The organism is Clostridiisalibacter paucivorans DSM 22131 (assembly GCF_000620125.1).
GTDB classification, from domain to species: Bacteria; Bacillota; Clostridia; order Tissierellales; family Clostridiisalibacteraceae; genus Clostridiisalibacter; species Clostridiisalibacter paucivorans.
In genome coordinates this window covers 1-57,671 of record NZ_JHVL01000002.1, presented here as the reverse complement: position 1 = coordinate 57,671, position 57,671 = coordinate 1, and the positions used below count along the sequence as shown (strand labels likewise).

Below are 57,671 nucleotides of genomic sequence, written 5' to 3'. Positions count from 1 at the left end.
GAATTTATAAATCCTAAAAAGGTAATACCTATGCATTATAAAACCTTTGATATAATCGATGTAGATCCAGAAAATTTTGTAAAAAGAGTAAAAAATGCCAAAGGTCTAGTATTAAACTTTGGGGAATCTATTGAGCTGTGATATAATTTAAATAAAAAGTGAAATTAATATGTATCAAAAAGGGGGGAATTTTGTAAATGAGTAGTTATTTGTTTTACAATGGAAAAATTTTGACCATGGATGATGAAAACCATATTGCTGAATCAGTTGTAGTAAAGGATGACAAGATAGCATTTGTAGGGGAGCATGAAGTAGCATTAACTTTTATTTCAAAGGATACTGAAAAAATTGACTTGAAGGGTAGGACGCTTATACCAGGGTTTAATGATAGTCATATGCATCTTGTGGCCTATGGTTTAACAAAATTTAAGGCAGACCATAGAAATGCTAGATCTATAGAGGATTTAAAAAATGATTTAAAAAAATTTTTAAAAGATGAAAAAACAAAGATATTCGATCAATGGGTGCAAGGGCATGGCTGGAATCATGACAAATTTAAAGAGAAAAGACTGCCAAGGAAAGAAGATATTGATGAAGTAATTAGTGATAGACCAGTATATATGGTAAGGGCATGTTATCATATATGTGTAGTTAATTCAAAGGCATTAGAATTAGCAGGCATAACAAAGGATACTAAAGATCCTGAAGGAGGAAAGATCGATAGAGATCCAGAAACTGGTGAACCTACAGGTATATTGAGAGAAAATGCTATATACATGGTGAATAGATTGATACCTGTAACTGAAAATATAGAAGATATGAAGAACTTAATAGAACAGAGTATAAAGGATGCCAATAAAGTAGGTTTAACTTCGATACAAACCGATGATTTTACTTATGCAAAGTCTTATCAACAGGCAATAGATGCATATGAGCAGTTAAAAGCAGAGGGAAGGTTAAATGCAAGGATTAATATGCAGATGCTTCTACAGACTAGGGAGAAACTAAATGACTTTTTAATGTTGGGACATAAAACAGGAGATGGAGATAAATGGGTTAGATTTGGCCCCCTTAAGTTGCTGGCAGATGGTTCCTTAGGTTCTAGGACAGCAGCTATGCACGAGCCATATAGTGATGATCCTAGTACCAGTGGTTTACTTATATATAGCGATGAAGAAATAAGGTATCTATTAGTAACTGCTCATAAAAATGGTTTGCAATTAGCGGTACATGCCATAGGAGATAGGACTATGGATCAAGTATTAGATGCATATAAAATGATATCTGAAAAACATCCTAAAAAAGACCCTAGATTTAGAATAGTGCATTGTCAAATAGGTAGCAGTGAAATTTTTGAAAAATTCAAAGAATTAGATGTAATTGCTGATATTCAACCTATATTTATGTTATCTGACATAGCCATAGGAGAGAATAGAGTAGGTCCAGAAAGGATAAAAACAAGCTATGCATGGAAAACAATGTGGGATAAAGGAATAAGACTTTCGGGAGGATCGGATGCTCCTGTAGAGACGTTCAACCCTATAATGAATTTATATATAGCAGTTACAAGGCAAGAACCAGATGGATATCCTGAAGGAGGATGGTATCCACGACAGAGAATAGATGTATATCAAGGGCTAAAGATATTTACAAGAAATCCAGCATATGATACCTATGAAGAAAATGAAAAAGGAATGATAAAAGCAGGCATGCTTGCTGATTTGGTTATATTATCAGATGATATTATGGAAGTACCCCACGAAGAAATTAAAAATGTGGAAATAGATATGACAATGTTAGATGGTAATATAGTATACAGTAAATAGAGAAAGCACTGGGTAATTCAACTTTAGATTACCCAGTGCTTTTTTCTATTTGTTCCTTAATTAAAGTGAGTCCATTATCAATACAGTTTGATAAATATTGACAATCTTGACCTCCACCTTGTACCATATATGGATTACCTCCCCCAGAACCTTTTAACAGAGGTATAATCTGATTGAAAACTTTTTTTATATTAATATTTGGGAGATTTTGAGATTTTGCTAATATAATTTGACATTTATTTTTAGATGTCACGCCTAAAATAACCAGTGTGGAAGGGCTATTAGTTATATATGATGCAATATCTCTAATTTTTGAGAACTGTGTATCTTGATAGATATTAGATATTAGATTTATGCCATCATAATTTTTACCTTTACTTAAAAGTTCGTTACATTGGAAACTTAATAAATCATTATTAAGTTTCTTTATTTGTTTTTTTAATAATTTATTTTCCTCATACATTTTTGTTGCAGTATTCAATATATTGTCATCCTTTGTGGAAAAAAAATTAGCGAGACTATTAATATAATCATTTTTCCATCTGAAATCTGTTAATGCTCTATTTCCACATACAAACTCAAGCCTAATATTACCTTTGTATTTTTCCCATTTACGTATTTTAATCAAACCAACTTCTCCAGTAGTACTGTTATGAGTTCCAGCGCAAGGAGAATAATCTATATCATCTATTGCTACAATGCGAATATTTTCATTATTGATTTTAGGAACTTTTTTTATTGGTAAATTAGCCAGTTGCTCTTTATTGACATAATATGTTTTGATATCAAAATTTGAAAATATAATTTGATTGGCAAAAGTCTCAACTTTTTGGATTTGTTCCTTTGTTATATCTGATATATCAATATCTATATAGACATAATCTTTACCTAGATGAAATCCTATGGTATTAGCATCAAACAGTTTGTTGAATGCAGCAGATAATATATGTTGACCTGTATGCTGTTGCATGTGGTCAAACCTAGTATTCCAATCTATGGTAAGACTTACTTCTTCATCAAAAATATCTTCACTTAAAATATGAATAATATTATCATCTTTTTTATATACATTTAAAACTTGGACATTATTTATGAGTCCTTCATCTTTAGGTTGTCCTCCTGACATATGGGGATAAAATATAGTTCTATTGGTAATTAAATGTATTGTATTATCTATAATTTTTTTATCCTTTACGATTGCTTTGATTTTTGTTAAATAAGAATTTTCAAGATAGACTTTGTTGGTCATAAGTTCACCTCATTGTATTTTATAATCTATATTGTATTCTTCGGCAAGTTCTACTATGGCATCTTTAAATTCCTTCATATATTTTCGAGATTCTTCTAAAAGTTTATCAGCAGCGAGTATTTTTTTATTATCTTTTTCCTTATATCCGTTTTTGAGTATTATTAGAGCTTCTAATTGTTTATTTGCTCCTTTTATGTAGAGCTGATGTATATTAGTTATTTCAGGAGATTTAGTTTCGATTTCATTTAAAGCTCCAACAAACTCTTCATATTTTGGGATTATATTTTTTTCTAAGGATAAATAAAGTTTATTGGTGTCATCACTATATTCCTTAAAAGCTATACTATATTTTTCCAATGCTTCATTTTCTAATGTAATAGCAGGGGGTAAAGCAATATTTACATAGTCAAGTAATTGTTCTTTTAGAGACTCAGTACAACCTAAATTGAATATTAATAATATTATAAGAAAAATAAAACTAATTTTTTTAACCATAAATACCTCCATTTGTAGACTCATACAAGTCTAATTTTTAATTAGTTATACTTTATTCTATCATTTAAAAGGATTATTTTGAAGTGATATACTTTTGAAAATTATATTTTGCAAAAGGTGTAATTATTGACATTTATCTCAATATGGGCTATAATATAATAGCTTGTTATAACCAATCTATTAAATTCTTTTCAAAATTATTAATAATCAAATCTTGTGTTTAAAAATATTTTACTAACATACCCATGGATTTAAATTCAAAATTATAAGGGTTGTTTTCAAACATATTGTAAATATTAAATATGTTATTTTTCAAGCTCAAAAAAACAACAAAGACAATTCTGAACATTCAGAATAAGTCATAAATTATATAATATACCATGAGGAGGAATGCTGATGAAAGAAGCTGGAAAAAATAGTAAAAGACAAATTTCATTAAAAAGAGCAGAGGAACTAAAATCTAGAATATCTGATTATTTAGAAGTTAAAGATAAAATTCCTAAAGGATTAGATTTAACACTTGAATATGAAAAATCTAAGGCAAAGATTTTAGCAATTTTACAGGGAACCGAAGAGGATTGGAATGACTATAAATGGCAATTGTCTAATAGAATAAGTGATGTAGAGACATTGGGAAAAATAATTGATTTAACTCCAGAGGAAAAGAAAGAAATAGAAGAAGTAGGAAGAAGATATAGGTGGGCAGTGTCCCCCTATTATGCAAGTCTCATAGATAAAAAAGATCCCTTTGACCCCATAAGGCTTATGTCTATACCTACAGCTTTAGAGATTATAGAAACTGAAGGAGATAAAGATCCTATGGCAGAGGAGTATACAAATCCTGCTGGTAGTATAACTAGAAGATATCCCGATAGGCTTATAATCAATGTTACAAATGAATGTGCTATGTATTGTAGACATTGTCAACGCAGAAGAAATATAGGCCAAAAAGATATGCATAAAACTACTAAGGCTATAAAGGAATCCATTGATTATATAAAAAAGAATTCAGAAATAAGAGATGTGCTAATAACTGGTGGAGATCCATTAACTTTACCTGATGATAGAATTGAGTGGATATTAAAGGAATTAAAGGCTATTGAACATGTAGAGTATATAAGGATTGGAACTAGAACGTTAGTTACTATGCCTCAAAGGATTACAGATAATTTGGTTAATATTATAAAAAAATACCATCCTATTTATATAAATGTACATTTTAATCATCCTAAGGAAATAACTGAAGAGGCAAAAGTGGCAGCTGAAAAATTAGCTAATGCAGGAGTACCATTGGGTAATCAAGCTGTTTTGTTAAATGGTATCAATAATGATAAATGTATAATGAAGTCATTAAATCATGAATTACTTAAAATACGAATAAGACCTTATTATATATTCCATGCAAAGCATGTTATAGGTACGACTCATTTCAATACATCTATAGATGACGGTATTGAAATTATAGAATATCTTAGGGGGTATACTTCAGGAATGGCTATACCTACTTATATTGTAAATGCACCTAAAGGTCAAGGAAAAACGCCCATACTACCACAATATTTACTTTCTAGAGGAAAAGAGGATATAATTATAAGGACTTGGGAAGGGAAAGTTATAAAATATCCTAATCATCCAACAAAGGATATAAGGGATATATATCGAAAAAATTGAGATGATAGGCTTATTTTATGCATTTTAATAAACTTATATGTTTATCACAAATCTAGAATTAAGCTATTAAGCTTAATTCTTTTATGTATTTGTGGAAAATATATGTTATAATTTAAAAAGAAAACATAATTGCTATATAGTTTTTCTAATATCATATATAATAATATATTACAAAATTATATTATTATATATGATATTAAAGTGTTAAGATTGAATTATGGTAATATATTAGCGTTTTGAAATGTGACATATATGAAACGAGGGGTAAGATTGGAAAATACATTTTTAAGAGAATTTAAGTCTAAGACACAATATGATTTAATAAATATGCTATATCCTAAAGAATATGATGAATTAAATATTGAATATTTAGGTTATATTGAAAAATTTTATGAAAGAAGAAATATACTTCCTATTTTAAATTATATTATGTTCAAGAGAATAGAAGTTTTTAATGAATCCAATGAGAAAAATAAAATAGAGTTGGATTTTCTGATAGCTAATCGTTTAAAAGATCTTTTTTGTAGATATGGAGAATATGAAAAGGCATTATTTGTATATAATAGAGAAATAGATAGCTATATTGAAAGAAGGATTAAAGAAGGAGATATAAAGGCTTTGGATATTCCCATAATAGCCAATGAACTAATATCTCGTGTAAATGTATATGGCAATATAGATGACCAAATATATAATGTCTTAAAGATAATTCCTATAGATAAACTTTATTATACAAGATATTCAAAGATTAATTTAGAAGAAAATAAAACATATTATTATTCATGTGATGAGGCTCAATTTTTTAAATCTTTAATACCTTTTTTAAAAGAAACAATAAAAAATGAAGACTATGAGATATTTGAAAAATATGCTTTATTTTTAATGTCGGAGCTTTTTGTTCATTTTCAAATATTTTACAATTTTGGAGATGAAGGCATATGGGAGAGGGTAAAGGATACATATCTATGTTTTAATGAATTGGGAAAAATAATATATAGTAGCTCTTCTTCTTTGTTTACAATAAAAAGTTTTGAATTATATAGTTATTCTATAGAGATGTATTTAAATAAATCCAAGATTATTAAAAATACTAATATAATAAAAATGTATACTATAAAGGAATTTGAAAAAGTATTTTTGAATTATTTAAAAGAAATCAAGTATAAATTATTTAAGACATACATGCAAGAAATAATATATGTATTCCAAGCCTTCGAAGAAACAGTATATGATTTAACTGAAAGTTATGGCATTTTTGTTGAAGGGATGTCTAAAAAAATAAAAGACAGGTCAATACCAAAATATAAAAAGACATTTATAAAAGAATATTTGATGGAACCCAAGTATATACCTACTCTTTTTGAGAAAAAGCAATACGAATTAATTGCATCAATATATTTTGAAGAAAAAAATCATATAAGATTAGAAGAACATTATTGGGAGATAGCTAAATCCCTTATAAAATGCCAACATGTAGATGAGGCATTAAAAGTATATAAAAAAGTTCTTGGAATAGGAGTTAAAGACTATAGAATTTATAAAGAGATAGGTTCAATATATCAATACTATTATAATGATATTAATAAGGCAAGGGAATTCTATTCTGAAATTTATGAGGGAAGTTGTGGTTTACATCAAAAAAAGATGTTAAAATTGTTTCCTATATTAGAAGATTGAAAGATTTATATGGAAATAAAAAATTGAAAGGAATGGGACTTTGTTTAATTACTTGAATCATATGTCTAATTTTTCACTAGCTACTGGAAACGACAAATTTAGAGGGTCTTTATATATTGTAGTAGGTATTTTATTGAGTGTATATTCAATGAATAAAATGAATAGGAACAGAAATAAATAGTAAAGTTTCCGTTAATTATATTTTATTTGTACAATATGATTAATGGAAACTTTACTATTTTTATTGCAAAATATCAATAAACAAAAATAATAATAGATACAATAAGGGTACAAATCAAAAAAAATACTTTCTTTATAGATACAATTATGATATAATTGTATCTATAAAGGGAGGGGAAAAGAATGGAAGAATTAAATATTAGAAAAATAACATTTGGAGGTCTTATGACAGCAATGGTTTTTGCTGCTACTGCTATAATGCCCCATGTGCCAGTACCTTTTACTGAAGGTTATATTCATATAGGGGATAGTATGGTATTTATTTCAGCTATATTATTGGGATGGAGATTTGGAGCTATAACGGGAGGATTAGGATCTTCTTTAGCTGATTTGTATTTGGGATATTCCCATTGGGCTGTTCCTACTTTGATAATAAAGGGAATAATGGGAGCCATAGTGGGATACATGGCAAAAGAATTAACAGAGAAGGATTCTAAAGCTTTAAATACTGGTGTGACATTTGCGAGTATAACTATATGGATAGCATTTGGGTTAACTATTAAAAATATTTTGTCTAAAATACTTAATGGAATAAATAATTCGGAGATGACGACTTTTCTTATAAACAAATTAGAATTGAATGGAACTAATGAGTTGATAAACTTGATAGGTAATGTACAAAAGTCTTTGATGCTAGCTATTGCATTTATACCTATATTAGTCATAGTTCTTCATATAATATTGAAGAAAAAAGGGAAAAAATTATTTAATATAACTGGTCTTATGGGCATGACTGTGGCAGGGCTTTGGATGGTTGTTGGTTATTATATAAGTGGTGGAATACTTAAAGGCAATATGATTGTTCCTATTTTTAGTGTTCCAGCAAATATATTACAGTTTGTGGGAGGAATGGTGATAGCATCTTTTGCTGTTGCTACACTAAATAAAGTAGAAACTATTAATAAATATATATTGAAAATTAAAAAAGGATAACTAATTAGAAGAGTCTAGACTTTACAGTTTAGGCTCTTTGTTTTATACTAAGAAACAAACATGGAACTTCTCGTGGAGGTGTAGAGATGAAAATAACAGTACTTGGAAATAATGGTCCTTATCCTGGAACAGATAAAGCTTGCTCTGGGTATTTGCTTGAAAGTGAGAATGATACAAAGATATTAATTGATTGTGGAAATGGTGTATTGTCCAGATTGTTTAAGTTTATTGATATAAAGAAAATAGATGCTATCATACTTAGTCATTTGCATATGGACCATATTGGGGATATGTTTGTTTTTAAATATGCCATTGGTATAAATAAATCTAAGGGGAAATTTCAAGGGTCTATACCTGTATATACTCCTAAAGATGACCAATATATAGTAAATAATATGAATTATAATGGGGCATTCGATATAAGAGATATTGATGAGGAGAAAGTGTTAAATATAAATGAATTGAAAGTAACATTTAAGAGAACTAAACATCCCGTTGAAACCTATAGTATTAAAGTAGATAATGGAGAAAAGATTTTTGTATATTCTTCAGATACATCATATTTTACTGAGTTAATAGATTTTGTGAAAAATGTTGATTTGTTTTTGTGTGAGGCAGGAGTATTGAGTAGAGATAAAACTGATGATATACCCCATCTAACCCCTAGTGAAGCAGGTATGATAGCAGCTAAGGCAGGAGTAAAAAGGCTTATATTGACACATTTTTGGCCTGAGTATAAGCTCGAAGATATAATGAAAGAAGCCACAGATAATTATGATTCCATATTGGAACTAAGTAAAGATATGCAAACATATTGTCTATAATTAATAGAGTTTGTAGCATGTAGTAATTGGTAGCACAATGTAGAGAACCGTAGGTTCTCTGCCATCGACTACGAACTACTAGCTACTCTCTAATAAGTGGCATACTCATACATCTTGGACCACCTCTGCCTCTGGAAAGCTCAGAGCTTGGCATCAAATGGGTTTTTATTCCATGATCTTTCAAAAGTTCATTTGTAACATAGTTTCTTTCGTATACTACAACTTCACCTGGTGCTATAGCTAAGGTATTAGATCCATCGTTCCACTGTTCTCTTGGTGCATCTATTTTATTTCCTCCAGCACAAGGTATTAGTGTTATTTTGTCTAGTTCTAAATATTTTTTTAGTATATTTGATAAAGTATCTTCTTCTCTAACTATATTTAAATCATTATTTGTACCTTTAGTGATTGAAAATACAGTAAGAGGACCTTCTATTTCAGGATGTATAGTGAATTTATTATAATCAACCATAGTGAACACGGTATCTAAATGCATAAATGCTCTTTTTTTCGGTATATCAAAAGCTAAAATTGTTTCGAATGTTTGACCGTCATTAAATATATTTTTAGCGAATTTTTCTACAGAAGCTGCATCAGTTCTAGCTGAAATGCCCATTGCAATGACTTTATCATTTAATACTAATTCATCTCCGCCTTCTAAAGAAGTTTTTTCATTTCTATTGAACCATATAGGTATTTTTTTGTCTTTAAATCTTGGGTGATTTTCAAATATATATTTTGCGAAAATAGTTTCTCTATTTCTTATACCTGTCTTCATATTATTGAGAGTTATTCCATTCCCTATAGTAGCAAAGGGGTCTCTTGTAAAATATAAATTTGGCATGGGATCTAAGATAAAAGGATATTCTCTAGCTACCATATCTACTAGGAATTTACTTTTGTAGTTTTTAAGATCTTCTTTTCTGACTCCTGCCATCATTTTATCTATAAGTTGATAATTATTAAAATCGCTGAGATATTGTCTGATTATCTCTTTGTTATCTTGTCCAAAGACATGGGATTCTTCTAAAAAATCTTCTATCATTTGTTCTCTTAATTCATTTGTAGTTAATGATTCGGCTGCTAAGTCTCGAAGATATAATACTTCTATATCGTTGTTTCTAAGTATTTGAGCGAAGCTGTCATGCTCTTCTTGTGCTATTTTTAGATAAGGTATATCATCAAATAATAATTTTTCTAATAAATCTGGTACTAAATTTTCCAATTCTTTTCCTGGTCTATGAAGAAGAACAGTTTTTAACTTACTAATTTCAGATGTTACATTTAACATATAATTATTTTTCATATTGGGCCTCCTTATTCATGAAATATTCATAAAAGAATAACAAGAAAACTCTGTCAATGTTGATTTTAAAGGATATAATGTAAAAAGTCAACACACAAAATGAATTATTATGTAATCAATGAATAAATATACATAAAATAAAATAGAATTTAATGACATAAGTCCATTGAGATATACTCTTTTACATATACGTAGTCTAAATTATTAGAAAATTTTTTAATAATAACTTTAATAAAAACATAATTATACATGTTAAATAATCTTAAATTATAAGTTTTTTTCATTTATATTTAAATATAATGTTATAATTAAGTTGAGTTACTAAAAATTGATTATATAATTTTAGGGAGAATGATATGCGTAGGCCCTTTATAAATTTGTTAATATCATTAATATTGGGAATATATGTATTCGATAATTTTAAATTAGATATGATAATTATGGCCTTTTTTACAATTTTTATTTTTGTATTGATCTTTATAGATGTCTATTTGGGATTTAAACGTGCATTGTATGTATATATTGCAATGTTTTTATTAGGGGGTTTTTTAGTAAGTTTCCATACAAATAAAAGCAAAATCGAAGATTATGCCAATGAAATAGTAGATATAGAAGGAGTAGTCAAGGAGAAAAACTATATAGATAAAGAATATTCCAAATATATTATAGATACAGATACTATTAAAGTTAATAAAAAAATATATAAAATAGATGAAAAAATACTGCTTAAGTTATATGGGAAGAAAAAATTTTATATTGGAGAAGTTGTAAGTGTAAAGGGTATGGTTAATAGGCCTAGACAAAATTCAAATCCTAAGTTATTTAATAATCAATTATATTTATTGACAAAAGATATACATACTTATATAAATGCTAGAGACTATAATGTAAAGATTGTATCTTCTGGCAATAATAGGCTTCTAGCTGTAATTGATAAATTTAAAAATCATATAATCAATATATTTGATGAAATGTTGTCGCCTAAATACAGTAATATTATGAAATCTATAATACTTGGAGATGATAGATATTTAGATGAGTCTTATATTGAAAAATTTAGAGACTTTGGTATTGCACATATACTAGCTGTTTCTGGATTGCATATAGGTATAATAGCGGCAATGTTTATGGGTATTTTTAGATTATTAATGATAAATATCAATGTATCTACAGTATTTACTTTGGGTATTTTGTGGTTTTATGGATTTATGATTGGGTTTCCTCCTTCTGTTTTAAGGGCACTGATAATGTTTTCTGTTTTTATGGGTTCATTTACAACATATAGAAGGTATGATGCCATAAATGGATTATTTTTTGTAGGAGTCCTGTTACTATTAATAAACCCCTTTTGGTTGTTCCATATTGGTTTTCAATTATCATTTATAGCTACACTATCTATATTGGTATTTAATAATAAACTTCTTAAATTATTGAAGAGACAAAGTTATATATTGAGTATTATCAGCACAATTATTTCTGTTCAACTGGGGATAATTCCCATAGTGGCCTATCATTTTAATACTATTTCATATTTTGCATTAATAACAAATATAGTAATTATACCTTTAATATCCTTTGGAGTTTCTATAGGATTTATTATGATATTTATTTCTATATTGAGCTTTAAATTAACTTTAATATTGGGATTTATACTTAATGGTATATTATATATATTGGATATTCTTATGTATATATTAGATAAATTATATATTGGAGATATGATTGTAGTATCTCCAAATCATTTAGAAATATTTATATATTATTTTTCTATTTTGACTGTTTTTAGAGTAGTTGATATGATTAATATAAATTTTAATATAAAAAGGTTTTTATATATTATTTTTATTGTGATTATATTGTGTTATAGTTTTACTACAATATTAGATGATAAGATATATATTAGTTTTGTAGATGTAGGACAAGGTGATTGCGCAATAATAAGAAAAGGTAATACTACTTTAATGATAGATAGTGGAGGCAGTGATTTTGGAAATTTTGATATAGGTAAAAATATAACAGCACCTTTAATGTTGAAAAATGGAATAAAGAATCTGGATGGTATATTTATTACTCATTTTGATGCTGATCATTGTAAAGCTGCTGTTACTGTCATGAACAGTCTAAATGTAGATAATTTATTTATAGGATATAGAAATCCAGATAAAAAATTATACAAAGATATATTAGAAACGGCAAATAATAATAATATATGCATTACTACTTTGAAAGATGGAGAACGGTTATTTTTAGATAAATCATTTTATATTGATGTATTAGGACCAAGTCCTAAAATAGCCAATGGGGATTATACAGATAATAATAAATCCTTAGTCCTAATGATTAATGCATATAAAAAAAGGATTTTATTTACAGGAGATATAGAAAAAGATATGGAATATGAATTAATAGATAAAAAAGATATAAAATCTAATATATTAAAAGTGCCTCACCATGGAAGTAGTACATCTTCTACAAAAAAATTTATAAAAGCTGTGAATCCACATACAGCTATTATATCGGTAGGGAAAAATAACTTTGGACATCCAAATAATAGTGTGTTGAATAGGTTTAGAGCTGAAGATATAAAAATATATCGGACAGATAATGAAGGTTTAATTACTATAATTTTGGATGAAAAAGGGTTTAATATAGAAACTTATAAAAAAGAAAAGTTAAAATTATATAATGTAATAAGGCTATATGGACTAGATATTTTGATTTTAATTATATATATAATAATATTATTGAGGTGCAAAAAATGGATTATAAAAACTTTATAGAAGAAATCAAAAAAAACCGATTAAAACCTATATATCTATGTTTTGGGGAAGAAAATTATCTCAAGGATTGGATAGTAACTAAATTAAAAGAAAAATTTGTTAGGGAAGAATTTGAAACATTAAATTATATACTTTTAGATGACGATGATACTTCGGTTATGGATATAATAAATGCATGTGAAACTTTACCTTTTATGGATAAAAAAAAGATTGTTGTAGTTGAAGATTTTAATTATTTCAAAGGTGGAAAGACTGATAAAAAATATGATGAAAAAGAATTATTAAGATATATTGAGTCTCCTAGTATGGCCACATGTCTATTTTTTTTAATAAAGGATGGAAAGATAGATGGAAAAAAGAAGATAGTTAAGAAATTTAAAAAAGAAGATGCAATAATTGAAATAAATAGGATAAATAAATATGATTTAGAAAAGTGGATAACCAAGTTGTTATCTAATTATGACAAGACTGCAAAGCTGAAAGATATAAAGTATATTGTTGAGTGTACTGGATATTTAGATAGAAATAGTCAAAAGACCTTATATGATGTAGAGAATGAAATTATAAAGCTAATAAATTTTATAGGTGAAAAAAATATAGTGGAGAAAATGGATATAGATATGGTATTAACTAAATCTATAGAGAATAACATATTTGAGTTGGTAGATGGCATAGGCGCATCAAATCTAAATAAGTCACTTAAGATTTTAAATGAAATGTTGCTGGAGAATGAACCAATCCAATTGATATTGTACATGATAATAAGACAATTTAGACTTTTGCTTATGTCTAAATTGCTAAAAAATAAAGGATATATCCAGACTAATATAGCAAAAAAAATAGGGGTTCCATCATATATAGCTAAAAAACTAATTAATCAAAGTGAAAGACTTAATATAGGACAGCTAGAATATGCTTTAAATAGAGCTTTAGATATTGATAGGGCTATAAAAAAAGGGGGTATGGACTCTAAATTAGGAGTGGAGATGTTGATAGTAGAAACAACAAAAAATATACAGGGGGGAAGATGATTGATTGAAAGCATAATAAGATCCCATAGATTGACTTTTGACAAGTCTGAAACAGAAGATATACCTACAATTATAGAGATAGAGAGAAAAAAAGAAAATAATAAATTTGTATATCAATGGCCTAAAGAAAGGCATCTAGAATCTATAAACAATGGAGATGAATTACATATAACTATTAGAGATATTGAAGAAAATGAAATAATAGGGTATTTAATTATGGCAGGATTTGAAAATTTCCATAATTCGTTGGAATTTATGAGATTGGTCATAGATAAAAAAGGTTATGGATATGGTAAAGAGTCAATAGAACTTATTAAGAAAATGAGCTTTGAAGAATATGGATGCCATAGATTGTGGTTAGATGTATATGATGACAATAAGAGGGCGATACACATTTATAAATCTATGGGTTTTGTGGAAGAAGGTACGCTTAGAGAGTGTAAAAAATCTTCTGATGGTTATAGGTCTATGATTATAATGTCTATTTTGGATAGGGAATACAAAAAGCAATAAAAGCTTCGGTTCGTCCGAAGCTTATTTTATGTCTAATCAAGACATTACATAGCAGCATTTAATTTTTTGCTAAGTCTACTTACTCTTCTAGATGCAGCATTTTTATGAATTGTATTTTTAGCCGCTGCCTTATAAAGCTTCTTTTCAACTAATCTAAGTAGTTCTTTAGCTTCATCAAAGTTATTAGCGTCTACAGCATCATTAAATCTTTTAATATAAGTTTTAACTTCGGATTTTCTTTTTTTATTAACAGCCGTTTTAGCGTTGATTACTTTAATTCTTTTTTTTGCAGATTTTATATTTGCCAACAGGTTCACCCCCTTCGACTACATTAACAAAGGTTATTTTACCATGAACACATTTAAAAAGCAAGGGCATCAATAAAAAAATGTATTTAGAATTAATATATTTATAGATAAAGAGCAATACTATTAATAAAATATCATGTGATGGAGAATGAAGGAGGTAACATGCTGTGTATAATATAAGGACTGACTTAGCGATAGAGACTAGAGAGCTATATAGGGAACAGACTAATGAAGAAGTACCAGGAGTTAAAGTGGAAAGGAAGGAAGAAGAGGACTATGTGATAACTAGAGTAAAGGTTTTAGATGAATCAGGAAAGAAGAATCTAGGTAAAGAAATTGGGGATTATATAACAATAGAAGCACCAGCATTAAAAAAGATGGATCAAGATTTTAAGGATGAAATGAGTATGGTATTGGCAAAGGAAATAAAGGCGTTAATTCCTTCTCAAAAAGTTAATAATACTTTGGTCGTGGGATTAGGAAATTGGAATGTTACACCAGATGCTTTAGGTCCTAAAGCTATAAAGCATGTATTGGTGACAAGACACTTTTTTAAGGTTTATAATAAAAAAGAAGATGAGACTATGGCAAATGTATCTGCTATATCACCTGGAGTCATGGGAATAACAGGCATAGAAACAGGTGAAATAATAAAAGGAATAGTAGAAAAAACAAATCCAGATTTAGTAGTTGCCGTAGATGCATTGGCATCCAGAAGGATGGAAAGGGTAGCTACAACTATACAAATATCTGATACTGGAATCAATCCTGGTTCTGGAGTGGGAAATAGAAGAATTGGTTTAAACAAAAAATACTTAGGAGTCCCTGTAATAGCTATCGGCATACCAACAGTAGTAGATGCAGCAACTATAGTAAATGATACAATGGATATGTTAGTAGATAATATGTTAGATGAGTGTCAACCCAATGGAGATTTTTATTCTCTACTTAATAATATGAAGAAAGAAGATAAGTATGGACTCATTACCGAGGTGTTAAATCCCTTTGAAGGGAATGTTATGGTTACGCCTAAAGAAATAGATGACTTGATAAATAATGTTTCAACTGTAATTGCTAATAGTATAAATATATCTTTGCACCCAGGTATAGATTTAAAAGATGTAAATAGATTTTTAAATTAATAGAAAATCATATTAAACACTTTCCTAGAATATAATTATGTATGGATAAATGATAAAAAAATCATATGACTAGGGAGTGTTTTTATGTACTACAGAGTTAAAGATAGGGGTACTTTGTATATAATCATAGGTGTAGTATGTTTGCTTTCTTTTTTTGGAGGTTATACTATAATATCTAATTTTGTATTTTTCCATTCTAGTATAGATGATAACAGCCAAAAGGTAGCAGCAGCTTTTACTAATGAAAAACTATATATGGAGTATAATAGGCATATAAACATTAAAGAAAAAACCTTATTAAAGGTTATGACAAATACTAGCGCATATATAGATTATTTATATAATAAAGATTACAGACAAAACTCAGAAGGAAATATAGCACAAAATATATTAAGTACTGCAAAGGAAATATTAAGTTTTAGAGGTTATATAAAGGCTCAACTTCCCGCTGTAGCCAATGTAATTAATTATAAAGAGGTAGTAGATGTACAGCAGGAGGAACATCAAGTTCCTCCAATAAATGATGATGAAAATAGCAATATTCCTATTATAGGAGATATAATTTTTATAGACCCTTTTGTTGAAAATCAACAGGAAAATATTAAAGGCCAAGATAATATAGATTTTGGAAAGATAAAGGAAAATATAGAATACCCTTCAAAATTAAAAGTGGATAAAAATAAGCCATACATTCTTATATATCATACCCATGCCACTGAGGTATATAACCCAATTACAGAAGACAATTGGCATTCTACAAAGAAGGAGTATAGTGTAATTACTATAGGTAACATTATAACGGATATATTGAGTCAAAAAGGACATAAAGTTAAGCATATAGAAAAGTATCATGATATACCATCATTTAATAAGTCTTATGCAAGATCTTTAGAAACTATAAAGGGTGAAATTAATAAAGAAAGCAATTTAAAATTGCTTATAGATATACATAGAGATGGAATAGCTTCCAATGCTGCATATATAGATAAAGCTAGAAAAAATGCTTTAATAAATATAGACGGAAAAGATGTGGCTACATTTAGACTGGTTGTAGGAAATGATACTCCAAATAGAAAAGAGGTACTTAAATTTGCGAAATATATTATGGCAGTTTCTGACAGTATGTATCCTGGTTTCTGTAAAGGTATAGTGATAAAGCCCTACGGTAAATACAATCAGTACATGAGTAACCATGCTACATTATTAGAAATAGGAAGCAATTTAAATAGTATAGAAGAGGCAAAACTATCTGCTAAATATATTGCAAATGTGTTAAATAAAGCAATAAATAACATTAAATAATATATTGTTTAATATTACCATATTTTTATTATCTTTTTTTTTGTTCATAATAGTGCTATAATTAAACATGATAAAATACATCAATGGAGGTGTTTTGCTTGGGAAAGGACATAAAAAAGGAAATGTATGAATGGATAAAGAGTATAGCGTTAGCAGTAATTATAGCAATATTGATAAAGACATTCTTATTAAATACTACTTATGTACTGGGACATTCTATGTTCCCTACCCTTGATGAAAAAGATAGATTATTTACTAATAAGATAGTATATATACTAGGAAACCCAGAAAGGGGAGATATAGTAGTACTAAAGGCTCCTGATGACCCTGATAAGGATTATATAAAAAGAATTATAGGTATAGCAGGAGATATAGTGGAAATAAAAGATGGAAAGGTATATTTAAATGGAGAAGAACTAAGTGAAAAATATTTACCTGAGGATGCTTATACTTATGAAGATATAAGGGTTGAAGTACCTGAGGGAGAAGTTTTTGTATTGGGAGACAATAGAGAGAAAATGGCCAGTAAAGATAGTCGATATTTTGGAACCATTTCAATAGAAAAAATAAAGGGAAAGGCATTTTTTAGGTATTATCCCTTTGATGATAGATTTGGGTCTCTATATTAGAGCCTACCTAATGGTATAAATATATGATATTTTGCCCATAATATCAATGGTGATGTGAATGGGTAAAAGGATGGAAAGATATCATAATAAAAGATATAAAAGAACAATTAGATTAAAGAAAAGCACTGTAGTATTCCTTCTGATAGTATTATTTTTACAGGGAATTTTTATAGTGGACAACTGTTATAATAAGCTTATGTGTGTCAATAGCACTGTATTTTCCTATGAATATGATGGTACATTACATACCATATATGTAATGGGGAAAGAATTTGATATTGATCAGAAAAAAATTGATGACTTCATAGATAAAATTAAATATAATATATCCTATGGAGAAGATTTTATTGCTAAAATTATAGAGGGAGTATTAAAAAGGATCGACCAATCGACGATCCTTAATTTTTTATAGGAACTTTTAGTAGAAAAAAATTACTGTAATTAAAGGGAGGAAATAAAATGGATTTTGTTGAAGAAGTTTTGAATTTACATAAAGATAAAAAGGGAAAGTTTGAAATAAAGAGTAAATTGCCTGTGAGAAATCAAAGAGAACTGTCTTTAGCATATACTCCAGGAGTAGCTGAGCCTTGTAAAGAGATTCATAAAGATAAAAATTTAGTATATGATTATACATCGAAGGGTAATTTAGTGGCAGTTGTTTCTGACGGGACTGCTGTTCTAGGTCTTGGCAATATAGGACCAGAGGCGGCTATGCCAGTTATGGAGGGAAAATCTATATTATTTAAAGAGTTTGCAGCTATTGATGCATTACCAGTATGTTTAAATACTACAGATGTAGACAAAATAGTGGAAACTGTTAAACTTTTAGAGCCTACATTTGGAGGTATCAATTTAGAAGATATAGCGGCTCCAGCATGTTTTGAAATAGAAAAAAGATTAAAAGAATCTATGGACATACCAATATTTCATGATGACCAACATGGTACTGCCATAGTTGTATTAGCAGGTATAACTAATGCCTTGAGATTGTTAGGAAAAAATATAGGAGATATAAAAGTAGTAGTAAATGGTGCGGGAGCTGCTGCTACGGCTGTGTCTAAGTTGCTTTTAAATAGAGGAGTTAATAACCTTATTATATGTGATAGGCAAGGTGCCATCTATAAAGGTAGGACTGAAGACATGGACAAGTATAAGTCTCGTATGTCAGAACTGACTAACAAAGATAGAAGAAAAGGGACACTGAAAGATATAATTAAAGATGCAGATGTATTTATAGGGCTTTCTGCTGGGAAAGTGTTGAGTAAGGAAATGGTTAGTACTATGGCTAAAGATCCTATTGTATTTGCTATGGCGAATCCAGTTCCTGAGATATTGCCTGAGGATGCAAAGAAAGGTGGAGCTAAAATAATAGCTACAGGGCGTTCTGATTTCCCCAATCAGATAAACAATGTATTGGCATTTCCAGCTGTATTTAGGGGTGCTTTAGATGTAAGGGCTAAAGATATAAATGAAGAAATGAAAATTGCAGCAGCTGAAGCTATTGCTGATATAATAAAAGAAGAGGAATTACATGAAGAGTATATAATACCAGACCCCTTTGATTTAAGAGTAGTGCCTAAAGTTGCAGTGGCTGTAGCTAAAGCAGCTAGGGATACAGGGGTAGCTCAATTAGAAGTTGACTTAGAATATATTGAATCAAATGCTAGAAAGTTAATACTGAAGGAGGAAAACAATGAAGTTTGATAAAAGACAGAGTAGGGTAAGAAACTTTTCTATAATAGCCCACATAGATCATGGTAAGTCTACATTGGCAGACAGACTTATTCAAAAGACAGGATTGCTTACAGAAAGAGAAATGCAAGAGCAGATATTAGATAATATGGATTTAGAAAGGGAAAGAGGCATAACTATAAAGCTTCAGACAACTAGATTGGTTTATAAAGCTAATAATGGCAATGAATATATCTTTAATCTTATAGATACTCCAGGACATGTAGACTTTAACTATGAGGTTTCTAGAAGTTTAGCTGCATGTGAAGGGGCATTATTAATAGTTGATGCAGCACAGGGTATAGAGGCTCAAACCCTTGCCAATGTGTATTTAGCTTTGGAACAAGATTTAGAAATTGTACCTATTATAAATAAGATTGATTTACCCAGTGCAAGACCTGATGAAGTTAAGAAAGAAATAGAAGAGGTAATTGGATTGGATTGTGAAGGCATACCTATGGTTTCTGCTAAGGATGGTATAAATATAGAAGATGTACTCGAAAGTATAGTGGAGAATATACCTGCTCCAGAAGGTGATAAGGAAGCACCTCTTAAGGCATTGATATTTGATTCTTATTATGATAGTTACAAAGGAGTAATAGCAGATATCAGAGTTATGGAAGGTACCATAAAGCCAGGTATGGAAATAAAGATGATGGCATCGGGAAAGAAATTTGAGGTAGTTGAGGTAGGAATATTTGCTCCGATGCAGTTACCAGTGGATGAGTTGTCTGCTGGAGATGTTGGATATGTAGCAGCTAGTATTAAAAATGTTAGAGATGCAAGGGTTGGAGATACAGTAACAGAAGCGGATAGACCAACAGAGAAGCCTTTGCCAGGGTATAAAAAAGTAACTCCGATGGTTTATTGTGGTATATATCCTGCAGAGGGAGAGGATTTTAACAATGTAAGAGAGGCATTAGAAAAACTTCAAGTAAATGATGCTGCTCTTGCATTTGAATCAGAATCATCTATAGCATTGGGTTTTGGTTTTAGATGTGGGTTTTTAGGATTATTGCATTTGGAGATTATACAGGAAAGATTAGAAAGAGAATTTGATTTGAATATAGTGACTACTGCTCCCAGTGTAATATATAAAGTTATGCAAACAGATGGAGAGATGATAGAAATTCAAAATCCAACAAATCTTCCCGATGTACAGGAGATAGAATATATGGAGGAACCCATAGTAAATGCATCTATCATGAGTCCTACTGAATATGTTGGACCTATAATGAAATTATGCCAGTCTAGAAGGGCTAAATTTATAGATATGGAATATTTGGAAGAAACTAGAGTCTCAATACATTATGAAATACCGTTAAATGAAGTAATTTATGATTTCTTTGATGCTCTCAAATCAAAGACAAAGGGATATGCATCATTGGATTATGAGCTTAAAGGCTATAAGCAGTCTGATTTAGTGAAACTAGATATATTAATAAATAAAGAATTAGTTGATGCCTTTTCTATAATTGTCCATAGAGAGAAGGCGTATGAAAGAGGAAGAGATATAGCAGAGAGGCTTAAAGATGTCATACCAAGACATATGTTTGCAATACCTATTCAGGCTTCAGTAGGAAACAAAGTAATAGCTAGAGAAACTATAAAAGCTATGAGAAAAGATGTCTTATCAAAATGTTATGGAGGAGATATATCTAGAAAGAAAAAACTTCTTCAAAAACAAAAAGAAGGAAAGAAAAGAATGAGACAGGTAGGAAACGTAGAGGTTCCTCAAGAGGCATTTTTATCTGTATTGAAATTTGATGACAAATAATATATCTATATTTGGTGGCAATTATACAAGATTGCCACTAAATATAAGACTATAACTAGGAGTGAAATTATGGAAAAGATGGGGTTATATATACATATCCCTTTTTGCATAAGTAAATGTTTTTATTGTGATTTTAATTCTTGGGACGATAATTGGGAAATAGTTGATAAGTATATTGCATATATAAAAAAAGAAATAAATATGTACGCAGATAAGTTAAAGGATTATATAATAGACACAATTTTTTTCGGAGGTGGTACTCCATCAGCTATTGATGGAAAATATATATATAATATACTGGAACATGTATATCAAAACTTTAATGTAGGAAGGGAATTGGAAGTAACTTTGGAAGGAAATCCGAAGACATTTGATCAAGAGAAACTTTCTATATATAAATCTTCAGGAATAAACCGTATAAGTTTAGGTGTACAGTCCCTGAATGATGGTATATTAAAGAGTATAGGAAGAATACATGATAGTAAGGATGTTTTAAATACTTATAATGCAATAAGAAAAAAAGGATTTAAGAATGTGAATTTTGATATAATGTTTAACTTGCCAGATCAAAAGATATATGATGTATTGGAAACATTGAAAAAATCTATAGAAATAGGGGTTGAGCACATATCTTTTTATAGTTTAAAAATTGAAGAAGGTACACCTTTTCATAATATGTATTTAAAACATCAAATAAAATTACCTGATGAAGATGATGAAAGAAGGATGTACCATCAGGGAATAGAATTATTAAAGAAGAATGGAATCAAACAATATGAAATATCTAACTTTGCCAAAGATGGATATTTGTGTAGGCACAATCTCATGTATTGGGAGATAAAGCCCTATTTAGGAATAGGTGTTGGAGCCTATTCTAATTTATTTAATAAAAGATGGGGTAATAAAGAAAAAATAATGGATTATTTTAATGATATAGATAATAATATGTGTCCAATAAGTGAAACTGAATATATAGATTACCAGATGGAAATTTCAGAATATATAATATTGGGTCTTAGATTGAATAAAGGGATAAATTATGACTCCTTTTTTCGGAGATTTAATGTAGATATTGAAAGCTTGTTTGGAAATAAAATAGAAAAGTTGAAGAAGCAAGGCCTTATTGTACAAGAAGGCCCTGTTTTAAAATTAACATCAATTGGATTAGATTTTTCAAATATTGTGTTTGGGGATTTTTTATTTTAGAATATGTATCAAATATTGGAAAGGTCAATAATAAAATAATAATATTTTCATTAATATAAAATATTTTTGCATAAAGGTATTGACAAAAGCTATTTTCAATGATAATTTAGAAGCGTAAAGTTTAGCACTCAATCAACTAGAGTGCTAATAAATTGATATTAAATCTTGAAAGTCAGTTATAGTCTCATTGGATTGAATAATTGGGGTGATTATTTATGATTATTGATGATAGAAAGCTAAAGATACTACAGGCCATCATCCATAATTATATAACTAATGCAGAACCGGTCGGTTCTAGAACAATATCGAAAAAATATGATTTAGGTGTGAGTTCAGCTACTATAAGAAATGAGATGTCAGATTTAGAAGACTTGGGATTTCTTGTTCAGCCCCATACATCTGCAGGGAGAATACCTTCAGACAAGGCTTATAGACTTTATGTTGATAGTCTTATGAAGGTTAAGACTGGTCAGCTAAAGTATAAAGACAGAATAAAAGATATTCTTTTAGAAGAAGTAGGGGAAATAGAACAGGTCATTCAGAATAGTTCTAAAATATTATCTCAAATTACTAAATATACATCTTTGGCTATAGCACCTAGGATAAAGCAAAGTAGACTAAAACATATACAGTTAGTACCCATAGATGATAATAAAATATTGGTAGTTATAATAACAGATTCAGGTGTAGTTAAAAACACCATGTTTAGAGTAGATGAGTATATTTCTACAGATCATTTGACTATAATAACTAATTTATTAAATGCAAAGCTTGAAGGACATATAATAGGGCAAATAGGCAAGGAACTAGAGGAAAGTCTTGTAAAGGAAATATATAATTATAAAAATACATTGAGAAATGTTATACCTCTATTTAACCAATGTATAAATGAATTGGAAGAAATAGAATTGTTTTCTGAAGGATTGACTAATATATTTGATTTTCCAGAGTATAAAGATGTATCTAAAGCTAAAGCCTTTATATCATTCATGGAAAATAAGCAATTTGTAGTAGATATGCTCATGAGAGGATATAGTGGAGATATAGATGTAACTATAGGTAGTGAAAACAGTCATAAAGAACTTGAAAATTGTAGTATAATTACTGCCACATATAATCTTGATGGAAAGACTATAGGGAAAATAGGAGTTATAGGCCCTACCAGGATGGATTATTCCATGGTAATACCTGTAGTAAAAGTTGTGGCGTTGAATTTAAATGACATTTTGACAAAGTATTTTATTTGATGATACAAAGGTATTAGATTGTATACAATTAATATCTTTGTATTGTTAAAATAATTATTTGAATTATGCCTTAATACAATGAAAGAGGTGAAGTAGTTGATTAAAGAGGAAAAGGACCCCAGTGAGACTATAGAAGAAGGGGGAGATAGTAAAGAGAAAAGTGAAACTAAAAAACATATTGATAGTGAAAATTGTGATCAACAAGCTGATGAGATTAAAGATGATGTTGATGATCAAGAATGTAGTCAAAAATCAAATGATATTGACTACAGGAAAGAGTATGAAAAATTATTAAAGGAGAAAGAAGATTTAAACAATAGCTATACCAGATTGCAGGCCGATTTCACTAATTATAAAAAGAGGTCAGAAAAGGAAAAGCAATCTATATATAAATATGCTTGTGAAGAGTTAGTAACAGAACTGTTAGCTGTGATAGATAACTTTGATAGGGCATTAAATGTAGATGATAAGTTTAAAGAAGATAGCTTTTATCAAGGTGTGAGAATGTTATATGAACAGCTAATGGAAATACTTAAAAAAATAGGATTAGAAGAGATAGAGGCTAAGGATGAAACCTTTGATCCTAATTTTCATTATGCAGTAATGCAAGATGAAGCTGAAAATAAAGAGTCCAATACAGTAACTGAAGTTTTACAAAAAGGATATAAACTAAAGGATAAGGTCATAAGACCTAGTATGGTAAAGGTATCAAAATAACAGAGAATATACAAGGAGGATTTAAAATGGGAAAAGTTATAGGAATTGACTTGGGAACAACAAACTCATGCGTTGCCGTAATGGAAGGCGGAGAATCAGTAGTTATATCTAATGCGGAAGGAAATAGAACAACACCTTCTGTTGTAGCATTTACTAAAGAAGGCGAGAGATTAGTTGGAGAGACAGCTAAACGACAAGCCATAACTAACCCTGATAGAACTATAATGTCCATAAAGAGACATATGGGTACTGATTATGGCGTGGATATTGATGGTAAGAAACATACACCTCAAGATATATCTGCAATGATTTTGCAAAAATTAAAATCAGATGCTGAAAATTATTTAGGAGAAAAGGTAACCGATGTAGTAATAACAGTGCCAGCGTATTTTACTGATAGCCAAAGGCAAGCTACAAAGGATGCAGGTAGGATATCAGGGCTAAATGTATTGAGGATTATTAATGAGCCAACAGCTGCTTCATTATCTTATGGTCTTGACAAGGTTGATGAACAACAAAAAATAATGGTGTTTGACCTTGGTGGAGGTACATTTGATGTATCTATACTTGAATTGGGAGATGGAGTATTTGAAGTTGTTGCTACTAAAGGAGACAATATGCTTGGTGGGGATGATTTTGACCAAGTAATAATAGATTACTTAGCTGAAGAATTTAAGAAAGAAAATGGTATAGATTTAAGAAAAGATAATATGGCATTGCAAAGACTAAAAGAAGCTGCTGAAAAGGCAAAAAAAGAACTTTCTAGTACAATGACTACCAATGTAAACTTACCATTTATTACTGCTACTCAAGAAGGTCCTAAGCATCTAAATATAGATTTGAAGAGAGCAAAATTTGAAGAACTTTCATCTAATCTTGTAGAAAGGACATTGGGACCTACTAAGGATGCATTATCAGATGCAGGATTATCACCATCAGATATAGATAAAGTAATATTAGTTGGTGGTTCTACAAGGATACCTGCTGTACAAGAAGCTGTAAAAAAACTTACTGGCAAAGATCCACATAAAGGAGTAAATCCAGATGAGTGTGTGGCATTGGGAGCTGCAATACAAGGTGGAGTTTTAAGTGGTGAAGTTAAAGATGTATTATTATTAGATGTAACACCATTATCTTTAGGAATAGAGACATTAGGTGGAGTTGCTACAAAGCTTATAGAGAGGAATACTACTATACCTACTAAGAAGAGCCAGGTATTTTCAACTGCTGCTGATAATCAAACAGCTGTTGACATACATGTACTTCAAGGTGAGAGACCAATGGCTAAAGACAATGTTACTTTGGGAAGATTCCAACTTTCTGGTATACCACCAGCACCAAGAGGTGTACCACAAATAGAGGTTACTTTTGATATAGATGCCAATGGTATAGTTAATGTTTCTGCTAAAGATTTAGGAACTGGTAAAGAGCAAAAGATAACTATAACAGCATCTACAAACTTAACAGATGAAGAAATAAATAAGAAAGTAAAAGAAGCAGAGAAGTTTGCTGAAGAAGATAAGAAGAGAAAAGAAGAGATAGAGGTTAGAAATAATGCTGATTCTTTAGTATATCAAACTGAGAAAACATTGAAAGATATGGAAGGCAAAATTTCAGAAGATGAAAAGTCAAAAGTTCAGGGTAAATTAGATGAATTGAAAAAATCCTTAGAGGGAGATAACATTGAAGATATTAAGAAGAAGACAGAAGAATTGACAAATGCGTTCCATGCTATATCTCAAAAGATGTATGAACAGGCACAACAACAAGGGCAAGCACAGCAAGGGCAAGCAGAACAAGGGCAACAAGAAAATAATCAAAGCGATGATAATGTGGTAGATGCAGATTACGAAGTAGTAGATGATGAAGACAAATAATCTAAAATTTACCAAAGCTAAATCTTAAGATTTAGCTTTGGTTTTTAACTGTAATAGTCAAAGCTAGAAGGTGGTGAGAAATTGAGTAAAAGGGATTATTATGAAATATTAGGAGTAGATAAAAATGCATCTCAAGATGAAATAAAGAGAGCATATAGAAAAGTGGCAAAGAAATATCATCCCGACTTAAATCCAAACAATGAAGAAGCCTCTGACAAACTTAAAGAGGCCAATGAGGCGTATGAAGTATTGAGTAATAGTGAAAAGAGACAAAGATATGATAGATTTGGTCATGCTGGAGTCAATGGAAATGGAGCAGGAGGACAAGGATTTGAGCAAGGCTTTGGAGATTTTGGAGATATTTTTGGAGATATTTTTGGAGATTTCTTTGGTGGAGGCTTTTCTTCAAGACAAAGGAAATCAGGGCCAAAAAGAGGTGCTGATATCAAATATCAAATAGATATTGATTTTGAAGAGGCAGCATTTGGTGCAGAGAAAGAGATAAAGTTTAGGAGGATGGAAGATTGTTCTGTATGTAATGGAACAGGGGCTAAACCAGGAACCAAAAAATCTACTTGTACTAAATGTAATGGAACAGGAGAAGTTAGATATGCTCAAAAGACTCCTTTAGGGCAATTTGTCAATGTTAAAACCTGTGATGAATGTAATGGTACAGGTGAAAATATAGAGAGTCCTTGCAATAAATGTCATGGAACTGGGAAAGAAGCTAAGATTAAAAAAATTAATATAAAAATACCAGCAGGTGTAGATACTGGATCAGTAATGCCTTTAAGAGGAGAGGGCGAACCTGGAGAAAAGGGTGGCCCTAGGGGCGATCTATATATATATATAAATGTTAGACCTCATAAGATATTTAATAGAGAAGGAAATGACGTTATTTGTGAATTCCCTATAACCTTTGTTCAAGCAGCTTTAGGAGATGAGGTTGAAGTACCTACATTAGACGGAAAAGTTAAATATAAAATACCAGAGGGTACGCAAACTGGAACGGTATTTAGATTAAAAAATAAAGGAATACCGAATTTAAGAGGATATGGAAGAGGAGATCAATATGTTAAGGTAGTAATTGAAGTGCCTAAAAATTTAAACGAGAAGCAAAAAGAAATTTTAAAAGAGTTTGCTAAGGAAACAGGAGAGACTTTCCATCAACAAAAAAAGGGTTTTTTTGACAAAGTTAAAGATGCTTTTGGAGGATAAAGTAATTTAATTATGGAGAATCAAAGCGGCGATATTCTTCGCCGTTTTGATTTTAAATAATCATATTTATACTTTATAATATGAGATTATTCCATTTAATCTGGTATTTTTAAAAAATATGAGTTATAATAATTAGATGAATACCAACTGTTAAATACATGAATAATAAAGGATGTGGATACTATGAAGTGGATAGAGGTCCAAGTCGAAACTACTACAGAAGCTGTAGAGGCAGTGTCTAATATATTATATGAGGCTGGAGCAATTGGTCTAGTTATAGAAGATCCTAATGATATAATATTTACAAGTAAAAACGAAGATGATTGGGACTATATAGATCCTGAATTATTAGAAAATGAATTTGAAGGTGTAACAGTAAAGGGATATTTAGAGGAAAGTGAAGACTTGATAGATAAAATAGAGCTTATAAGACAAAATGTAGAAAAAATTCCTCAATATAATCTGGATAAGGGACTTGGAAATGTTACCACATCTGAGATAGATGATCAGGATTGGGCAAATACATGGAAAAAGTATTATAAGCCTAAAAAAGTTGGTAATAGAGTAGTTATAAAACCTTCCTGGGAAACATATGAGAAAATAGAAGATGATATAATTATAGAACTTGATCCAGGAATGGCATTTGGTACAGGCACCCACGAGACTACAATAATGTGCATCCAGCAATTGGAAAAATATGTACACAATTTAGATACAGTTTTTGATATAGGATGTGGCACTGGTATTTTGTCAATTGCTGCTGCTAAATTGGGAGCTGTAAGCATTATAGGCATAGATTTAGACCAAGACTCTGTTAGAGTGGCAAGGGAAAATGTCAGAAAAAATGGGGTAGCCAATACTGTACAAATAAAAGAAGGTAATCTTTTAGATGTGATTGAGGGAAAAGGTAATGTCATTGTTGCCAATATAATAGCATCTGTAATAATAGATTTATCTAAAGATATTATTAGGTTTTTAGAAGAAGATGGAGTATTTATTGCTTCAGGGATAATTTTTGAGAAGATAGAAGAAGTTAAGGATGCGTTAAAGAGCAATGGACTTAAAATAATAGATGAAATAATAATGGGCGAGTGGGCATGTATTGTTTCAAAGCCCAAAGAGGTAGATTAAATGCATAGATTTTTTGTAGATAAAGATAATATAACTGATGAATATATTACAATAACTGGTGAAAATGTCAATCATATAAAAAATGTTTTAAGGTTAAAAGTAGGGGATGAAATATTTCTTTGTGATGGTGAAAGGAATGACTATCTGGTAAAAATAGAAGCTATTGCTAAAGATAAAGTGACTGGATTAATAATTGATAAGATGAAGTCTAAGGGCGAGTCTGATGTTGAAGTGATTCTATACCAGGGAATGCCTAAAGGTTCTAAAATGGAATTGATTATTCAGAAGGCAACAGAATTAGGAGTTAGTAAAATAGTACCTATGATAAGTGATAGAGTTGTAGTTAAATTTAAAGATCATAAAAAGACTTCTAAAAAAGTTGATAGATGGAATAAAATAGCATTAGAGGCATCAAAACAATGCAATAGAGGAATTGTCCCTAAAGTTACTAGTCCAGTGAAATTTAAGGATGTTTTAATAGAGCTTAAAGATAAGAAAAATATAATTGTACCCTATGAAAATGAAGAAAACATAAGTATAAAGAGTGTATTGAGAAATATATCTAAAGACAGTGTGAATATTGTTATAGGTCCTGAAGGTGGGTTTGAAGAGTCAGAAATTGAAAATTTCAAATCTATAAATGCGAAAATAGTTTCTTTGGGTTCTAGAATACTTAGAACTGAAACGGCTGGCATAGTAACGGTAGCATTGGCACTGTATGAGTTGGAAGATGTGGAGTGATAAATAGAATGTGTAAAGTAGCTTTTCATACCTTAGGTTGTAAAGTGAATCAATATGAAACTGAAGCGATGGGTGAAATATTTGAAAAACGAGGATATACAATAGTAAATGACCAAGACTATGCGGATATATATATAATTAATACTTGTACTGTCACCAATATGGGGGATAGAAAATCACGACAATTTATTAGAAAAGCTAAGCGAATAAATAAGGATGCAGTCATAGGTGTAGTAGGCTGTTATTCTCAAATTGCCCCTGATGAAGTAGCAAGTATAGGAGATGTGGATATAGTATTGGGTACACAGAATCGTAAAGATATTGTAGATTTATGTGAAAAAGTTATGGAAAATAGTCAGAAGATAAAAAGTGTAGGAAATATAATGGATGTTTCAGAATTTGAGACATTGAATATAGAAAATGTTAAAGGCAAGACTAGGGCTTTTGTTAAGATTCAAGATGGATGTAGTCAATATTGTACCTATTGCATAATACCATTTACTAGAGGACCTATAAGGAGTAGAAATAAAGATGATATTATATTAGAAGTAAATAGATTGGCTGATGCAGGATTTAAAGAAATAGTACTTACTGGAATACACATAGCCTCATATGGTAAAGATTTGGGTAACATTAGGTTAATAGATATTATAGAAGAGATTAACCAGATACCTTCTATTGAAAGAATAAGGTTGAGTTCTGTAGAGCCTAATATGATAACAGAAGATTTTATAAAAAGAGTCAAGGAATTACCTAAGTTTTGTAATCATTTTCATCTTTCTCTACAAAGCGGTAGTGATTTTGTACTAAAAAGAATGAATAGAAAATATACTAGTAAAGAGTATTTAGATAAGGTCAATCTTATAAAAAGATATATGCCCAATGTAGGACTTACTACTGATATAATAGTAGGCTTTCCTGGAGAGACAGATGAGCAATTTGAGGAAACCTGTAAATTTGTTAAGAAGATAGGTTTTTTAAAGGTGCATGTATTTAAATATTCTCCTAGAGAGGGGACAGCAGCATCTAAGTTTAAAGAACAGATTAACGGTAGGATTAAAAGAGACCGTAGCAAGAAATTAATAGAGATATCAGAAGAGATGACTAAGAAATATTTAAAAGGATTTTTGAATAAAAGGATGGACGTATTATTTGAATCTGATGTGAAAGACCATGTGGAAACGATGGAAGGATATACTACAAATTATATAAAGGTTATGGCTCCTTGCAAAAGTGATATAGAGGGAGAAATACTAACAGTTTTAACAGAGCATATTAAAGAAGAAGAGATTATAGGAAAAATAATTGAAGATATATAGAGGATTTTTTTAAAAAATATAGAATATAGTTACAAAGAATATCTGTTGAGGAGGTGATAGGTATGACAGATTGTATATTTTGTAAAATAATCAATGGTGAGATACCTTCTGATAAAGTATATGAAGATGACAAAATATTGGCCTTTAATGATGTTGACCCCCAATCTCCAACTCATATATTGGTAATACCTAAGGAACATATTGAATCATTAAATCATTTGGATGAAAATAATATAGATATCATAAAAGAAATATATATTAAAATCAAGGAAATTGCCAAAGAACAAGGTTTATCTGATAGAGGATATAGAGTAGTTACTAACTGTGGAAAAGAAGGGGGACAGACAGTGGGTCACCTACACTTCCATTTATTAGGAGGAAGAAATCTTCAATGGCCTCCAGGCTAATGTAGATATATTTATTGCAAGATAGGCAGTTTTAATGTAGAATAATTAAGGGTCTAATTGCAGTACTAGAGGGGAGGGAGATGTAGATGACAGAGATCAAAATTGGAGACAATGAATCCTTAGATAATGCTTTAAGAAGATTCAAGAGACAATGTGCTAGAAGTGGAGTTTTGTCAGAAGCAAGAAAAAGAGAGCATTATGAAAAGCCTAGTGTAAGGCGTAAAAAGAAAGCTGAAGCAGCTAAGAGAAAAAACAGCCGTAGAAGATAAGAGGTGAAGTGGATGTCTCTCAAAGAGAAGCTGATGGAAGACTTAAAAATGTCCATGAAGAATAAAGATAAACTTAAAAAAAATGTTGTCACAATGGTCAGAGCTTCTATTAAACAAAGAGAAGTTGATGATAGAGTGGAGCTTAAAGATGAGGATATTTTAGATATTATATCTAAGCAAGTTAAACAGAAAAAAGATTCAATTGAAGAGTTCCAAAAAGGCCATAGAGAAGATTTAGTTCAGACTGCTGAGAAAGAAATAGAGATCCTTATGGAATACTTACCTGAACAATTAACTGAAGAAGAGCTTTCTATAATGGTAAAAGAAGTCATAGATGAAGTTGGAGCAAAAGATATGAAAGATATGGGTAAGATTATGGGCAAGATGATGCCTAAGATAAAAGGTAAGGCAGATGGAAGTATGGTCAATAAGATTGTAAGGCAACATTTGAACTAGTAAAAGCCTGGATACTTTGTATTCAGGCTTTTTAATGATTGTGTTATTTTCAAGTTATTTGTAAAGACTTAAGGCCTGGTACCTATATTAAAAAAATAATATTTTTTGTAGAATATAATTATTTGATGATATTTTAATAAAAAGGGTATAAAATAATAGCATAGGAGAAGAATGGAGGTGACATAGTGCTTAGAAGAAATTTTGGAAAGGTTTATATAATAATTGTAGTTATGATATTAGTCAGTAGTTTTGGTTTTGCTGAAAATGATGGAGATGTATATGTAATACCTATTACAGGAGAGATAAATAAAGCAACATCCCAATTTGTAAACACCCAATTAGAAAATATTAAAAATAAAAATGTATCTGCAGTTATATTTGAAATAGATACGTATGGAGGTCTTATATCTGAAGCAGAAAAAATAAAGGAATCTATCATGTCATTAGAGATACCTACAATAGCATTTGTCAATAAAAAGGCAGAGTCAGCTGGAGTTTTAATTACTATATCAAATGATTATATAGTAATGGCTGAAGGAGCCAGCATAGGTTCTGCAGAAACTATACCTAATACAGAAAAGGTTATGTCTATGTGGGTAACATGGCTTAGAACAACTGCGGAACAGAATGGGAGAGATTCAGAATTGGTTGCAGCTATGGCAGATAAAGATATAGAGATAGAGGGCATAGTTAAAGAAGGGGACCTTTTGAATTTAGGACATAAATGGGCCTATGATTTAGGTTTTGCAGATGCTATAGCAAATAATTATAATCAGGTATTAAAGAAACTCAATTTAGACTATGAGGAGATAAAACCAATAGAAAAGGATTTACAGATTAAAATTGCTGAAATAGTAGTAAACCCTTATGTTGCAGCAGCTATATTGGCAATAGGATTCATTGGCTTTGTAATTGAAATATTGACACCTGGATTTGGTGTAGGGGGAACTATTGGATTATTAGCCTTTGCACTGTTCTTCGGTGGGAATATGCTAGCAGGAAACTCTAATTGGGGTGCAGTAATATTATTTGTAGTAGGTCTCATATTGCTCCTTGTAGAGGCTGTTGCACCAGGATTTGGGATACCAGGTATTGGTGGTATTATAAGTGTGGTTTTAAGTGTAATAATGGCATCGAGTTCAATAGAAACAGCAATAATGTCTTTAGCCTTTGCAGTAATTCTTGCTATTATTGCGGCAGTATTATTAATAAAATATGGACCTAAAAATCCTTATTTAGATAGGATAATATTATCTACTAAACAAGAAAATAAAAAGGGGTATACAAGTAATCAAGTGAAAGCCTCATATGTAGGCAAAGAAGGATTAACACTGACTACTTTAAGACCTGCAGGAACTATATTGATAGATGACATAAGGTTAGATGTAGTTTCAGAGGGAGGATTTATAGCTAAGAATAGTAAGGTCAAGGTTGTTAAGATAGAGGGTTCCAAGATAATAGTAAGAAAAATTGATTAAAGTATTTATGTTAAATAAATATTTAAAATAAAAATAAGGAGGTTTAAATATGCCTGGATTTGTATTTGTAGTAGTTATTGCAGTAGTTGCTTTGGTGCTTTTAGCATTATTATTTAGTTTTATTCCAGTAGGATTATGGATTACAGCTTATTTTTCAGGAGTTAAAATAGGGTTATTTACTTTAGTTGGAATGAGGTTTAGGAGGGTAATTCCTTCAAGAATAGTAAATCCTCTTATAAAGGCTACTAAGGCAGGTCTTGATATAGGCGTTGATAAACTTGAAGCCCATTATTTAGCGGGAGGAAATGTAAATACAGTTGTAGATGCATTGATAGCTGCTCAAAGGGCTAATATAGAGTTGCCATTTGAAAGAGCTGCAGCTATAGATTTGGCAGGTAGAAGTGTATTAGAGGCTGTACAAGTGAGTGTAAACCCTAAAGTTATAGAGACACCTAAGGTTGCGGCTGTAGCAAAAGATGGTATAGAGGTAATGGTTAAAGCTAGGGTTACTGTGAGAGCTAATATAGAAAGACTAGTTGGAGGAGCTGGAGAAGAAACAATAATAGCTAGAGTTGGAGAAGGAATAGTTACAACGGTAGGTAGTGCAGGGAGTCATAAAAAGGTGTTAGAAAATCCCGATGACATATCAAAAAATGTCTTGGATAAAGGACTAGACGCAGGCACAGCCTTTGAAATACTATCCATCGATATAGCAGATGTGGATGTCGGAAGGAATATAGGGGCACAATTGCAGACGGATCAAGCAGAAGCCGATAAGAGGATTGCTCAAGCCAAGGCAGAGGAAAGAAGAGCTATGGCAGTAGCTAAGGAGCAAGAAATGAAGGCAGAAGTTCAATCTATGAGGGCTAAAGTTATTGAAGCGGAGGCTCAAGTGCCATTGGCATTATCTAAAGCATTAAATGAAGGTAAATTAGGTGTAATGGATTATTATAATATGAAGAATATATTAGCTGATACAGATATGAGGAATGCAATATCAAGAGTACCAAAGTCTGACTCAAATGAAGAAAAAAAAGATAAATAGATAATCGGAGAGGGTGATTATTATGGACTTTGGCGATATTCTTAGTTTTTTAGCAATTATAGGGATTCCTCTAGTAAAGAAAAGTTTAGATCAAAAAAAGAAAATAGATGAAAGAAATAAAAAGAGGAACCAGAGTGTATCAGTAAACAAGATTGAACCAAGAGATAGAAAAAATAGGGAAGAAAATTTAAAACAAAAATCTAATAAAAAGAGTATATTTGAACAAATAACAGATACAATAAATTCTGAATTAGATAATTTGAAAGAAAAAGATAAAGGAATAAAAGATAATAAAAAAGTAGAAGAATTAGTAGAATATGAAGATGATTTTAAAATTGCAAAAGAGGATAAAACCCTGGGAAAAGAGAAATATAGAACATCTGATGTTAAAGATGAGTCAATATATGGGGAGTCTATAAAAGATGAAATCAAAAATGGAGAAATTGGTACACAGATAGATTTAGATTTTTCCTCTGATGCATTAATTAAAGGAATAATAATGTCAGAGATATTGTCTAAACCTAAGAGTATGAGGATAAAAGAATAATATAAGTAAGAGAGTTAGTAGTTCGTAGCTAGTAGTTAGTAGTTAATGATAGAATCCATAGTATTCTATCATTAAACTAATAACTATTTACTACTGACTACTAACTTTTATTTTATGCCTTTGCCATAACTGTATATGTGTCAACAATCTTCAGCTTAATTATAAGGGCTGTATTTTTTTTGAATATATGCATAGGATTATTTTAATAATCATAGATTTAATATATGGAGTGTTTAAACTATATTTAGGGGGAAATAGAAATGAATAAAATAAAATATGCTTTTACAGAGGCTCTAGAGCTCCCGAGGGATATAGTTTTAGATTTGCCTAAAATAACATTGGTAGGAAAGTTACAATTAAATATAGAAAATCATAAAGGAGTATTAGAGTATAGTAAAGACATTATAAGGGTAAAAGGGAATGGGGTTGTGGTTAAAGTGTATGGTAATAATATGATAATAAGGAGTATTATTGAAGAAGAAATAGTCATAAGTGGTGAAATTAAAAAGATAGAGTATATAGACTAGGGGTGAAAATCTCTTGCTAGTTATAAGAATATGGAATTATTTTCGTGGATATGTTATTATTAAAATTGAGGGGCTAACCCTTGAAAGATTCATAAATATGGCTGTTTATAAAGGGTTATATCTGTGGGATATTGAAAGAATAGAGTATACCATATTGCAGGCAAAAATAGGAGTTAAATCATATAAAAAGATGAAGTCTATTATTGAAAATATAGGATGTAAGGTTGAAGTTGTAGAAAAAAAGGGTTATCCTTTTTTGATTCATAGATTAAAGTCTAGAAAAGCAATGGTATTGGGTTTCTTTCTTTCTATGATTACCCTGTTTTTTTTAACTTCTTTTATATGGGTAATAGACATAGAAAGCTCAGATAATATAGATGAACAGAAACTATTACAATATCTCTATGAAATGGATATTAAACCAGGTATTAGAAAGTCAGATATCAATATAGACAGAATAGATGCAAATATTTTGAGAGATATAGAAGAACTATCATATGCCCATGGTGAAATAAATGGAGTTAGATTGGTTATAAATGCTAAAAAAAGATCAGATATATCAAAAGCATTAGACGATGAAACTCCATGTAGCCTTGTAGCTAAAAAAAAGGCAGTAATTGAAAAAATAGTAGCTAAGCAGGGAAAGGCATTGGTAAAAAAAGGGGATGTAGTAGAGAAGGGTGAACCTTTAATATCAGGAATTATTAGCGATGAGACAATGGAAGAACCTTTGTTTGTCCATGCAGAAGGAGAAGTGTTAGGAAGAACACTTTATAGGGCAGTAATTAAAGAGCCTATTTTTAGAGTACTAAAGACTGAAACAGGGAAAAAATATACTGTTAAGGAATTAAAGTTGGGAGAAAAAAGAATAATGCTTATGAATGGAGAAATTCCATTTAAAGAGTATAGAGAAGTGATAAGAGCAAATAATATTCCTGATAAAGGATTTATAAAATTGCCCATAGATATTATTGTACATGAATATAGAGAACTGGAAGTTAAGAGATACAAACAAAATATAGATGCTATAAAAAAAGAATCATCAGTTAAAGGAACGGAAAAAATAATAAAGGAAATACCTGATGAAGCTAAAATTGTTTCTAAGGAAGTGAATTTTTTTACAGAAGAAGATGTATTGGAGGCACATGTTATAATAGAAGTTATAGAAGATATAGTTGTAGAAAATAAAATACCATAAATTTATAAAGGGAGGATAAAGATTGGAAGAAAAGAGAATTGAAATCACAGGAGAAGATTTCACAAAAATTTTATTTGGAAATTTCGATGAAAATATAAAAATGATAGAAGGAGAATTGGATGTTAATATAATATCTAGAGACGGTGAGATAAGAATAATAGGCCCAGAGAATAATGTAACTATTGCGGAAAAATTGATAAATAAATTGATAGATATAATTGAAAAGGAAGGGAAACTTACTAAGCAGACAATAAGATATAGTATAAATTTAGTAAGTCAGGGACAAGAAGAAAAGATAAAAGATTTATTAAATGATATAATATGTGTAACTGCATCAGGTAAAACTTTGAAGCCAAAAACATTAGGACAAAGAAGATACGTAAATGCTATAAAAAATAATGATATAGTATTTGGGATAGGACCAGCAGGAACAGGGAAAACATATCTTGCAGTAGCTATGGCTATAAATAGCTTTAAAAATAAAGAAGTAGATAGAATAATATTGACAAGACCAGCAGTAGAAGCAGGTGAAAAGCTAGGTTTTTTACCTGGAGATCTTCAAGACAAAGTAGATCCATATTTAAGACCACTTCATGATGCTTTATTTGATATATTAGGAGCTGAGAGTTACCTGAAATATAAAGAAAGGGGACTTATTGAAATAGCTCCATTGGCATATATGAGAGGAAGAACTTTAGATTCATCGTTTGTGATATTGGATGAAGCTCAAAATACTACTCCAGAACAAATGAAGATGTTTTTAACAAGATTAGGTTATGGATCTAGAGCCATTATTACAGGAGATATAACGCAAATAGATCTTCCAAAGGGAAAGGTGTCAGGATTAAAACAGGTATCTAAGATATTAGACAGTATAAAAGGTATAAATTTTATATATTTAGACAAGAATGATGTTGTAAGACATAGACTAGTGCAACGAATAATAGAAGCATATGAAAAATTTGAAAAGAAGAAAAAATAATTTTTAGCTTATGGAGGTATAAATATGCCTTTAATAAATAAAATAATAGGGGAAAAATATAAAAATAGTAAATTGCATAATTTATTTAATAAAACATTGGTTAGACAAGCTATAATATACATTGTATTTACTGTTTTATTGTCTATTATAGTAGTTTCCAATATTATGTCAGCAAAAATAGTGCTAAAACCTGGAGAAATAGCTGTAGAAAACATAAGAGCTACTAAAGAGATAGTAGATGAAGAGGCTACAAACAGGTTAAAAGAAGAAGCGATGAATGAGATAGAACCTGTATATGAAGTGAATCCAGCAGTATCGGTGAAGATAAAAAATCAAATAAAAGGGCTATTTAAATATATATATGATTTCAAGCAAGAAGCAGAAGGAGATCAGGCATTAGCCATTGATTATTTAAAGAATAATTTTGAATTTAAACTCACTGACAATAACTATAAGACATTGTTAAATGAAGATATAGAAGTATTGAAAAAATTAGAGAACTACATTGTATATGATATAATAAACCCTTTTATGGCCTTAGGTATAAAGGAAGAAGAGTTAGAATATGAGAAAGAAAATATATCAAAGGTTTTTAATAGTTTGGATGATTTACCATCAGATATTAAAATAATAGGACAAGATATAGTTCATAAGACGTTAAAACCCAATAAGTTTTTAGACTTTGAAACTACTCAATCCAAAAGACAAGAGGCATCAGAGAGCATAGACCCTGTTATTATAAAAGAAGGAGCATTGATTGTATCTAAAGGAGAAAAAATAACTCAGAAGACTTTAGATTTAGTAAAAAAAGCAGGTATATTAAGGGCAAATGATGGCACAGATATTAAATTAATAGCAGGTGGCTTTTTATTAGTACTTATATTTCAGGCCATAATTATAGGATATTTATTTGTATTGGATAAAGATATACTAAAAAACACCAAAAAAATAACAATTTTGGCAATAATAATACTAGGTGCCCTTATAATATCTAAGGCTATATATAATATATCACCATATTTGATGCCTATATCTGCTGCTGCAATGCTGATATCCATACTGATAAATCCTAAATTATCTGTATTGATAAATTTCATTATATCTATTTTATTAGGTGTTATTACAGGAAATGATATAAATGTGGTTACAATGTGTATAATAGGCGGTACAGTAGGAGCGATAGGGGTAGTTTATGCAAATCAAAGACATAATATTTTTTTGACAGGATTGTTAATAAGTTTAGTTAATGTTATAAGTATCATTACCTTTGGATTGATAGGAGATTTAGGATATACAGACATAATCAAAGATAGTATATATGGAATAATAAATGGAGTTTTTAGTGCAGTTTTAACTATAGGGTCTTTACCATTTTGGGAAGGTGTATTTTCTGTAGTTACTCCATTAAAACTGTTAGAACTTTCCAATCCAAACAATCCATTATTGAAAAAATTGCTATTAGAAGCACCAGGGACATATCATCATAGTATAATAGTAGGTAATTTAGCTGAAAATGCTGCAGAAGCTATAAATTGTAATCCATTAGTAGTAAGGGTGGGAGCATATTATCATGATATAGGAAAATTAAAAAGGCCTTATTTTTTCAAGGAGAACCAATTGGGTTCAGATAATCCCCATGACAAAATAAATCCTAGTCTCAGTACATTAATAATAACTAGTCATATAAAGGACGGTATAGAATTAGCCCAGAAGTATAAGATACCAAATGTAATTAAAGATATAATACAGGAGCATCATGGTGATACATTAGTGGCTTTTTTCTATCACAAGGCTATGAATGGGGAAAATCCTGATTTAGTTCAAGAGGATAGCTTTAGATATAGTGGACCTAAGCCTCAGTCTAAAGAAGCTGCATTGATTATGATAGCAGATTCTGTTGAAGCAGCAGTAAGGTCTATTCAACAACCTACAAAGGGAAAGATAGAGGCCCTTGTGAGACAAATAATAAAGTCAAAATTAGATGATGGACAATTAGATGAATGTGATTTAACTCTTAAAGATTTAAATATTATAGCAAATTCTTTTTTAAATGTACTGTTTGGAATATTTCATGAAAGAATAGAATATCCTAAGTTAAATTTAAAGGAGTTAAAGGGAGGAAATTAAGTGGATTTATTATTGGATAACAGACAACAGGAAATTGAAATAACTAATGAAATGATAGAAATGCTCAAAGAAGTTATAAAAGAATGCTTAAATATAGAAAGTAGAACTGAAGATTATGAATTGAGCATTTCAATAGTAGATGATAATGAAATAATGAAATTAAATAAAATCTATATGGGAAAAGATAGACCAACAGATGTATTATCTTTTCCCATGGAAGATAATACGTTATTTGATGGACAATTACCTATGCTTGGAGATATAGTTATATCGGCAATTACAGCTAAAAGGCAATCAGAAGAGTTTGGGCATTCCTTTGAAAGAGAAATGGCATATCTTACAGCTCATAGTATGTTTCATCTTATGGGATATGATCATATGGAGGAACAGGAAAAAAATATTATGAGAGAAAAAGAAAAACAAGTTATGAAAAATCTTGGATTATTTAAATAAAGAATTGGGAGTATTGAGATGAGGGTAAGAAAACTTATAGATAGTTTTAACTATGCAGTTGAAGGTATTATATATACTTTAAAGACCCAAAGAAATATGAGGATACATACTTTGGCTGCATTTTTAGTACTATTTTTTAGTTTATTTATTAACTTTAGTAGAGTTGAGCTTATAATTCTTTTTTTTACTATATCGTTAGTAGTTATAACAGAGATGATTAATACAGCTATTGAAAAAGCCATAGATATTTATACTAAGGAATATCATCCATTGGCTAAAATAGCAAAAAATGTAGCCGCAGGAGCAGTATTGGTATCGGCAATAAATGCTATTATAGTTGCATATCTATTAATGTTTGATAGAGTAAATCCATATACCCATCATATTATAACTAAAATAAAACAGATTCCAATCCATTTGACATTCATAAGTTTAGTTATAGTAACAATAATAACAATTGTAATAAAAAGTACTAGCAAACAAGGGACTGCATTTAAAGGTGGAATTATCAGTGGACATGCTGCCATATCTTTTGCCATATCTACATCTATAACATTTATTACTGAAAATACCCTTGTAGCTACTCTAACTTTTTTTAGTGCTTTTTTAGTTGCTCAGAGCAGAATAGAAGGGAAAATCCATTCTACATTACAAGTAATATTAGGTGGGATAATTGGTATAATTATAACAGTAATTATATTTCAGGCTTTTGGATAAAAATAACAATTCTTGGACATTGATTCTAAGAAGTAGAGTTAAAAGTGGAGGTTGGTTTATGAAAAAAAATGTAATGTTGTTATTAATTTTATGTTTTATATTGGCACTTTCAGGTTGTAAAAGTTCTAAACCAGTAAACAATGAAGAAAATAAAAAAGAAGATGCTATAGAAAAACCTAAATTGCCTGAAGAGGAGGAAGAAGAACCAATAATAGAAAAAGAAGGCGTACCTTCTCCATTAAGTGGAATTTATGCACCAGAAGAAATAGTAAATAGAAGACCTGTTGCGGTTATGTTTGATAACCATAAGGGGGCAAGATGGCAAGCAGGATTAAATCAGGCTGAGATTATATATGAATTTTTAGCAGAAGGAAAGATAACTAGATATATGGGATTATATTTAATAAATGATCCAGATTTAATTGGTCCCATAAGAAGTGCTAGACCTTATTTTATAACTGCTTCCTTGGAATATGATGCTGTATATGTACATGATGGAGGTAGCCCACAGGCTAAATTAGATGTAAAAAGACTTGGTATACCAGATATAAGTGCCCAATCTACAGGCAAATATGTATTTTGGAGGTCGGCTGGAAAGAGTAATAAAAGGCCCCCCCATAATGAATATTCCAGTGTGAAAAGGGTAAGGGAGACCCAAGAACAAAGGGGATATAAACCAACAGGAGATTATCAGCCTTTTAAATTTAATGAAGATTTCAAAAAAATAGATGGAGAAGAGGCTAAGGTAATAAATATAAATTATTTTTCAAATAATAAGACAAAATATGTATATGACGAAGAAAATAAGGAATACAAAAGATACAAAGATGGCAAGCTACATATAGATGAAACTGATGAAACACCTATAACGGCAAAAAATATAATTATTCAAAGAGCCAAAACTAGAATAATAGATAGTGAAGGAAGACTGTCTATTAGTTTAGTTGGTCAAGGAAAGGGTATATATATAACTGGTGGAAAGTCTATACCAGTGAAATGGAAAAAAGACAGTAGAAGGTCAAAGACATTATTTTATGATGAATTAGGAGAAGAAATAGTCTTAAATCCTGGAGTTACATGGATACAAGTGGTAAAAACAGATACAGATATTAATATAGAGCAGGGTGATTAAATGAACAAAAAAAAACTTATAAATATGGCTATAAAGGCAAGAAAAAATGCCTATGTCCCTTATTCTAGATTTCATGTAGGAGCAGCATTAATTACAAAATCAGGAAAGATATATACAGGATGTAATATAGAATCAGCTTCTTATACCCCTACTAATTGTGCAGAGAGAACTGCAATATTTAAAGCTGTGTCAGAGGGTCATAGAGACATAGAAACTATAGTTATAATAGGAGATTCTGAATTCACATATCCTTGTGGAGTGTGTAGACAAGTAATGAGGGAATTTAACAAGAATATGCATGTAATAATTGCTAAAGATGAGAACAATTTTAAAGAATATACTTTGGAGGAACTTCTACCCAATAGTTTTGGGCCTGAAGACTTGAAAAATAAAGAGGAGAGATGTAATGAGTTATAAATCAGGATTTGTAACAATAGTTGGACGACCAAATGTAGGTAAATCAACATTAATAAATAAAATAATAGGTGAAAAAATAGCTATAATGTCTAATAAACCTCAAACTACTAGGAATAAGATTCAATGTGTATATACAGAAGATGACTTTCAGATAGTTTTTTTAGATACTCCAGGTATACATAAACCTAAAAATAAATTGGGTAAGTATATGACAAATGTAGCATGGGATGCGCTAAAAGAAGTAGATGTAATTATATTTATGACTGATGAGGATAGTTCTGTAGGCAAGGGAGATGACTATATAATAAATCAGTTAGCCCATATAAATACGCCTAAGGTATTGGTGTTAAATAAAATAGATAGATTGAAGAAAGACAAAATAGTGGATATAGTAAAACAATTTGAAGCATATAATGTATTTGATAATATAGTGCCAATATCATCTTTGAATGGTAAAAATATAAATAATCTTATAGAAGTATTGAAAGAAATAATTCCTGAAGGACCTCAATATTTTCCAAAAGATATGATAACTGATCAACCAGAAAGGCTCATAATAGGAGAAATAATCAGAGAGAAGGCATTGCATTATTTAGATCAAGAGATACCTCACGGCATAGCTGTAGATATAAATAAGATAGAAAAAAGGAAAGACGGTGAAATAATAGATATTTTAGCTACTATATATTGTGAGAGAGATTCTCATAAAGGTATAATAATAGGTAAAAATGGTAGAAAACTTAAAGGAATTGGAAAAAGTGCCAGAATTGATATAGAAAGATTATTGGGAAGCAAAATTTATTTAGATTTATGGGTTAAAGTTAGTAAAAATTGGAGAGATAAAGAAAATATAGTAAAGAGAATGGGATATAAATAAATTATACTTTACATTTTGTCTGTAACTTTACATTGATAACACTTTTTACATTGTATATTTAATATATAAAGAACCAAACTATTTATATACTATTTATATAAACTCAATATTAGGGAGGATATGACTATGTTATTAGATGAAATGTGGAATATATTTAAAGCAACTGGAAAAATTGAAGCATATCTTTACTATAGGGATAGCAGGAAAAAGTGCAAATCAAAAAATAGAGATAATAAAGGCAAAGTGGTTTCAGGTATATAGTATGAGGTGCAAAAATGTTAATAAACACTCAAGGGATAGTTCTTAGGGAAACTAAATTTAATGATTTAGATAAAATACTTACTATACTGACTAAAAAAAATGGGAAAGTACAATCAATAGCAAAGGGATCAAGAAGGCCTAAAAGCAGACTTATGCCTAGTACCAATGTGTTTTGTTATAGCGATTTGATTTTGTATAAAGGTAGAAATTTTTATCATATGAATCAAGGAGACATAATAAATTCTTTTTATAGTTTAAGGAATGACTTGGAAAAGCTTGCATATGCCAGTTATATAGTAGAGCTAGTAGACTTTGGAATGCCTGAATTAGAGCAAAATGATAAAGTGTTTAATTTATTATTAAAAACTTTATTGGTGCTTTCTCATATGGAAAAAGACTATTTAAAGTTAGTTTATGCCTTTGAAATTAAGTATATAAGTTTTATTGGATACAGACCTCAGTTGGATAGTTGTGTAAATTGTGGAACTAATATAGAAGAGTTTTTAGGATTTAGTGTTTTATCAGGTGGTGTATTATGTAAAAACTGTATAAATGGAGATAAATCTGTGAGAAATATATCTAACAACATACAACAGAAATTAAAGGTATTATTATATATTAAGTTAGATTGTTTGGAAGAAATTAGTCTTACTGTTGAGGAAGAAAAAAGTATAGGAGATATATTGCATAGTTATATAATAGCTCATATAGATAAAAGGATTTTTAATTCTTTAAAGGTGTTAAAAGCGATAAAATGAAAAAAATATGGGGAGGGACAGTTATGGGAATAAGACTTGAAGACATTGATACTATAAGGGAAAGGTCAGGAATAGGCTATAAAGAGGCCAAGGAGCTTTTGGAAAAATATGATGGAGATGTTGTAGAGGCATTGATTGAATTAGAAAATAGAGAGAAGTCATGGTCTCAAAATATAACTGGAAAAGGAGACGAAATAGTAGATAAGATAAAGCAATATGTTAGAAAGGGCAATGTAACAAAAATAACCCTTAAAAAAGATGATGAAATAATAATGAATGTTCCAGTAACAGCAGGTGCAATAGGTGCTATAATTTCACCACCTATAACAGCAATAGGTGTTGCAGCAGCACTTATGACAAAATGTAGTATAGAGATAGTTAAAGAAGATGGTGAAATAGTTAACATAAATAAGATGGCAGGAAAAACAATAGAAAAGGTACGAAATGTCACAAAAAGAAAAAGTGAGAATAGCTATACAGAGGTAGAAGATGAGGAGTTTTATGAAGATGAAGATATTTAATAGTATTGACAATGAAAGAATAATCTGCTAAATTATCTATATATAAATTATAGATAAAGTGCTATGATGAAGAAGAGTAACTAGAAAAATATATAAAGAGAGTCGGGGATGGTGGAAACCTGATATATTTTTCTGTGTGAAGGGAGCTTTTGAGCATTTATTTAAAGAGGGTACATATATTATGTGCCAAATAGGGTGGAACCGCGGAAGAGAAACCTTCCGTCCCTATACATAGGGATGGAAGGTTTTATATTTTTTGTAAAGAGAAAAGGAATGGAGGGATATAAAATGTATTTTCAGGAATTAATTATGAAGTTACAAAAATATTGGGGAGAAAAGGGATGTGTAGTAATGCAACCCTATGATGTAGAAAAAGGAGCGGGAACTATGAATCCCAATACTTTTCTAAGAGCTGTAGGACCAGAACCTTGGAAAGTTGTCTATGTTGAGCCTTCGAGGAGACCAGCAGATGCAAGGTATGGAGAAAATCCCAATAGGGTTTATCAGCATCATCAAATGCAAGTAATACTTAAACCATCACCAGAAGATGTACAAGAGTTATATTTAGATAGTCTTAAGGCTATAGGAATAGACCCTATTAAACATGATATAAGATTTGTAGAGGATAATTGGGAGGCTCCCACACTTGGTGCATGGGGTCTAGGATGGGAAGTTTGGCTAGATGGTATGGAAATTACACAATTTACTTATTTTCAACAAGTAGGTGGCATAAATTGTGATTTAGAATCAGCAGAACTTACCTATGGATTGGAAAGAATAGCTATGTATCTACAGGATGTAAACAATATCTTCGATATAGAGTGGGTTGAAGGAATAAAATATGGAGAGATATTTAGACAAGCAGAGTATGAGCATTCCGTATATAGCTTTGAAGAAGCAGACTCAAAGGTACTATTTGATCTCTTTGCCACTTATGAGTCTCAAGCAAATAGGCTTATAAAACGAGGACTTGTATATCCTGCATATGATTTTGTCCTTAAATGTTCTCATACATTTAATGTTTTAGATGCTAAGGGTGCTATAAGCGTAAATGAAAGAACCGGTTATATAGGAAAAGTTAGAAATCTAGCTAAAGCTATAGCATCTAAATATATAGAAACTCGTGAAGAAATGGGTTTCCCACTTTTGAAGGGAGTGAATATAGATGAAAAATAAATTTTTATTGGAGATAGGAACTGAGGAAATTCCTTTTAGATTTATAGATGAGGCATTGAAACAACTTCAAAATAATAATGAAAAAATGTTAAGGGAAAACCGTATAGAATTTGGGGAAGTAACTGTATATGCTACGCCTAGAAGACTTGTACTCATAGTAGAAGATATAGGAGAAACTCAGGCTGATTTAGAAGAGACAGTTAAAGGGCCTGCTAAAAGAATTGCATATGATAAAGACGGCAATCCTTCAAAGGCATTATTGGGATTTGCTAGAGGTCAGGGAGTAGATTTAGATAATATAATTATTAAAGAATATAAAGGTGAAGAGTATGTATATGCACATAAATTTATTTCTGGTGGAAGCAGTATAGAAATCTTAAAAGTGAAATTAGCAGAAATAATTAAATCCATAGGATTTCCCAAGCCTATGAAATGGGGAGGAAAAAATTTAAAGTTTGCTAGACCCATAAGATGGATTATGGCAATATTTAATGATAAAATAATTCCATTTGATTTAGAGGGTATACAGGCCTCTAATGTAACTAGAGGACATAGATTTTTAGGTTCTTCTAACATTGTTATAGACAATGTTAATGAATATCTATCTAAATTAGAGGAAAACTATGTTATTGTTGAAGATAATAAAAGAAGAAGTATGATAAAGACAGGTTGTGACAAATTAGCAAAAGAAAAAGGCGGAAATGTACTTGAAGATGAGGAATTGTTGGATGAGCTTACATACATAGTTGAATATCCAACTCCTCTCATAGGAAGAATAAAAGAAGAATATCTTTCTTTGCCTAAAGAGGTAATAACAACACCTATGAAGGAACATCAGAGGTACTATCCAGTAGTTGATGATAATGGGAATCTAATGCCATATTTTATAGCTGTAAGAAATGGGGATGAAAACTACATTGATATAGTAACAAAAGGTAATGAAAAGGTATTAGATGCTAGGTTAGAAGATGCTAAATTCTTTTACAATGAGGATACAAAGAAAAAACTTGAGGATTATATTGATGGATTAAAGGATATAGTCTTTCAAAAAGAATTGGGTACAGTATATGATAAATCATTGAGAGATGGAAAATTAGCTGAGAATATAGCAAGATATTTGGAATTAGGAGATGAAACTATAAAAAATATTAAAAGGGCATCATACCTAGCTAAAGGGGACCTTGTAACTAAAATGGTAAATGAATTTACAGAATTACAAGGAATTATGGGTAGAGAATATGCATTGAAATCTGGGGAAAATCATATAGTAAGTACAGCTATATTTGAACACTATTTACCTAGATTTTCTGGAGATAGTCTTCCAACAACTACATCAGGGGCTATTTTGGGTATAGCAGATAAAATAGATACTATATCAGGATGTTTTGCAATAGGATTACAGCCTACAGGCTCTCAAGATCCTTATGGTCTGAGAAGACAGTCTTTAGGTATTATAAATATAATACTCGATAAAAATTTAACATTGCCTTTATCTAAACTTATAGACCTTAGTTTAGATGTATATAGAGAACTAGAATTTGAGTTTGATTATGGAAAAGTAAAAGAGAATATATTGTCCTTCTTTAAAGGAAGAATGAAGAATATGTTTATAGATATGGGAATAAGATATGACGTAATAGACGCAGTTATAAATACCATAGATGATGTGTCGGATATTCTCTTGAGAGCCAATGAGTTGAATAAATGGCTTGAAAAAGAGGAATTAGGTGAAATACTTGCAGCATTTAACCGAGTAATTACAATGGCTAATAAGGCTGAAAACGATGATATAGATCCATCGCTGTTGTCAGAAGAAAAGGAAAAAGAATTATATAGAAAATATGATGAATTAAAAGATGTAGTTAAACTTTTAGTAAAAGATAAAGAATATGATAAGGCATTGGATACATTGATTGAATTAAGGCAACCTATAGATGAATTTTTTGACAATGTAATGGTTATGACTGATGATAAAGATATAAAAAATAATAGGTTAGCATTGATAAAGTCTATTTCAGATATGATGTTAACTATATGTGATTTATCAAGGATAGTTTATAGTTATTAGCTAGTAGTTATTAGTTAGTAGTTGTAGGTAATGGTTAAAAGCCTTTTAATTTCTTCATTGAACTATTAACTACTTACTACTAACTCTTTTTATAGCATAATTATTAGAACTCTGATAGAATATATACATAGTATTTGTATGATCTAGACAAAGGGGTGATAACCATCCAGTTAAGTGATAGGCAAAAAAAAATAATCGATATAGTTAAAAATAATGAACCTATAACTAGTGAGTCTATAGCAAATGAATTAAATCTTACTAGGGCTACATTAAGACCAGATTTAGCTATACTTACAATGTCAGGTATATTAGATGCAAGGCCTAAAGTAGGATACTTTTATTCTGGAAAGTCTAATTTCAATTTATTTAGGGACAAGGTTACCAGTATAAAAGTTTCGGAGATAAAGTCTATTCCAGTTATAGTCGACGAAGAGACATCTGTATATGATTCTATAGTAAATATGTTTTTAGAAGACGTGGGCACTATATTTGTAATAACTGAAGGACTTTTATCAGGAGTAGTATCTAGAAAAGATTTTTTAAAAAGTGCCATAGGTGGCATGGATATAAATAAAATTCCTGTGGGAATAATAATGACAAGAATGCCCAATATAGTTGTGTGTACACAAGAAGAAACTGTATTAGATGCTGCAATAAAACTTATAGAGCATGAAGTGGATAGTTTGCCTGTAGTGGAAGAAGTGGATATAGATAATAGAAAGGGATACAAAGTACTGGGGAGAATTTCTAAAACTAATATAACTAGCCTATTTGTAGATTTTGGGGTTAAAGGTTAAGGAGGTCAGTTTATGAATAAAGAAATGGTTATTTATGTACTTTCGGACTCAATCGGAGAGACGGCAGAACAAGTAGCAAAGGCAGCAGTAAGTCAATTCGCATTAACTTCCTATGAAATTAGAAGATTTCCATACATAACAGATGAAGAACAAATATTAGAGGTAATGCAAGAGGCAAAACAAGAAAAATGCCTAATATTATTTACTATAGTAGTTGAGACGTTAAGGAATTTTTTGATTTCAAAAGCACGAGAAAAAGGAATTACCGCAATAGATCTTATGGAACCTATACTAGATGGAGTAAAATCTGTGGTTGGATTTAGTCCTAAAAGGGAGCCTGGTCTTATAAGAAAATTAGATGAAAAATATTTTAGAAAAGTAGAGGCAGTAGAGTTTGCAGTAAAATATGATGATGGTAAGGATACGCGGGGCATAAGAAAGGCTGATATAGTATTGATAGGTGTATCCAGAACATCAAAGACTCCTCTCAGTATGTATTTAGCCCATAAAAATATAAAGGTTGCAAATGTTCCACTGATTCCTGAAGTACCAGCACCTAAGGAGTTATATGATATAGATCCAAAACATATAGTTGGGCTTACAGCAAATCCTTTAAAACTGAATGAGATAAGACAGGAAAGGCTAAAGGCATTGGGACTTAGTAATAGTGCCAATTATGCCAGTATGGATAGAATATTAAGTGAAATCGAATATGCTGAAGAATTGATGAAAAAATTAAATTGCATAGTAATAGATGTTTCTAATAAGGCAGTGGAAGAGACAGCGAGCATAATATTGGAAATGATAAGAAATGATGAGATTGGATAAATGACTCTTAATAGGGTCATTATTTTTTTAGAAAAATAAATATAAAGAATATTGCGAAAACAAAAACGTGGTTAAAAATAATTAATTTAATGAAGGATAATAATATTATTTGTTGTATATAAATATAAAGGGATATAAAATAAATATTTTTCATTTTATAATAAAAGAGGTGCATAAAATGTATATAAGAGAAAGGAACGAAGAAACAGAAAAAGAAGTATTAAGCAGATATGCAACTCTTAGTAAAAATACATCGGGACGAAAGAAATATGAAGAAAAATGTAATATAAGGACGGATTTTCAAAGGGATAGGGATAGAATAATTCATTCAAAAGCCTTTAGGAGATTAAAGCATAAAACTCAAGTTTTTATTGCTCCAGAAGGAGATCATTATAGAACTAGATTGACTCATACATTGGAAGTAGCCCAAATATCTAGAACATTAGCAAAGGCATTGAGGCTAAATGAAGATTTAACTGAAGCAATTGCTTTGGGTCATGATTTAGGACATACTCCATTTGGGCATACTGGAGAAAGGGTATTAAATGAACTTCATTTGGGCGGTTTTGAGCATAATAAACAAAGCCTAAGGGTTGTAGATTTTTTAGAATTCAGAAAAGAAGATAGGGGATTAAACCTTACACTAGAGGTGAGAGACGGGATTTTAAAACATACAGGGGAAGATAAACCTATGACGTTAGAAGGTAAATTAGTGAGATTTGCTGATAGGATAGCATATATAAATCATGATATAGATGATGCAATAAGGGCTGATATACTTCATATAGATAAATTGCCTAAAGACTGCATTGAGGCATTAGGGTATAGCCATGGGGAAAGAATAAATACTATGATATCTGACATTATAGAAAATAGTCTAGATATGTCGAATATTCAAATGAGCAAAGGAATTAAATATTATACTGATAAATTAAGACAATTCATGTTTGAAAATCTATATTTTAATAGAGAAGCAAAAAAAGAAGATGATAAAGCTCAATATATATTAGAGGAGCTTTATTCGTATTATATGAAAAAGTTTGATAGTATTCCTAATGAATATAGAGAGAAAGATCAAAACAAGGAAGATGTAGTGTGTGACTATATTGCAGGGATGACTGACCGATATGCAATAAACCTATTTAAAGAGATTTTTGTACCAAGACCTTGGAGATTATATTAAAAAAAATACAAAAAAAGAAGGAATATATAACTTTTTGTCGAAATAATTACTCCGAGTCCAAAAAAGGTGTTGATTAGGTATGAAAATTATAGTGGATAGTGACTCTTGTCCAGTAAAAGATATTATAGTAAAAGTTAGTAAAGATTATAATTTGGAAGTTATATTTGTGGTAAATATAAATCATGAAATTAATATTTCAGCAAATAACATAAAAAAGATATTAGTAGACAATAGCTCTCAATCTGCTGATATTAGAATAGCTAATATATCTGAAGGAGGAGATATAGTTGTTACGTCTGATCATGGTTTAGCAGCTATGGTTTTAGGTAAGAATTGTTACTGTATATCTTTTAATGGATATATATATAATGAAGAAAATATTGATGAGTTGATGATGAGAAGGCATTTGACTATGAAATTAAAAAGAAGTAATAAAACTAATATAAAAGGTCCTAGTAAAAGAAAGGAACAAGATGATGTTCATTTTCAGTTGAATTTGACAAAGTTGATTGAAAAAAGTATAATTAAAGATTAGACTGAAAAAAATAATAAAAATGAAGGAAAACAAAGAAAATTGTTGAAAATATATTAAGGTGGTTAATATGCCATATAATTTTGATGATGAAATGATAGATGAAATAAGAGAAAAAAACGATATCGTGGATGTGATATCAGAATATGTAGATCTAACAAGGACAGGCTCAAATTATAAAGGAATTTGTCCATTTCATAATGAAAAGACCCCTTCTTTTATGGTTTCTCCAAACAAACAAATTTTCCATTGTTTTGGTTGTGGAGAAGGAGGCAATGTAATAACTTTTATTATGAAGCACTTGAATATGGATTTTGTAGATACATTGAATCTACTGGCTAGTAGAGTGAATATAGATATTGAAACTAAAAAGACTAAAAGAAATAAAGAGTTAGAAGATAGAAATAAGCTTTTATTTAATATAAATAAAGATTCAGCAAAGTATTTTTATGAAAATCTACAGAACAATAAAAAGGCGTTAAGTTATATAAGAGAAAGGGGAATAGATGAAAGTGTAATTAAAAGCTATGGGTTAGGATATGCATTACCAGATTGGAGTGGACTTTTAGAATATTTGTTGCATAAGGGATATAAAATAAAAGATATACATTCTCTGGGTTTAATAATACAGCGAAAGGATAAGAGTGGTTATTTTGATAGATTTAGAGATAGAATAATTTTTCCTATAATAAACAATAGAGGTTCTGTAGTAGGTTTTGGTGGAAGGATTATTGAAAAAAATGGTCAACCTAAATATTTAAATTCATCTGATAGTCCAATATTCAATAAAGGATATAACCTTTATGGCATAAATATATTAAAAAAGTATGCTAGAGGAAAAGATGTAATATTAGTGGAAGGCTATATGGATGTTATTTCTTTATATAAATATGGCATAAGGAGTTCGGTGGCATCTTTGGGAACTTCTTTAACTGAGAATCAAGTTAAACTCATAAAGAGATATGGAAAAGACGTATATCTCTGCTATGATTCTGATGAAGCAGGTAAAAAGGCCACTAATAGGGCATTAGAAATATTAAAAAAAGAAGATGTAGAGGCTAAAGTAATTGTATTGAAAGATGCCAAAGATCCAGATGAGTTTATAAATAAATTTGGTTTAGAAAGATTTTATGAGACAATGTCAAATGCCCTTCCATATATGGACTTCAAAATACAGCTTTATAAAGAAAGGCATGACTTGAATATTTCAGAAGGAAGAATAGATTTTATAAAGGAAATAGTAACTGAATTAAAAAAGATAAAAAGTCCTGTTGAAAGAGATGTATATTTAGATAAAATATCAAAAGAAACTAAGGTATCTAAAGATTCTATTAAAGAAGAGCTTAAGTATTTACCAATAAGAAATTATAAGGACAAGTATATAAATAAAAATAATAGAGATAATAATAAAGATAGAATAAAACCAGTGATAAATAGATTAGAGCCAGGATATACTATAGCAGAAAAAAATTTACTATACCTTATATGTAAAGATAAAAATATATATGAGTCTGTAAAGACACAAATTTCTCCAGAAGATTTTATAACTGAGGAATATAAAAAAATAGCTGAAAGATTATATGAATATTATGAAAATGAAGAGTTTTTGTTTAAAACTTTTGAAAAAGTATTAAACGATAATTTAATTGGAACTTTAGAAAATATTTATAATACACAAATTAATATAGATGCTAGTCAAAAAAATAAAGTACTTGAGGATTTTATAAAAACAGTAAAGATTAAAAAATTGGAGAATAAAAAAGTAGCACTTAAAGAGCGACTAAAGGAAATAGACTTGATGGATTCAAAGAGTGAAGGGGATGTTGAAAAATTCAAAAGTATATGCTTACAACTCATAAATATAGACAAAGAATTGAAATTGCACCAATAGTTTTGCTGAAAGGAGGGGAAATAAATGGGTATTAATAAAAAAGATAATAAGAAGGGCATAGAAGTGGTTAAAGGACTCATTGACAGAGGAAAGAAAAAAGGCATGTTGACCTATAAAGAAATTATGGATACTTTGGAAAATATAGAACTATCTTCTGAACAAATAGATGAGATATATCAAAGTCTTGAAGACATGGGTATAGATATTGTTGGTGACAAGGATGATGATATTCTTTTGGAAAAAAGTGATACTGATAATGCAGAGGATGAAAGTACTGAAAATGTATTGACTGTACCTAAGGGTATTAGTGTAGATGATCCAGTAAGGATGTATTTAAAAGAAATAGGAAAAGTACCATTGTTGACTGCTGAAGAAGAAATAGAATTAGCTAAAAGCATGGAACAAGGTGATGAAAGAAGTAAGAGAAAGTTAGCAGAGGCCAATCTTAGGCTAGTTGTCAGTATAGCCAAAAGATACGTAGGGAGAGGGATGTTGTTTTTAGACCTAATACAAGAAGGAAATATGGGCCTTATTAAAGCAGTAGAAAAATTTGATTATAGGAAAGGGTATAAATTTAGTACTTATGCTACATGGTGGATACGACAGGCCATAACTAGAGCTATTGCAGATCAGGCTAGGACTATAAGGATACCAGTTCATATGGTAGAAACTATAAATAAATTAATTAGAGTGTCAAGACAATTATTGCAAGAATTGGGAAGGGAGCCATTGCCAGAAGAGATAGCTAAGGAAATGAATTTAGATGAAGAAAAGGTCAGGGAAATAATAAAAATAGCCCAAGAACCCGTTTCTCTAGAAACTCCTATAGGAGAGGAAGAAGATAGTCATTTAGGTGATTTTATACCAGATGATGATGCACAAGCACCATCAGAGGCTGCAACATTTACAATGCTTAAAGAGCAATTGGTAGAAGTTTTAGATACTCTTACCCAAAGAGAACAAAAAGTACTTAGACTTAGATTTGGATTAGATGATGGAAGAGCAAGAACATTAGAAGAAGTTGGAAGAGAATTTGATGTTACTAGAGAAAGAATTAGACAGATTGAAGCTAAGGCATTGAGAAAGTTAAGACACCCTAGCAGAAGTAAAAAATTGAAAGATTTTTTAGAGTAAAAATGCTCGTATAGAGCATTTTTGCATTTAATAGAGGATTTGGTGAATTTTCCAAATAAATTCTAAATACAGAACAAGGTGATGAATATGAAATTATCTCCCAGATTGCAGGCTATAGCAGATTTAGTTCCAGAAAATAAAAAAATAATTGATGTAGGTACTGATCATGGATATATACCTGTATATTTAGTAGAAAATAATATAAGTAGAGATATAATAGCATCAGACATAAATGAAGGGCCATTAGAGAGTGCTAAAAAATATGTACAAAAGAAAAAATTTGAAAAATATATAGATATTAGACTAGGTTCAGGATTAAAAGTAATAGAAAAAGATGAAGTGAATATGGCTATAATAGCAGGAATGGGGGGAGTTCTTATAGAGGATATTTTAAAGGACTCATTTCATGTAGCTGAATCTATAGATACGTTTATATTTCAACCCATGGTTGCATCTATAGATTTACGGAAATACCTATATGAAAATGGATTTAAAATAATAGAAGAAAAGTTAGCACAAGAAGAGGATAGGATATATGAGATAATTGTAGCAAGTCATGGAAAAACAGATTTAGAAGACACACTATACTTAGAAATAGGAAAAAAGCTTATTGAAAATAAAGATCCACTTTTAGAAAAATTTTTAGAAAAGAGATTAAAAATTTTGGAAAAGATATTAATTGATTTAGAAGGGAAAAAATCATATAGGGCAAATAAAAAATATAAAGAAGTAATGAATAGATATAAAAGAATTGAGGGAGTGAAAAATCTTTTATGATATTAAGTGATTTAATAGATATTATGAATTCAATAGCACCGCCTATATTATCAGAGTCATGGGATAATTGTGGATTACAAATTGGAGATGAAAATAAAGATATAAAAAAAATACTATTGGCATTAAATGCTGTAGATAATGTAGTAGATGAGGCAATAAAAAACAATGTAGATTTAATAATAACTCATCATCCTTTTATATTTAAAGGCATAAAAAGTATATCTTCAAATACATATAGAGGTAATATAATATATAAACTCATAAAAAATAATGTAGCATTGTTTGCTGCTCATACAAATTTAGATATTGCAAATGAAGGTGTAAACGATGTATTGGCTAAACTATTGGATTTAGAAAATACGCAAGTCCTTAAGGTCACTAGAAGAGAAAAATCATATAAAATTGTGGTATTTGTACCGGAATCCCATGGTGAAATGGTAAGAGATGCTATCAGTAATAAAGGGGCAGGATGGATAGGCAACTATAGTCATTGTACATATAATATAAATGGATTTGGGACATTTATGCCTAGAGAAAACACAAATCCATATATAGGAAAAGAAGGTGTAGTGGAAAAAGTAAATGAAGTGAGGATAGAAACAATAGTGCCCCATAATAGGCTAAATAATGTATTAAATGCTATGATAAAATCTCATCCATATGAAGAAGTTGCATATGACATATATCCTTTAGAAAACAAAGGACAAGAGTGGGGACTAGGTAGGATTGGAGAGATGAAAACTAAGGTGAGTTTATGGGACTTTGCCAATAATATAAAAAATATATTGGGATCTAAGGGATTAAAATTTTATGGTAATATATCTAAAGACATAAAAAAAGTAGCAGTATGTGGAGGAAGTGGTGCAGATTTTATATCTGATGCCCATAATAAAGGTGCAGATGTCTATATTACATCAGACATAAAGTATCACGATGCTCAAAATGCCATGGAAAGAAATTTAGCTCTCATAGATGCAGGTCATTATTATACTGAAAAAACAGTCTTACCAGAGCTAAAGTCTAGATTAGAAAAAATTATAGACGAAGACATAAATATAATTATTTCTGATAAGGATGATTGTTCTCCATATAATATATTATAGAGTAGATTATATAATCTACTCTATACGTTTAAATTTTCCTTTATAAAGGGGAGGGGTAAATATGGGTCAGCTAGAATTGTTATGGAAGTTACAAGATTATGACTTAAAGCTTGAACAATATAAGAAAGAATTACTAGATTTAGAACAAGAAAAAAATATAGAAAAATTAACTGTTAGATTAAAAGAATTAGAGTATGATCTAATAAATAAAAAAACTCAGGTTGAAGTAGACAATGCAAAGATGCAGAGATTAAACAATAAGTTAAAACATATTAATTTTGATTTTAAAAGATTAGAAAATAAATTATATGGAGGAAAAATATCCAATATAAAGCAATTAGAGGCAATAAAAAATGAGCAGGATGAGATTAAAGAGAAGGCTATGAAAATAGAAGATGAAATCCTTGAACTTATGGAAAAAGTAGATAAAAATAGCGAAGATATAGACAATCTACATAGAGAATATTTGGAAATTAGAGATACTTTAGAAAAGAGAAAAAAAGAAATTAAAATAAATATTGAGGATCTAAAGGTTACAATAGAAAGACAAGAGGAATTAATCTTAAATATAAAAAATAAATTAGATGATAGTTTACTGAAAAAATATACAGATGCAAAAAAGAGAAAAGGAAGAGTAGTAGTGAGAGTAGAGGGAGATAAATGTACAGGATGTCATATGGCTATACCCCTATCAACTCTTTCTAAGATCAAACATTCTAATAAAGTAAATTATTGTGATAATTGTGGTAGAGTTTTATATTATACAAAAGAGGACTAATAACCATATCTTAGAGTATAATTTTAGTAGGCAAAAAGGACAAAAAATAAAAAAGATGCCTTAAGGCATCTTTCATATACATGCATCATCCAATATAATAGTATCTGCGAAGAAAACTAGAAAGTTAGGTGATTACATGTATAAGATAAGTTTAAAGGAAATGGATATAAATTTCAAGGATTTAGAGAAAAGGATTTATGAATTTGTTTGCCGTCAGGCATGTGAAATAATCACAGAGCTACTTAATCAACTAGATGATGAGCTAATGAAAGAAAGAGATAAGAAGATATATAGAAATAAAGGTTTCAAGAAAACATGTATCAAGACAGTAATGGGTGAGAT

The 57,671-nt window shown here is 30.0% G+C and carries 57 protein-coding genes and 1 other annotated feature (1 of these 58 running past the window's edge); of the genes, 53 read left to right on the top strand and 4 right to left on the bottom strand.

Annotation, left to right across the window (positions count from 1 at the left end):
• Both Q326_RS0101165 and Q326_RS0101160 read left to right on the top strand, forming a co-directional pair.
• A protein-coding gene (locus tag Q326_RS0101165; RefSeq protein WP_026893710.1) for a metal-dependent hydrolase crosses the window boundary here: on the top strand, nucleotides 1–141 show its final stretch. The gene continues 537 nt to the left of window position 1, outside the view; only the last 141 of its 678 coding nucleotides appear in the window; its start codon lies beyond the left edge, outside the window; its stop codon occupies nucleotides 139–141.
• Between the two features lie 56 nt (nucleotides 142–197).
• Nucleotides 198–1,826 (top strand): amidohydrolase, encoded by a 1,629-nt coding sequence (locus Q326_RS0101160; protein WP_026893709.1) that lies wholly within the window; start codon nucleotides 198–200, stop codon nucleotides 1,824–1,826.
• 28 nt (nucleotides 1,827–1,854) lie between these two features.
• Here the strand turns inward: Q326_RS0101160 and Q326_RS0101155 are convergent, their stop codons facing one another.
• Both Q326_RS0101155 and Q326_RS0101150 read right to left on the bottom strand, forming a co-directional pair.
• Nucleotides 1,855–3,075, bottom strand: a complete 1,221-nt coding sequence (locus Q326_RS0101155; protein WP_026893708.1) for an alanyl-tRNA editing protein — start codon at nucleotides 3,073–3,075, stop codon at nucleotides 1,855–1,857.
• Nucleotides 3,076–3,084: 9 nt separating this feature from the next.
• The gene (locus Q326_RS0101150) at nucleotides 3,085–3,570 is read right to left on the bottom strand and encodes a hypothetical protein (RefSeq protein ID WP_026893707.1); all 486 of its coding nucleotides are present in this window, start codon (nucleotides 3,568–3,570) and stop codon (nucleotides 3,085–3,087) included.
• A gap of 396 nt (nucleotides 3,571–3,966) precedes the next feature.
• Here Q326_RS0101150 and eam point away from each other — a divergent pair, with 396 nt between their 5' ends.
• The 4 genes from eam (at nucleotide 3,967) to Q326_RS0101130 (ending at nucleotide 8,915) form a co-directional block, all read left to right on the top strand.
• Nucleotides 3,967–5,241, top strand: coding sequence for a glutamate 2,3-aminomutase (eam, locus tag Q326_RS0101145; RefSeq protein ID WP_026893706.1), 1,275 nt, complete (start codon nucleotides 3,967–3,969; stop codon nucleotides 5,239–5,241).
• Nucleotides 5,242–5,511: 270 nt separating this feature from the next.
• Nucleotides 5,512–6,918, top strand: a complete 1,407-nt coding sequence (locus Q326_RS0101140) for a hypothetical protein (RefSeq protein ID WP_026893705.1) — start codon at nucleotides 5,512–5,514, stop codon at nucleotides 6,916–6,918.
• Between the two features lie 363 nt (nucleotides 6,919–7,281).
• The gene (locus Q326_RS17795; RefSeq protein ID WP_051531011.1) at nucleotides 7,282–8,091 is read left to right on the top strand and encodes an ECF transporter S component; all 810 of its coding nucleotides are present in this window, start codon (nucleotides 7,282–7,284) and stop codon (nucleotides 8,089–8,091) included.
• Nucleotides 8,092–8,177: 86 nt separating this feature from the next.
• Nucleotides 8,178–8,915, top strand: a complete 738-nt coding sequence (locus tag Q326_RS0101130) for an MBL fold metallo-hydrolase (RefSeq protein ID WP_026893704.1) — start codon at nucleotides 8,178–8,180, stop codon at nucleotides 8,913–8,915.
• An 82-nt stretch (nucleotides 8,916–8,997) separates the two neighbouring features.
• On the opposite strand, the gene arcA is transcribed toward Q326_RS0101130, so the two are convergent.
• Nucleotides 8,998–10,221: an arginine deiminase gene (gene arcA, locus Q326_RS0101125; protein ID WP_026893703.1), complete on the bottom strand. Its 1,224-nt coding sequence runs from the start codon at nucleotides 10,219–10,221 to the stop codon at nucleotides 8,998–9,000.
• A gap of 356 nt (nucleotides 10,222–10,577) precedes the next feature.
• On the opposite strand from arcA, the gene Q326_RS0101120 reads away from it, so the two are divergent.
• From Q326_RS0101120 to Q326_RS0101110, 3 genes are read left to right on the top strand one after another with little or no spacing between them, the layout of a single operon-like run.
• Entirely contained in the window at nucleotides 10,578–13,001 is a 2,424-nt protein-coding gene (locus tag Q326_RS0101120; RefSeq protein WP_026893702.1) for a DNA internalization-related competence protein ComEC/Rec2, read from the top strand.
• On the top strand, nucleotides 12,980–14,032 hold the full coding sequence (holA, locus tag Q326_RS0101115) for a DNA polymerase III subunit delta (RefSeq protein WP_026893701.1): 1,053 nt from the start codon (nucleotides 12,980–12,982) through the stop codon (nucleotides 14,030–14,032). The genes Q326_RS0101120 and holA overlap by 22 nt, the downstream gene beginning before the upstream one ends.
• Nucleotides 14,033–14,545, top strand: a complete 513-nt coding sequence (locus Q326_RS0101110) for a GNAT family N-acetyltransferase (RefSeq protein ID WP_051531010.1) — start codon at nucleotides 14,033–14,035, stop codon at nucleotides 14,543–14,545.
• A 44-nt stretch (nucleotides 14,546–14,589) separates the two neighbouring features.
• On the opposite strand, the gene rpsT is transcribed toward Q326_RS0101110, so the two are convergent.
• Complete coding sequence (gene rpsT / locus Q326_RS0101105; RefSeq protein WP_026893699.1) at nucleotides 14,590–14,853, bottom strand: 30S ribosomal protein S20; 264 nt, start codon at nucleotides 14,851–14,853, stop codon at nucleotides 14,590–14,592.
• Between the two features lie 167 nt (nucleotides 14,854–15,020).
• Between rpsT and gpr the strand changes: the two genes are divergently transcribed.
• From gpr to Q326_RS16375, 44 genes are all read left to right on the top strand, one after another.
• A complete protein-coding gene (gene gpr, locus Q326_RS0101100; RefSeq protein ID WP_026893698.1) occupies nucleotides 15,021–15,995 on the top strand; it encodes a GPR endopeptidase in 975 nt (324 codons plus the stop codon).
• An 84-nt stretch (nucleotides 15,996–16,079) separates the two neighbouring features.
• A complete protein-coding gene (gene spoIIP, locus Q326_RS17790) occupies nucleotides 16,080–17,297 on the top strand; it encodes a stage II sporulation protein P (protein ID WP_051531009.1) in 1,218 nt (405 codons plus the stop codon).
• A 98-nt stretch (nucleotides 17,298–17,395) separates the two neighbouring features.
• Nucleotides 17,396–17,926, top strand: a complete 531-nt coding sequence (gene lepB, locus Q326_RS0101090) for a signal peptidase I (RefSeq protein WP_245592041.1) — start codon at nucleotides 17,396–17,398, stop codon at nucleotides 17,924–17,926.
• A 58-nt stretch (nucleotides 17,927–17,984) separates the two neighbouring features.
• Entirely contained in the window at nucleotides 17,985–18,338 is a 354-nt protein-coding gene (locus Q326_RS0101085) for a hypothetical protein (protein ID WP_026893696.1), read from the top strand.
• Between the two features lie 47 nt (nucleotides 18,339–18,385).
• Complete coding sequence (locus tag Q326_RS0101080) at nucleotides 18,386–19,630, top strand: NAD(P)-dependent malic enzyme (protein WP_026893695.1); 1,245 nt, start codon at nucleotides 18,386–18,388, stop codon at nucleotides 19,628–19,630.
• Complete coding sequence (gene lepA / locus Q326_RS0101075; RefSeq protein WP_026893694.1) at nucleotides 19,620–21,434, top strand: translation elongation factor 4; 1,815 nt, start codon at nucleotides 19,620–19,622, stop codon at nucleotides 21,432–21,434. The genes Q326_RS0101080 and lepA overlap by 11 nt, the downstream gene beginning before the upstream one ends.
• Nucleotides 21,435–21,503: 69 nt before the next feature.
• Nucleotides 21,504–22,640, top strand: a complete 1,137-nt coding sequence (hemW, locus tag Q326_RS0101070; protein ID WP_026893693.1) for a radical SAM family heme chaperone HemW — start codon at nucleotides 21,504–21,506, stop codon at nucleotides 22,638–22,640.
• A gap of 215 nt (nucleotides 22,641–22,855) precedes the next feature.
• The gene (gene hrcA, locus Q326_RS0101065) at nucleotides 22,856–23,887 is read left to right on the top strand and encodes a heat-inducible transcriptional repressor HrcA (protein WP_026893692.1); all 1,032 of its coding nucleotides are present in this window, start codon (nucleotides 22,856–22,858) and stop codon (nucleotides 23,885–23,887) included.
• Between the two features lie 96 nt (nucleotides 23,888–23,983).
• On the top strand, nucleotides 23,984–24,604 hold the full coding sequence (gene grpE / locus Q326_RS0101060; protein ID WP_051531008.1) for a nucleotide exchange factor GrpE: 621 nt from the start codon (nucleotides 23,984–23,986) through the stop codon (nucleotides 24,602–24,604).
• A 26-nt stretch (nucleotides 24,605–24,630) separates the two neighbouring features.
• The gene (gene dnaK / locus Q326_RS0101055; protein WP_026893690.1) at nucleotides 24,631–26,481 is read left to right on the top strand and encodes a molecular chaperone DnaK; all 1,851 of its coding nucleotides are present in this window, start codon (nucleotides 24,631–24,633) and stop codon (nucleotides 26,479–26,481) included.
• An 81-nt stretch (nucleotides 26,482–26,562) separates the two neighbouring features.
• The gene (gene dnaJ, locus Q326_RS0101050) at nucleotides 26,563–27,699 is read left to right on the top strand and encodes a molecular chaperone DnaJ (protein WP_026893689.1); all 1,137 of its coding nucleotides are present in this window, start codon (nucleotides 26,563–26,565) and stop codon (nucleotides 27,697–27,699) included.
• 183 nt (nucleotides 27,700–27,882) lie between these two features.
• Complete coding sequence (prmA, locus tag Q326_RS0101045) at nucleotides 27,883–28,830, top strand: 50S ribosomal protein L11 methyltransferase (RefSeq protein ID WP_026893688.1); 948 nt, start codon at nucleotides 27,883–27,885, stop codon at nucleotides 28,828–28,830.
• On the top strand, nucleotides 28,831–29,571 hold the full coding sequence (locus Q326_RS0101040) for a 16S rRNA (uracil(1498)-N(3))-methyltransferase (RefSeq protein WP_026893687.1): 741 nt from the start codon (nucleotides 28,831–28,833) through the stop codon (nucleotides 29,569–29,571).
• Between the two features lie 8 nt (nucleotides 29,572–29,579).
• Nucleotides 29,580–30,890: a tRNA (N(6)-L-threonylcarbamoyladenosine(37)-C(2))-methylthiotransferase MtaB gene (gene mtaB, locus Q326_RS0101035; RefSeq protein WP_026893686.1), complete on the top strand. Its 1,311-nt coding sequence runs from the start codon at nucleotides 29,580–29,582 to the stop codon at nucleotides 30,888–30,890.
• A gap of 62 nt (nucleotides 30,891–30,952) precedes the next feature.
• Entirely contained in the window at nucleotides 30,953–31,297 is a 345-nt protein-coding gene (locus Q326_RS0101030) for a histidine triad nucleotide-binding protein (RefSeq protein ID WP_026893685.1), read from the top strand.
• Nucleotides 31,298–31,383: 86 nt separating this feature from the next.
• On the top strand, nucleotides 31,384–31,566 hold the full coding sequence (gene rpsU, locus Q326_RS0101025) for a 30S ribosomal protein S21 (protein WP_026893684.1): 183 nt from the start codon (nucleotides 31,384–31,386) through the stop codon (nucleotides 31,564–31,566).
• Between the two features lie 12 nt (nucleotides 31,567–31,578).
• The gene (locus Q326_RS0101020) at nucleotides 31,579–32,022 is read left to right on the top strand and encodes a GatB/YqeY domain-containing protein (protein ID WP_026893683.1); all 444 of its coding nucleotides are present in this window, start codon (nucleotides 31,579–31,581) and stop codon (nucleotides 32,020–32,022) included.
• Between the two features lie 185 nt (nucleotides 32,023–32,207).
• Entirely contained in the window at nucleotides 32,208–33,500 is a 1,293-nt protein-coding gene (locus Q326_RS0101015) for an NfeD family protein (RefSeq protein ID WP_034600739.1), read from the top strand.
• A 49-nt stretch (nucleotides 33,501–33,549) separates the two neighbouring features.
• The gene (gene floA, locus Q326_RS0101010) at nucleotides 33,550–34,545 is read left to right on the top strand and encodes a flotillin-like protein FloA (protein ID WP_026893681.1); all 996 of its coding nucleotides are present in this window, start codon (nucleotides 33,550–33,552) and stop codon (nucleotides 34,543–34,545) included.
• Between the two features lie 22 nt (nucleotides 34,546–34,567).
• Nucleotides 34,568–35,092 carry a hypothetical protein gene (locus tag Q326_RS0101005; RefSeq protein WP_026893680.1) on the top strand — a complete coding sequence of 175 codons (525 nt, stop codon included), beginning with the start codon at nucleotides 34,568–34,570 and terminating at the stop codon, nucleotides 35,090–35,092.
• Nucleotides 35,093–35,352: 260 nt separating this feature from the next.
• Nucleotides 35,353–35,619 (top strand): sporulation protein YqfC, encoded by a 267-nt coding sequence (gene yqfC / locus Q326_RS0101000; RefSeq protein ID WP_026893679.1) that lies wholly within the window; start codon nucleotides 35,353–35,355, stop codon nucleotides 35,617–35,619.
• 13 nt (nucleotides 35,620–35,632) lie between these two features.
• The gene (yqfD, locus tag Q326_RS0100995) at nucleotides 35,633–36,817 is read left to right on the top strand and encodes a sporulation protein YqfD (protein WP_026893678.1); all 1,185 of its coding nucleotides are present in this window, start codon (nucleotides 35,633–35,635) and stop codon (nucleotides 36,815–36,817) included.
• Between the two features lie 22 nt (nucleotides 36,818–36,839).
• A complete protein-coding gene (locus tag Q326_RS0100990; protein WP_034600729.1) occupies nucleotides 36,840–37,799 on the top strand; it encodes a PhoH family protein in 960 nt (319 codons plus the stop codon).
• A gap of 24 nt (nucleotides 37,800–37,823) precedes the next feature.
• A complete protein-coding gene (locus Q326_RS0100985; protein ID WP_026893676.1) occupies nucleotides 37,824–39,926 on the top strand; it encodes an HD family phosphohydrolase in 2,103 nt (700 codons plus the stop codon).
• Entirely contained in the window at nucleotides 39,927–40,379 is a 453-nt protein-coding gene (ybeY, locus tag Q326_RS0100980) for an rRNA maturation RNase YbeY (protein WP_026893675.1), read from the top strand.
• An 18-nt stretch (nucleotides 40,380–40,397) separates the two neighbouring features.
• Nucleotides 40,398–41,096 (top strand): diacylglycerol kinase, encoded by a 699-nt coding sequence (locus Q326_RS0100975; protein WP_026893674.1) that lies wholly within the window; start codon nucleotides 40,398–40,400, stop codon nucleotides 41,094–41,096.
• A gap of 58 nt (nucleotides 41,097–41,154) precedes the next feature.
• Nucleotides 41,155–42,228 (top strand): DUF3048 domain-containing protein, encoded by a 1,074-nt coding sequence (locus tag Q326_RS0100970; RefSeq protein WP_026893673.1) that lies wholly within the window; start codon nucleotides 41,155–41,157, stop codon nucleotides 42,226–42,228.
• Nucleotides 42,229–42,645, top strand: a complete 417-nt coding sequence (locus Q326_RS0100965) for a cytidine deaminase (protein WP_026893672.1) — start codon at nucleotides 42,229–42,231, stop codon at nucleotides 42,643–42,645.
• Nucleotides 42,635–43,522 carry a GTPase Era gene (era, locus tag Q326_RS0100960; RefSeq protein WP_026893671.1) on the top strand — a complete coding sequence of 296 codons (888 nt, stop codon included), beginning with the start codon at nucleotides 42,635–42,637 and terminating at the stop codon, nucleotides 43,520–43,522. The genes Q326_RS0100965 and era overlap by 11 nt, the downstream gene beginning before the upstream one ends.
• A 126-nt stretch (nucleotides 43,523–43,648) precedes the next feature.
• The gene (locus Q326_RS18395; RefSeq protein WP_156936218.1) at nucleotides 43,649–43,783 is read left to right on the top strand and encodes a YqzL family protein; all 135 of its coding nucleotides are present in this window, start codon (nucleotides 43,649–43,651) and stop codon (nucleotides 43,781–43,783) included.
• Nucleotides 43,784–43,797: 14 nt separating this feature from the next.
• Nucleotides 43,798–44,541, top strand: coding sequence for a DNA repair protein RecO (gene recO / locus Q326_RS0100950; protein ID WP_026893670.1), 744 nt, complete (start codon nucleotides 43,798–43,800; stop codon nucleotides 44,539–44,541).
• 23 nt (nucleotides 44,542–44,564) lie between these two features.
• Nucleotides 44,565–45,062 carry a DUF4342 domain-containing protein gene (locus Q326_RS0100945; protein WP_026893669.1) on the top strand — a complete coding sequence of 166 codons (498 nt, stop codon included), beginning with the start codon at nucleotides 44,565–44,567 and terminating at the stop codon, nucleotides 45,060–45,062.
• Nucleotides 45,063–45,116: 54 nt separating this feature from the next.
• Nucleotides 45,117–45,292, top strand: a binding site (T-box leader).
• A 58-nt stretch (nucleotides 45,293–45,350) separates the two neighbouring features.
• Complete coding sequence (gene glyQ, locus Q326_RS0100940; protein WP_026893668.1) at nucleotides 45,351–46,238, top strand: glycine--tRNA ligase subunit alpha; 888 nt, start codon at nucleotides 45,351–45,353, stop codon at nucleotides 46,236–46,238.
• The gene (glyS, locus tag Q326_RS0100935) at nucleotides 46,228–48,306 is read left to right on the top strand and encodes a glycine--tRNA ligase subunit beta (RefSeq protein ID WP_026893667.1); all 2,079 of its coding nucleotides are present in this window, start codon (nucleotides 46,228–46,230) and stop codon (nucleotides 48,304–48,306) included. The genes glyQ and glyS overlap by 11 nt, the downstream gene beginning before the upstream one ends.
• Nucleotides 48,307–48,461: 155 nt before the next feature.
• The gene (gene ccpN / locus Q326_RS0100930; protein WP_026893666.1) at nucleotides 48,462–49,103 is read left to right on the top strand and encodes a transcriptional regulator CcpN; all 642 of its coding nucleotides are present in this window, start codon (nucleotides 48,462–48,464) and stop codon (nucleotides 49,101–49,103) included.
• A gap of 12 nt (nucleotides 49,104–49,115) precedes the next feature.
• A complete protein-coding gene (locus tag Q326_RS0100925; protein ID WP_026893665.1) occupies nucleotides 49,116–49,931 on the top strand; it encodes a pyruvate, water dikinase regulatory protein in 816 nt (271 codons plus the stop codon).
• Between the two features lie 178 nt (nucleotides 49,932–50,109).
• Nucleotides 50,110–51,114, top strand: coding sequence for a deoxyguanosinetriphosphate triphosphohydrolase (locus Q326_RS0100920; RefSeq protein ID WP_026893664.1), 1,005 nt, complete (start codon nucleotides 50,110–50,112; stop codon nucleotides 51,112–51,114).
• 79 nt (nucleotides 51,115–51,193) lie between these two features.
• Nucleotides 51,194–51,649, top strand: coding sequence for a YaiI/YqxD family protein (locus tag Q326_RS0100915; protein WP_026893663.1), 456 nt, complete (start codon nucleotides 51,194–51,196; stop codon nucleotides 51,647–51,649).
• A gap of 67 nt (nucleotides 51,650–51,716) precedes the next feature.
• Nucleotides 51,717–53,537, top strand: a complete 1,821-nt coding sequence (dnaG, locus tag Q326_RS0100910; RefSeq protein WP_026893662.1) for a DNA primase — start codon at nucleotides 51,717–51,719, stop codon at nucleotides 53,535–53,537.
• Nucleotides 53,538–53,561: 24 nt separating this feature from the next.
• Complete coding sequence (rpoD, locus tag Q326_RS0100905) at nucleotides 53,562–54,671, top strand: RNA polymerase sigma factor RpoD (protein WP_051531007.1); 1,110 nt, start codon at nucleotides 53,562–53,564, stop codon at nucleotides 54,669–54,671.
• 87 nt (nucleotides 54,672–54,758) lie between these two features.
• Nucleotides 54,759–55,448 (top strand): tRNA (adenine(22)-N(1))-methyltransferase, encoded by a 690-nt coding sequence (locus tag Q326_RS0100900; protein ID WP_026893660.1) that lies wholly within the window; start codon nucleotides 54,759–54,761, stop codon nucleotides 55,446–55,448.
• Nucleotides 55,445–56,551: a Nif3-like dinuclear metal center hexameric protein gene (locus Q326_RS0100895; protein ID WP_026893659.1), complete on the top strand. Its 1,107-nt coding sequence runs from the start codon at nucleotides 55,445–55,447 to the stop codon at nucleotides 56,549–56,551. Before Q326_RS0100900 ends, Q326_RS0100895 begins: the two co-directional genes overlap by 4 nt.
• Before the next feature lie 61 nt (nucleotides 56,552–56,612).
• The gene (locus Q326_RS0100890; protein WP_026893658.1) at nucleotides 56,613–57,329 is read left to right on the top strand and encodes a zinc ribbon domain-containing protein; all 717 of its coding nucleotides are present in this window, start codon (nucleotides 56,613–56,615) and stop codon (nucleotides 57,327–57,329) included.
• Nucleotides 57,330–57,465: 136 nt separating this feature from the next.
• Nucleotides 57,466–57,671, top strand: a 206-nt coding sequence (locus Q326_RS16375; protein ID WP_026895377.1) for a UPF0236 family transposase-like protein, incomplete at its 3' end; no start/stop codon positions are given.

Bases quoted from the DNA above. Each gene is read 5' to 3' on its own strand.
- Q326_RS0101160 (WP_026893709.1), top strand. From the start codon at position 198: ATGAGTAGTTATTTGTTTTACAATGGAAAAATTTTGACCATGGATGAT.
- Q326_RS0101155 (WP_026893708.1), bottom strand. From the start codon at position 3,075: ATGACCAACAAAGTCTATCTTGAAAATTCTTATTTAACAAAAATCAAA.
- Q326_RS0101150 (WP_026893707.1), bottom strand. From the start codon at position 3,570: ATGGTTAAAAAAATTAGTTTTATTTTTCTTATAATATTATTAATATTC.
- eam (WP_026893706.1), top strand. From the start codon at position 3,967: ATGAAAGAAGCTGGAAAAAATAGTAAAAGACAAATTTCATTAAAAAGA.
- Q326_RS17795 (WP_051531011.1), top strand. From the start codon at position 7,282: ATGGAAGAATTAAATATTAGAAAAATAACATTTGGAGGTCTTATGACA.
- Q326_RS0101130 (WP_026893704.1), top strand. From the start codon at position 8,178: ATGAAAATAACAGTACTTGGAAATAATGGTCCTTATCCTGGAACAGAT.
- arcA (WP_026893703.1), bottom strand. From the start codon at position 10,221: ATGAAAAATAATTATATGTTAAATGTAACATCTGAAATTAGTAAGTTA.
- Q326_RS0101120 (WP_026893702.1), top strand. From the start codon at position 10,578: ATGCGTAGGCCCTTTATAAATTTGTTAATATCATTAATATTGGGAATA.
- holA (WP_026893701.1), top strand. From the start codon at position 12,980: ATGGATTATAAAAACTTTATAGAAGAAATCAAAAAAAACCGATTAAAA.
- spoIIP (WP_051531009.1), top strand. From the start codon at position 16,080: ATGTACTACAGAGTTAAAGATAGGGGTACTTTGTATATAATCATAGGT.
- Q326_RS0101085 (WP_026893696.1), top strand. From the start codon at position 17,985: ATGGGTAAAAGGATGGAAAGATATCATAATAAAAGATATAAAAGAACA.
- Q326_RS0101080 (WP_026893695.1), top strand. From the start codon at position 18,386: ATGGATTTTGTTGAAGAAGTTTTGAATTTACATAAAGATAAAAAGGGA.
- lepA (WP_026893694.1), top strand. From the start codon at position 19,620: ATGAAGTTTGATAAAAGACAGAGTAGGGTAAGAAACTTTTCTATAATA.
- hemW (WP_026893693.1), top strand. From the start codon at position 21,504: ATGGAAAAGATGGGGTTATATATACATATCCCTTTTTGCATAAGTAAA.
- hrcA (WP_026893692.1), top strand. From the start codon at position 22,856: ATGATTATTGATGATAGAAAGCTAAAGATACTACAGGCCATCATCCAT.
- dnaK (WP_026893690.1), top strand. From the start codon at position 24,631: ATGGGAAAAGTTATAGGAATTGACTTGGGAACAACAAACTCATGCGTT.
- prmA (WP_026893688.1), top strand. From the start codon at position 27,883: ATGAAGTGGATAGAGGTCCAAGTCGAAACTACTACAGAAGCTGTAGAG.
- Q326_RS0101040 (WP_026893687.1), top strand. From the start codon at position 28,831: ATGCATAGATTTTTTGTAGATAAAGATAATATAACTGATGAATATATT.
- mtaB (WP_026893686.1), top strand. From the start codon at position 29,580: ATGTGTAAAGTAGCTTTTCATACCTTAGGTTGTAAAGTGAATCAATAT.
- Q326_RS0101030 (WP_026893685.1), top strand. From the start codon at position 30,953: ATGACAGATTGTATATTTTGTAAAATAATCAATGGTGAGATACCTTCT.
- rpsU (WP_026893684.1), top strand. From the start codon at position 31,384: ATGACAGAGATCAAAATTGGAGACAATGAATCCTTAGATAATGCTTTA.
- Q326_RS0101020 (WP_026893683.1), top strand. From the start codon at position 31,579: ATGTCTCTCAAAGAGAAGCTGATGGAAGACTTAAAAATGTCCATGAAG.
- floA (WP_026893681.1), top strand. From the start codon at position 33,550: ATGCCTGGATTTGTATTTGTAGTAGTTATTGCAGTAGTTGCTTTGGTG.
- Q326_RS0101005 (WP_026893680.1), top strand. From the start codon at position 34,568: ATGGACTTTGGCGATATTCTTAGTTTTTTAGCAATTATAGGGATTCCT.
- yqfC (WP_026893679.1), top strand. From the start codon at position 35,353: ATGAATAAAATAAAATATGCTTTTACAGAGGCTCTAGAGCTCCCGAGG.
- Q326_RS0100985 (WP_026893676.1), top strand. From the start codon at position 37,824: ATGCCTTTAATAAATAAAATAATAGGGGAAAAATATAAAAATAGTAAA.
- Q326_RS0100975 (WP_026893674.1), top strand. From the start codon at position 40,398: ATGAGGGTAAGAAAACTTATAGATAGTTTTAACTATGCAGTTGAAGGT.
- Q326_RS0100970 (WP_026893673.1), top strand. From the start codon at position 41,155: ATGAAAAAAAATGTAATGTTGTTATTAATTTTATGTTTTATATTGGCA.
- Q326_RS0100965 (WP_026893672.1), top strand. From the start codon at position 42,229: ATGAACAAAAAAAAACTTATAAATATGGCTATAAAGGCAAGAAAAAAT.
- era (WP_026893671.1), top strand. From the start codon at position 42,635: ATGAGTTATAAATCAGGATTTGTAACAATAGTTGGACGACCAAATGTA.
- Q326_RS18395 (WP_156936218.1), top strand. From the start codon at position 43,649: ATGTTATTAGATGAAATGTGGAATATATTTAAAGCAACTGGAAAAATT.
- recO (WP_026893670.1), top strand. From the start codon at position 43,798: ATGTTAATAAACACTCAAGGGATAGTTCTTAGGGAAACTAAATTTAAT.
- Q326_RS0100945 (WP_026893669.1), top strand. From the start codon at position 44,565: ATGGGAATAAGACTTGAAGACATTGATACTATAAGGGAAAGGTCAGGA.
- glyQ (WP_026893668.1), top strand. From the start codon at position 45,351: ATGTATTTTCAGGAATTAATTATGAAGTTACAAAAATATTGGGGAGAA.
- glyS (WP_026893667.1), top strand. From the start codon at position 46,228: ATGAAAAATAAATTTTTATTGGAGATAGGAACTGAGGAAATTCCTTTT.
- Q326_RS0100925 (WP_026893665.1), top strand. From the start codon at position 49,116: ATGAATAAAGAAATGGTTATTTATGTACTTTCGGACTCAATCGGAGAG.
- Q326_RS0100920 (WP_026893664.1), top strand. From the start codon at position 50,110: ATGTATATAAGAGAAAGGAACGAAGAAACAGAAAAAGAAGTATTAAGC.
- Q326_RS0100915 (WP_026893663.1), top strand. From the start codon at position 51,194: ATGAAAATTATAGTGGATAGTGACTCTTGTCCAGTAAAAGATATTATA.
- dnaG (WP_026893662.1), top strand. From the start codon at position 51,717: ATGCCATATAATTTTGATGATGAAATGATAGATGAAATAAGAGAAAAA.
- rpoD (WP_051531007.1), top strand. From the start codon at position 53,562: ATGGGTATTAATAAAAAAGATAATAAGAAGGGCATAGAAGTGGTTAAA.
- Q326_RS0100900 (WP_026893660.1), top strand. From the start codon at position 54,759: ATGAAATTATCTCCCAGATTGCAGGCTATAGCAGATTTAGTTCCAGAA.
- Q326_RS0100895 (WP_026893659.1), top strand. From the start codon at position 55,445: ATGATATTAAGTGATTTAATAGATATTATGAATTCAATAGCACCGCCT.
- Q326_RS0100890 (WP_026893658.1), top strand. From the start codon at position 56,613: ATGGGTCAGCTAGAATTGTTATGGAAGTTACAAGATTATGACTTAAAG.